The organism is Marinomonas sp. HM11-D (assembly GCF_057626615.1).
The window spans coordinates 1-57,671 of record NZ_JBMMKT010000015.1; the positions used below are offsets into that span (position 1 = coordinate 1).

A 57,671-nucleotide genomic window follows, 5' to 3' on the forward strand; every position below is an offset into this window, starting at 1 on the left:
TCCTTAACAGATGGCAGTGCTTGGAAGCGAATATACGTACTGGGATCTGCCCCCTGAGAATACAGGAGTTTGTCTCCTAGCAACCGTAGTCATGTCAGATAGCCCCGCTTAACTTTCAATCAATTATGAATCCTGCAATTCAGTAACAAAACAGTCATTTATCGTTTATAGCATGAGCCTTTTCAAATGGAGGTGGTTGTTATGAATGGTTCTGAGGTTTTACAGGCCCCACGGGTCTCGAGCGGTAGTCGTTGGCCACAATGGTTAGCAGTGTTGGCGTTGGTATATGTGCTGATCAGTGCGGTCAGCATGATTGGTTCTGGCTTTAAGGCGGCTACAGGAGGGCAAGCGCAGGATCTATTTGAGTTTGCGTCGAATCCTTATGTGGGGCTAGTGATAGGCATCGTGGCCACGGCACTGATCCAATCTTCCTCTACTGTGACTTCGTTAATCGTGGGCATGGTGGCCGGTGGTTTACCGGTCACGATTGCTATCCCAATGATTATGGGGTCAAACGTGGGGACTACGGTAACAAACACTTTAGTTAGCTTGGGGCATGTGCGTGATAAAGCCGAATTCCGCCGTGCTTTCTCTGCGGCTACGGTGCATGACTTTTTTAACCTGATTGCTGTGGCCATCTTCTTGCCACTAGAAATCATGTTTGGCTTCTTAGAGCACGTAGCCCTTTGGTTATCCACTTTCTTGATTGGTTCAGATAGTTACTCAATGTCTGATATCAATGTGATTAAGATGCTGACGAAACCATTTGTTGGTGCAGTAGACAGCATTACTGGCATGCTTCCAGGAGTATTTGGCAGCGTGGCATTGATCATTGTTGGGTTGGTGCTGATTTTTGCTGCGATCACTTACATAGGTAAGCTACTAAAAGTACTGATGGTTGGTAAAGCCAAAGAAGTACTGCATTCTGCCATTGGTCGTGGCCCTGTGACGGGTATTGCTTCAGGCGCCTTGGTGACGACCTTTGTTCAATCTTCTTCTACGACGACCAGTCTAATGGTGCCGCTAGCAGGCTCAGGAACCTTTAGCTTGAAGCAGATTTATCCTTTTATGCTGGGGGCGAATATTGGTACGACGGTTACTGCTTTGCTAGCCGCTACCGCTATCTCTGGCGCGCTAGCCGTGTCGGCGTTGGAAATAGCCTTGGTGCACTTCTTGTTTAACGTGTTCGCCGTATTGGTGATCTTTGGTATCCCGTTACTCCGCAACTTGCCAATCATGGGTGCTGAATGGCTAGCGGGCCTCGCCTCTGAACGAAAAGTCTTTGCTGCCGCTTGGGTGCTAGGCGTGTTTATCATTGTGCCATTACTCATGATTGCTGCCAGCATGATCTTTTAGCAGCCCATAACAGAAGGAATCTGCATTATGTCTGATTTAGAACGTATGTCGAAAGAAGAACTGAAGAAGATCCTGAATGAAACGGAGCAGCATATCCACGATATACGTGCCGAGCTGGATAAGCGTGATTCAGATGTTCAGCACGAAGAAGTGGACGACATTGCATTGAGTCCAGAATGGACGCCAGTGCAATGGGGGAAAGTTCGCTCATTCTTTGAAATGGTCTTGGAAGAGCTACGTAAGTAAGACAGATTACTTAAGTATCAAACGAAAGCCGACTGAGCAATCAGTCGGCTTTTTTATCTTCTACTACTTCCTTTGGCACAATCCCTAATTTCTCTTTCACCCCCTCAATAAATTTAGGGGTAAGACGTACATAGGCGGTGACTAGACTAATGTCATCGGGATCCCGTTTGATGGTAAAGCCGATACGGCGGCAGAAGTCGATCATGCGTTTGTTCTCCGCCAGTACCGTACCTTTCATTTCTTTAATGCCTTTAAAGTTTGCCACCAAGATCAGTCGTCGCATCAATAATGCGGCTAGGCCGTGACCTTGGTAATCATCGCCAATCACCACAGCAAACTCACAGCTTTGATCATCAAAGTTATCGCTAAAGCGTGCCGCTCCCATCATCACTTGTTGGTCGTCTTTTTCACCTACGGCAATCAGTGCCATTTCACGGTCATAATCGATATGCGATAAACTGGCCACCATACGTGGCGTCAGCTCGGATATATTGGCAATAAAGCGGAAGTAGCGACTTTCATGGGAGAGGTTCTTCACAAAGTTAGCCATCATATCGGCATCCCTTGGCAAAATCGGGCGTAAGGTAATCTCTTGTCCATCACGAAGCGTTACTTGCTTCACCCATTGTCTTGGGTAAGGCTGAATGGATAAATGCTCATAGCGTCTGAGCTTGCCGCTGCTTTTCAGCTTGGCTGTGACATCGGCAAAAATACTACCACTTTCATGAATTCGCACATCGGCCAATTCTAAGTACTCAAATTCTGGTAGTTCACACACCAGCGTTGAGAAGCTACGCAGCAAGTCTTCTAGCTCAAAGGATTCCACATTTGGAAAGGCTCGATGGATTAAGTCCTTAGAAAGGATGGTATTGAGGGGCGGTAGCGCGACGGCTTCGGTTTGGTGGTGCCATTGGTTAGCGCCTTCAAGAGATAAGCCTATCGCAGGGCCAAACACCGGATCGCGGAAGGCGCGCAGGTGAATCGGTGCTTGCAGCAAATAATTGGTTTGTCGGCGTGTGATTAAGCGGAAGTTAAACAGATCAAAGACTTCTTTAAGATCTTCTGCGGTAGGCGTTTTATTGCCTGCTTTAATCATCTCTTTTAACTTCGCGCGCGCAGCGGCCACATCGATATTGAAGCGGAACGCATGGCTATCTGGCATTTGTTTCGCCAACAATTGGTTACGGTGGAATTGCACTAAGAACTGGAAGCCCTCAATGGCGGCTTCGGGAGTTCTAAAGGTCGGAATGCCCGCTTCGTTAATCCGCGTACGTAACGCCACCATATGACCACCGCCGAGCATACATACCATCACCAGTTTCTTTTGCTTCTTATGCAGCTGTAACACTTGATCGTACAGAGACACCATATTGATCAAGGCGGTGGGACTGAGCATCAATAGCACCGCGCCGCACTCTTTGTCAGCCAGAGCGGTTTCAGCAAGGTCAACAAACAGGTTGGCATCACAGCTGGCCCATGCGGTGGTGACACTGCCAACGCTGCCGCGGCCCGCCATAATGCCTTCCAGCTTGGTTTTTAAGACATCGTTTGGTGTTAGTAAGTTAATGTTTACTTCGGCGGCACGCTGTGCCGCGAGTTCACCTGGACCTGCACCATTACCAATAATCATCAAAGAGCCATCTTTGACTCGACGGGCATTGGTCATCACTGAGGCGGCGGCAACCAAGTCATTTAAGCGATGGCCTCGTACCGCACCGGTGCGGCTTAGCGCAGCATCCAGCACCCGTGGATCTGCACCGACATTATGCTCGGTCACTACAGCAACCGGTTTTGAGCGGCTGGCGGCACGTAGACTACTGAGGAATCGCGTGGTGGAGCCAATCTTTTGTAAGTACATCAAGATCGACTGACTCTCAAAATCATTGGATAAATAATCGAGTACTTGCGACGGCATCACATCAATCGGGCTACCCATACTGACTACTTGGGAGAAACCAATACCTTGCCAAGTGGCCCAGTCCACCAAAGCGCTGGCCACGGTGCCGGATTGTGATAAAAGCGCTAAGCGGCCAGGAATTGGTTGTGTTAAACCGAGCCAGGCGGAGAAACCTTGTTTCGGGCGGCACATGCCAAAACTGTTTGGACCGATTAGGCGCACATTGTGCTGTCGTGCGGCCTTTAAAATGTCCTCAGCACTTTCCTCTGAGCCCATAAACACCAACAGTGCTGGGATTGATAATTGACCACATTGTTCAATGATTTGAGTAAGAGGACGAGGATCTTCCCCTGCCAGAATGGCAAGATCAGGGGTTTTAGTCAGTGTCTCTAGAGAAGCGATTTGTTCAAATGGCAACACGCCAACACTTTCATCTGGTTCCACACCATACAAAGAAATTTTGCCGCGGCGGCCACCATAGGAGAGCGCTCTGAGCACCGCATGCAAGATCGGATTGAAGCGATCTTGTCCTGTGAAAACCAATACGGAGCTTGGGGCTAATAATGGTTGAAGTGCGTGCATGCAGAAATCTCCCTGAGTGGCCTGTAGCGAACGTCCTGGCAAAAGCCCTCGCTCAACAACAGAGAATGCATTGATGTCATAGCAGTCTAGACCAATGTCGGATAGGCTGCCTAGTGCCAACTATGGCTTGATATAAGGCAGTTCAAGTATGATTGCCTTATAGTAGCCTTAGATGGTCACGTGATGAATAACAATAATAGCGGCCCTTGATGTGGGTGCAGATTTTTACGGATACCGATATGAGCACAGCTTACCTGACACACCCTTTGTGTGAAGAGCATAAGCTTGGGGAAGATCACCCTGAGTCGCCACAACGGCTAGAAGCCATTCAAAACCGCCTGATTGCGGGACAATTGATGGACTATATGCGTTGGCGAGAAGCGAACGAAGTCACCGTAGAACAGCTTAACGCCACTCACGATCCCAGCTATGTGGCCTCTATTTTTGCTAAGGCGCCAGAGCAAGGTCATGTGGAGCTGGATCAAGAAACGCTGATGATGCCAGGTACCCTAGATGCCGCTCTACGTGCTTCGGGCGCGGTAGTGCAAGCGGTCGATATGATTATGAGCGGTGAAGTGCAAAATGCTTTTTGTGCAGTACGCCCGCCCGGTCATCATGCGGAATACGACAAAGCCATGGGCTTTTGCTTATTCAATAATGTTGCCGTCGGTGCCCGCCATGCGTTGAATCAATACGGTATTGAGCGTATCGCCATCGTCGATTTTGATGTGCACCATGGCAATGGCACGGAAGACATTTTTAAAAATGATCCGAAAGTGCTGTACGCCTCTAGTTATCAACATCCGCTATTTCCTTACCCCGATCCAGGGGCGTCCCACGATAATATTATTCATATGCCATTGGAGAAGGGCTCAAAAGGCGAAGACTTTCGCGCGGCCTATGAAGCAGAGTTATTTCCTGCTTTAGAAGCATTCAAACCGCAGTTACTGATGATCTCAGCAGGCTTTGATGCGTTAGCAGAAGACCCAATGGGTCAATTGCGTTTACGTGAAGAGGACATTGTCTGGGTCACGGAGAAATTAATGGACGTGGCAGAGCGTCATTGCGAAGGACGTGTGATTTCAGTGTTAGAAGGCGGCTATAACACCGACGCGTTAGGGCGTGCGGTATTTAGTCACTTAAAGGCCATTATGAAGATCTAGCGTTTTATATTGATCGATTACAAAGAAAGAAGCCTAGCATCATTGATGCTAGGCTTCTTGCGTTTTAGGCCGCTTGTAATGACGCTTGGCGGGTTTTACGAGAGTAAATAAACAGCACGATAAAGAGTGCCAAGCCTGCGCTATCCAGCAAAATGCTATGGTGTGGCCAAAGCATCAATAGCGCGGCGACACCAGAAAGAATACGCAGCGCAATGTTCAATGGCCCTTCAAGATAGCCTTCCATAAAGCCAACAAAGGCATACAAACCAAATAGGGCGAAGACAAAGATGCGCAACACGTCTGGTGTCTCCCCGCCGATAAAGTTGGTGTAAGCCAATAGTAGCGGCACGATATACAAGCCCTTCGCCAGTTTCCACGCCATAAAGCCAGTCGACATCGGCGGCGTCTTAGCAATCGCTGCGGCCGCAAAGGCGGTCAGACACACCGGTGGCGTGACGTTAGAGTCCTGTGACAGCCAGAAAATGATCATATGCGCAGAGAGCAGCGCGGCACTCAACACTGTCGGATTCAACGCTTGTTCCAGTAGCTGCCCTTTGAAATCACTCGGCACTTGGGCTATCAAGGCGGTGGCATCCGCTTGGCTCATTGGCGCTGATAACAAAGCGTACTTCTCTGGGTCAATCAGCATAAAGATGACTTTGGCTTGTTCTGGCAAGTTGCCTGCCATGACTAAGTCAATCAAATGTGATTCCGCTATTAGGTTGTACAACGCGGGTGCAGACAGTGTTGCCAAGACAATGTACGCCGCCGTGACTGGCAGTCCCATTCCTAAGATCAAGGAGGCTAGGGCGACCAAGGTCAACATGATAAACAAGTTGCCGTTAGACCATTCTGAAACCATCAAAGAAAAGGTATTACCGATGCCAGTCATGGCGACCACGTTTACCACCAAGCCTACGGCCACCAACAAAATAGCCGTAGTGGCCATATTACGTGAACCCTGCGCTAAGGCATCAAGGATGTCTTTGAACTTCATTGGGTTTTTAGACAGCCAAGACGACACAATCACCGCTAGTATGGAAATGCCGGCCGCATAGGTGGGAGTAAAACCATAGATCAGCAAGGCCACCAATACGGCAAGTGGCAATAGGAAATGCCAGCCTTCTTTAAATACTTCGCCGAAACTACGGGTGTCTAACTCAATCGCATGGGCGTGAGAGCGCATCGCTTCGACACGTACATAGAAGCCAACTGACATAAAGTACAGCAGTGCAGGTAAGGTTGAGACGGCGATGATTTCCACATAAGGAATTTGCGTATAAGACGCCATGATAAAGGCTCCTGCGCCCATCACAGGTGGCATCAGCTGCCCGCCAGTGGACGCGGCCGCTTCTACCCCTGCGGCAAACCGTGCAGGGAAACCGGCTTTACGCATCATCGGAATGGTGATCACGCCCGTCGATACGGTGTTGGCCACAGAGGAGCCAGACACCGAGCCCATCAAGCCAGAACCTAATACGGCAACAAAACCTGGGCCACCCACAAAACGCCCAGCGGCGCAGCGTGATAATTCAATAATGAAATCCCCTGCGCCAGATTTTACTAGGAAGGCTCCAAACAGGATAAACATGAACACGTAGGTCCAAGAAATGCGGGCAATGGAGCCAAACATACCTTCAGAAGAGAAGTACGAGCGGAACATCACTGTTTCAAGGCTCAAGCCAGCAAAGCCAAAGATACCGTCGATATAGGGCCCCCACCAGAACACATAGGTGAGTGCGACAACAATTAACGACGGAATAAACCAGCCTGTGGTGCGTCGAGTCAGTTCCAGAGCAATGGCGATGGCGACAAAAGAGACGACCCAATCGCTGGTAATAAAGTTGACGCCACGATCATAGAGGGCATCTTCAAACAGAATCAGATAGACAGTCGTGGCAATGGCCACAAGGCCAATGGCAATATCCAGCGTTAATGCTAAACGGCGACCGCCTGCGCTAGAGGCTTTAAAGGCTGGCACCATCAAAGCACAAATCAGAGCAAAGCCGCTGAAGTGAATGGCGGAAACCCAAAGTTCAGATAGGGTTCCTAACGTATTGAAATAGATATGGGCGAGGGCAAACAACACGCCCACCCAGTAAATCAAGCGTCCGGTAGGCGAGGCTTCATCCCGTTGCTCAAGCTCTAGACTTTTCAGCTTATCCTGCATTTCTTGGTCTTGGCTAACCTGAGTCTCAGACATATTGTATGGCCTTAACGTCTTACGACACGCTGACGGCGTATCAATTGGTTGGAAAAAACGAGACACAATAGGGCCGCTAGATGACCCTATTGTGGGAACACATGATGCGAGTGTTATTCAGCAATCAAGTGCGCAGGAATGGTCAGACCTGCTTCCTTGTAGTAACGCGCTGCACCTGGGTGAAGCGGCACTGGCAAGCCATCAATCGCTTTTTCAAGGGACATGTCTTTAGTGGCTTTGTGAATACCATTTAGGAAGGGTAGGTTTTCGTAAATGGTCTTAGTCAGCTGGTACACGTCTTCTTCGGACAAGTCAGCGTTCACCGCTAAGAAGTTAGGCTGCGCCATGGTGTGAATCGCTTTGGCTTGGCCTGGGTAAGTATTCGCAGGGATTTCAAAGCGCGTCCAAAGTTGGAAATTACCGTTGGCTTGTTTGATTTGCTCATCGGTAAAGTCCAGCACGGTAATGTCATCACCTAGGGCGGCGTAAGCACGAGTAATGGCGCTGGTCGGTACGCCAGAGGGAATGTTCATGCCATCAATGGTGCCGTTTTGCATGGCATCGGCAGACGCGGCATAGCCCATATAAGCCATGTCGAGCTTATCCACTGGCACCTGCATGTTATTTAGAATGGTCAAACCAGAACCCTCGGTGCCGGAGTTCTTAGTACCGATAGAAAACTTCTCGCCCGCTAGATTATTCATATCCGAAATGGTGCCGGATTTAGCGTACTCAGCACGGACTACGAATTGCTCAACGTTTTGCCACAGCATAGAGATAGAGCGTAGGTTCTTTTGCGGGCCCTCTTTTTCCATACGGCCGGTGCCGTCCCACGCCCAAGCGCCGTACAAACCTTGCAGGATAGAAAGCTGAGCTTCGTTTTCACGCATCAATTTGATGTTTTCACCAGAACCTGCCGAGTTGATTGCCGAGATCGACATGCCCGTCGTTGGCTCAAGCTTCACTTTGGTAAGCGTCGCTAGGGCAACGCCGACAGGGTAAAACGTACCACCAGTGGATGCAGTCGCGAGCACGTAAGAGCGGTCATCAGCGGCTTGCGCCAGACTCACAGAACCTACGGCTGTACCCATCACCAGTGCGGCACCCATTGCTTTTACTAATGTACGTTTGGTCATCATCATTATGTGTTTCCTATCAGTATTGTTGTTATGTAATAAGAGGACTTTGACAGAGCATCCCCGCTCTCAGTTAACAGAGTATAGGCAAATAAAGTGCAAGTACATTAGCGAATGGTCGTGGGGATGGCCGAATGGCCGAGCGCTGGGAGAAGTGGCGCGCCTTGCCGAGGAGGTGTTGGCAAGGCGCGTAGGGTAGGGGTTACTTCAATAGGGCAGTGTTCTGGGCATTCTCCCAAGAGACCTGTTCGGGCACCTGCTGACTGTCTTCACGGAAGAAGTAAGCATTCTTAGGTTCAGCAAACACGATTTCACCGCGTTTAACCGGATTGCGATCGTATTCCGCATGGCTTAAGTCTGCTTCCCAAATTTGTTCGGCTTGCCATTGGTAGGGCTCAAGCTCCACACGCACTTCGGGACCGATTGGGTTCACGGCAATGACTTTTAATGGCAAATTTGCCACAGCCGTTGCTTCGCTATGCAGCGCCAATTCATGGGAGCGAATGTACAGCTGGCCATTGTTCAGTGGCACATCACTGCTTGGCGCGCTGATCCAAGCTTGGTCGTTGGTTAAACGAGACTGCTCTAGTTTGCCGTCAAACACGTTCACATTGCCCAAGAAATCAAACACAAAGCGGCTGTTGGGCTGAGCGTACAGTTGTGCAGGTTCGTCCACTTGCTCAATGTGCCCGTTGCTCATCACCACAACGCGATCCGACAGCTCTAACGCTTCCTCTTGGTCGTGGGTTACAAACACACTGGTAAAGCCGATTTCATCGTGCAGGCTGCGCAACCAGCGGCGTAGTTCTTTACGCACCTTGGCATCCAGAGCGCCAAATGGCTCATCTAGCAATAAAACATCAGGTTTGGTCGCCAAGGCACGAGCGAGGGCGATACGCTGCTTTTGACCGCCCGATAGCTGTGATGGGTAACGGTTGGCAAGATGGCCTAGTTGCACCATTTCTAACAAATGTTTTACGCGACGTTGGATTTCGGCCTTGTTTGGGCGCTGCTTGGCATCCATGACCTCAAGGCCAAAGGCCACGTTGTCGGCCACTGACATATGGCGGAACAGGGCGTAGTTTTGGAACACAAAGCCCACATGGCGATCACGCACGTGAAGGTTGGTCACATCACGGTCGCCAAATTGAATGCGACCCGAGTCCGCCCCTTCAAGGCCTGCGATGATGCGCAGTAGGGTGGTTTTACCCGAGCCCGATGGGCCTAACAGACCAATCATTTCACCTTCGTCGATGTTCAATGACAACGGTGACAAAGCTTGGAATTGGCCGAATGTTTTGGAGATGTTTTCTAAGCGAATACTCATGTTGTCACCTATTAATGTGTCGATTCTGCTTTATGGGCGCGCTCTTGGCGCCACTCAATAAAGGCTTTGAAAATCAAAGTGATCAAGGCGATCACCGCCAGCAAAGACGCGCTCGCAAACGCCGCCGTGGCTTGGTAATCCTCGTATAGCAATTGAATATGCAGTGGCAGAGTATTGGTTTCGCCACGGATATTGCCGGATACTACCGATACGGCACCGAATTCTCCCACCGCACGTGCGTTGGTCAGAATGACACCGTACAAAAGCGCCCATTTAATATTCGGTAGCGTCACACGACGGAATAACTGCCAACCAGAAGCGCCCAAAATCACCGCCGCTTCTTCGTCTTCTCGGCCTTGTTGTTGCATCAAGGGAATCAACTCACGGGCCACAAACGGACAGGTGACAAACACAGTCACCATAACAATGCCAGGCCATGCGAACATCAGTTGCAGATCATGCTCAAACAGCCACGCGCCGATCCAACCGTTGTTGCCGTACAGCAATAGATACAAAAGGCCTGCTACCACAGGGGAGACCGCAAACGGGATGTCCATTAAGGTCATTAAAAGTTTACGACCTGGGAATTCAAAGCGTGTCACCGACCAAGCCAGCAGCACACCAAACACCAAGTTAATCGGCACTGTCAGTAGCGCGACGAACAGCGTTAAGCCAATGGCGTGCAGTGTGTCAGGATCGCCTAGGCTGTCCCAATAAACGGCCAAACCGTCGACAAAGGCTTGTTGAAAGATACTGATTAAAGGCACCACCAAAAGCACTGCAGTCAGTACCAAAGTTAAGCCAATTAGCGTGTACTTTACCGCGGGGCGATCGCCCACGCGTTGTTGATGACGTTGTCCAGATGCCATGTTATTTCCTCCGAATTAACGTCCGTGCAGGCGTTTCAGATAACGCCCTTGCCAAATATTGATGGCGAACAAAAGTACCAGCGAAGCGATCAATACCACTGAGGCAATGGCGCTTGCGGCAGGGAAGTCGAACTCTTGTAAACGCACAAAGATCATCAACGAAGTAATCTCACTGATGTAAGGCATATTGCCCGCGACAAAAATAACCGCGCCAAATTCACCTAAGCTTCGGGTAAACGACAGCGCCACACCTGTTACCAGTGCGGGCCATAGCGAAGGTAAAATAATGCGTTGAAACACCGACCAATCCGAAGCACCAAGGGTAATGCCTGCTTCTTCTTCCTCGGGTGCCAGTTCTTCCAGTACTGGCTGCACGGTACGTACTACAAAGGGAATACTGGTAAAGGACATCGCTACGACAATGCCTAGAGGCGTGTAAGCCACCTTGATGCCAAGCTCCGCCAGCAGCTGGCCATACCAACCGTTTTCGGCGTAAAGCGTTGCCAAGGTAATACCCGCGACCGCAGTCGGTAGGGCGAAGGGCAAATCTACCAAGGCATCTAAAATACGTTTGCCTGGAAATTCGTAACGCACCAACACCCAAGCCAGTAATAAGCCAAATAAGCCATTAAAAATCGAGGCAATCACCGCTGCCCAAATGGTGACCTTGTAACTGGCCACAACGCGTTCATCGGTAATCACAGACCAGTAATCGGCCCAGCTCATGCCAGCGGTTTGCATGATCAAACCGGTCATGGGTAATAGCAAAATTAAGCTGATAAAAAACAGCGAGCTGCCGAGGCTTAACCCAAAACCGGGTAACACTCGTTTATGGCGAGGCTTGGCGCTAGCAGCGCTTAAGGTGGTGGACATGGCAATCGCTCCTTGGCGAAATCAGTCGAGTCTTTCCAAGTCGTAGAAATGCAAACGCCGGACGTGGTGCGCCCGGCGAGAAAAAGCTAACAAAGTCAGTTGATTAGCGACGCTGAAGCTGGTCTAACTGCTTGCCGTTAGCAAAGATATCTTCCATCGCTTGTGGCCAGCCGCCCGCGATTTCCTCCACTGTTAGCAGTTTCACTTCAGGGAAACGGTCAGCCACTTCCGCTTTCACCACGTCGTTGTGGATACGGTAGTTAAAGCTTGCTAATAGACGCTGGGATTCTTCGCTGTATAGGTAGCTTAGGTACTCAGTCGATACATCAAAGGTACCGTTTTTCTTGGCGTTACGCTCAACTACCGCGACTGGGAACTCCGCTAGGATCGAGGTTTTAGGAACAACTACTTCGTAGTCATCAACGCCGTATTGCTGACGGATGTTATTGACTTCAGATTCGAAAGTAATCAATACGTCACCGATACTACGCTCAACGAATGTGGTGGTTGCGCCGCGACCGCCGGTATCAAAGACCGCAACGTTAGCCAGGAAGGTTTTCAAGAAAGCGTTTTGCGCATCCGTGTTGTCTTTACCGAACTGATCTTGAGCGTAGCCAAGTGCCGCTAGGTAAGTGTAACGACCGTTACCTGAGGTTTTCGGGTTCGGGAAGACCAAGCCCACGTCTTGTTTCGCTAGATCACCCCAGTCATGGATGTTCTTTGGGTTGCCTTTACGAACAAGGAACGCTGTTGTTGAGTAGTAAGGCGAGCTGTTGTTTGGCAGCTTTTGCTTCCAATCAGCAGGCACAAGGTTGCCTCGATCCGCCAAAATTTGCACGTCTGTGACTTGGTTAAAGGTTACCACATCAGCTGGTAGTCCTTGCAGGATTGAGCGTGCTTGCTTAGACGAGCCCGCGTGAGATTGCTTGATTTCAACCGTTTGACCGGTCTTTTCTTCCCAGTGCTTTTGGAACACAGGGTTGTAGCTTGCGAACAGCTCACGGGCGATGTCGTAAGACGTATTTAGGATGGTTTGGTCGGCAGCAGAGGCATTCACTGCAGAGCCAAGTAGTAGCGCGCCGGCTACTGATTTGATCAATTTTAGCTTCGATTTCATGGGGAATACCTGTTTGGTTAGCACCAGTGATTGATTATTGATCGATAGCTTAGTTAAAAGATTTTGTTATTACAAGAATGAAAAATGAAAGATTTTGGAATAAGCGGAATAATGCTGGGTTATGGCTTTAGTCGGCTGGTATGACAGAATTTCGCACGTCAATGTGCATGGATTAAGGATGTTTGGGGTGAGTTAAGGCTGCATTTTGCATTTTTTAGTTGATTACGTTAACTAACCCCCTTGCTCAAAAAAATCATCGAGCTGTGCAAACTATAAAAACTAAAACCACCTTTAACTAGTGGGCAATCCATATCAATGAGGCATCCATGAACACACTATTTCGACGCTCTATTTTAAGCATTGCGCTAACCGGTTTGAGTGCCACGGCAATCGCTGGCACAACCATCAGCGTGACTTCTCAATTACCAGAAACTCACCCAGTGAGCCAAAACTGGATCGACTTTGGTAAATTGATCGAAGAAAAATCGGATGGCGAGCTAAGCATTCAGCTTTTCCCATCGGCACAGCTTTTTAAAGACAAAGAAGTACCTGAAGCCGTGGGCTCAGGTGCGATCAGCGCGGGCACAACATTTATTGGTCGTTTCGCGGGTTCGGTACCTGCGGTAGACGTGATTGCTGTGCCATTTATGTTTAATAGTGAAGATCATATTCGTAAGGTGGTAGCGCCAGGTTCAGAGCTTCGTAAAACCATCGATAGTAAAATCCTAGCAGAAACCGGTGCTCGTGTACTGTGGTGGCAAGCTTTCGGCCGTAACGTATACCTAAGCAACGGTGAGCCAATCGTTGAGCCTGCGGACATCGAAGGTAAGAAAATCCGTACCTACGGTAAAATCCATGGTTGGACCGCAGAGGCTTTGAATGCAGCACCTGCTTTGTTATCTGCATCGGAACAATTTTTGGCGTATCAACAAGGTGTCGTGGATGTCGGCATGACCGCAGTATCGGCTGTTAAATCACGTAAGCTATACGAAGTTATGGATAACATGACGCTGACTTTCGATAGTGCGGTGGAATTCGTGGCAGTTATAAACAATGATTTATACGAAAGCTTGTCTTCGGAAGAACAGCAGATCATTGATGAGGCTGCGAAAACTGTTGAACAGCAGTTACGTGACAAAATTTATGCACAGGAAGCCGCCACTGTAGAAGAAATGAAGGGCTACATGAATGTTGTCGAGCTAACGGATGCCCAGCGTGCTGATTGGCAAAAAGCCACTCAATCGGTAGTGGATCGTTTTGTCCAAGAAACTGGCGCAACTGGTGCGGAAGCGGTCAAAGCGATTCGTTCAGTCCAGTAATCGAACACGCCTGTTATAGCGGCCAGCGAGAAGGGCTGGCCGCGTCGTTTATTATTTCCCTATCAGGAGAAACACATGTTTTTACGTGTGATTGATACGGTTTCCGAATGGACTGGGAAACTGTGTGCTTGGAGCTTTTTTGCGGTGGGTTGTTTTATTACCTATGAAGTAGTGATGCGCTATGTTTTTAATGCGCCGACGATTTGGGTGGATGAAATCAGTCGTGTGTTGATGGTGTGGTCGGTGTATCTCGCCGCAGCCTTCGCCCTTAAGCACAAAGAAATGGTGGTCATTGATCTGGCCTTTCGTACCCCAGGAACACTGGGACGTAAACTGTGTGACAGCTTTGCGATTCTGTTTATGTTTGTCTTCGCCACGTTGGCTTGCTATTTCGGCTTCCAACTGTGGCTGAAATCAGCGCTTGCTGGACACACTACCGATAGTTATTTAGCGCTACCGAAATGGTTTACCCATGCGCCAGTTTGGTTAGGTACGGGCTTATTGACTCTGCAAGGTCTGGCTGAATTGGTGCGTATTTGGACGCAAACACCTGAAGAGCAAACGACACAACAGGGAGCGGCGCATTAATGGAAGCTTTATTTATTCTAGTGGCGCTGTTGGCCCTATTAGTTCTACGCACGCCAGTGGCGTTTGCGCTTGGTGGTTTGGGGATTATTCTATTGGCGCTGAAGGGCTTGCCAATGGTTGGTGTGCCACAGCGTCTATATGGTGCCATGGACAGTTTTGAGCTACTAGCCGTCCCCATGTTCCTATTAATGTCGAATGTGCTATTACGCGGTGGTGTTGGCAAAGATCTGTATTCTGGGGTACAAGCGTGGGTAGGGCATTTACCGGGTGGCCTAGGTGTCGCGACTATTATGTCTTGTACCTTGTTTTCTGCGATTTCCGGCTCTTCGGTGGCGACCGCCGCGACGATCGGTACCATTGCCATTCCAGAAATGATCAAACGTGGCTACGACCGTAAGTTTGTGTTTGGCATGTTAGCCGCTGGCGGTACCTTAGGCATTCTGATCCCGCCATCGATTCCATTGATCATCTATGGCATTGTGTCAGAGTCGTCGATCAAAACATTGTTCCTAGCAGGTGTTGGCCCTGGCTTGTTCTTGGCATTGGCGTTTATTGTCTATGGCGTGTTGTTCTCGCGCTTCTCCAGCCAATATCAAGCCATGCCGAAAGTGGACTGGCCTGAGCGAATTCGAGCGTCTTTAAAAGCATTGCCAACGGTATTGCTGGCAGTGTGTATTATCGGATCGATTTACGCTGGTATTGCCACGCCATCTGAAAGTGCGGGCTTAGGTTTTGTGATTGCCTTAATCATTACCTTTGCCATGGGGCGTATGAACTGGCAACTGCTGAAAGAGAGCGTGGAAAACACTCTAAAAACCACAGTGTTGGTGATGCTGATTGTGGCAGGGGCGAAAGTATTCTCTTATGCCATTACCTTGTACATGTTGCCACAAACCATCAGCATGATTTTAACGCAGAACATTTCCACGCCGGGCTTGTTTATTCTGGCCGTGGGCTTGGTGTTGTTCTTGATTGGCTTCTTCCTTGAAAGTCTATCGATGCTGCTGATCATGGTGCCTGTGTTGTTACCGGCAGTATTAAATATGCACATCGACCCGATCTGGTTCGGCATCTTCTTTGTGGTGTTGATTGAAACCGCTTTGATTACGCCACCGGTGGGTATGAACTTGTTTATCATCCAAGGTGTGGCGAAAGCGTCTCTGGAAGAGGTCTCTAAAGGTGCCTTGCCATTTGCGATCATTATGATCCTAACGGCAGTGTTGCTTTGGTTCTGGCCTGATCTGGCCTTGTACATTCCTTATCAGTTAGCGCGTTAAACCTGCGCTTTGCTGCTGACGTCGATACTGAGACTTACTCAGTATCGACGTCATTTCTTCTAGTTCTTATTCTCATTCACCAAAACGACCGATCTTTACACTTCCTTAAGGAAGCCTGATATGCATCAAGCTATTATCGAGGCTTATAGCGATAATGCTTATCAGATTCACTTGTAAGGTTAGTTCGTTGTCATGGTGTTAGCAGCTCTTCCCAAAGGCCAATTGGCCCACGTCCACAAGGTGGAACATCCACAGTTTGAAATGAAACAGCAGCTGGAAGCGCTTGGCTTTGATGCCGGAGAGTCGGTGTTGTTGGTCAATGTGGCGCCATTTGGTGATCCGCTACAGGTCAAAATCGGCCAAACCTTGGTGTCGATCCACCGTCGTGACGCCGAACATATCCATCTTTGTTCACCTAACTGTCAGGATAATCACTAGATGTCTCTCCATATTACGCTGGTGGGGAATCCCAATACGGGGAAAACCACGCTGTTTAATAAACTGGCAGGGACACGCCAAAAAGTCGGTAACTGGTCCGGTGTGACGGTTGAGTGTAAAACCGGTCATTTCCAAGCCACAGATAAGGTGGCGATGACGGATTTGCCGGGTATTTACAGCTTTGCTAAAGAAACCGGTGGCGCCGATGAATGGGTAGCACGTCGCTTTCTAAAAGGCGAACAATACGATGTCATCATCAATGTGGTGGATGCCACCAACCTGAAACGCAATCTGAAATTAAGCGCCGAATTAGCACAGCTTAATCGCCCTATGATTGTGGTGCTGACCATGACCGATATTGCCGCCAATATGGGGCAGAAGCTCGATTTGGCGCGTTTGGCCTTTAACCTAGGTGTGCCCGTGATTGACGGCCAAGCGTTATCAGTGAAAGCACTGCAGTTGGCCATTGAAGAACAAGCGCAAAACTTACTGGCCGAGCCTTTCTATCAAGCTCCGCGACCGGCGCGGCAGTGGTTAGAAGGCGTGATTGAAAGTCAGCCACCACGTCGCTCCATGACCGATAAAATCGATAGCGTAGTGCTCAACCCTTGGCTTGGCATTCCGCTGTTCTTGTTTGCTATGTACGCTATGTTTGCCATCGCGATTGGTGTTGGCTCCTTGTTTATCGATCCGATCGATACGCTAGCAGGTTATTGGTTTGTCACCTTGCCTAGCCATTGGCTCAGTGTTTGGCAGGCGCCGGATTGGCTGATTACCGTATTAGCCGATGGCATCGGTGGCGGGATTCAGCTGGTGGCGGGCTTTATTCCCGTGATTGGTTTCTTGTACTTGTGCTTAAGTGTGTTGGAAGACAGTGGTTATATGGCCCGTGCGGCCTTTATTGTCGACCGTTTAATGATGTCGATTGGTTTGCCGGGACAGGCGTTTATTCCACTTTTGCTGGGCTTTGGCTGTAATGTGCCATCGATTATGGCGACTCGTAGTTTGACCAATACTCGCCAGCGCATGCTAACCATGGCGATGGCGCCGTTTATGTCTTGTGGTGCCCGTCTAGCGGTATACGCCATGTTTGTGGCGGTGTTCTTTAAAGCCAATGCTGGGCTGATTGTGTTTGGTTTGTACTTGATGGGCATTGTCGTGGCGGTCGGCACGGCTTGGCTGTTTCGCAAGCAACTGTTCCACCATGTACAGGCCAGTGTGTTGATGGAAATGCCTCATTATCACCGTCCGCGTTTAAATAACGTCGGCCTATCGAGCTGGCATAAAATCAAAGGCTTTATTATGCGCGCTGGCAAGACCATTGTTTTGGTCTCGGCGGTGTTAACCGTACTGAACTCGGTGCCATCATGGCGCACGCTGGATGAAGGCGGCAAAGTGTCGGCGCTGGCGGAAGTGGGGCAAGTCATTACACCAGTATTTGAGCCGATTGGGATGGGCTCGGATAACTGGCCTGCTGCGGTGGGTATCTTTACTGGCGTGTTAGCCAAAGAAGCAGTCGTCGGCACCATGGATGCTTTGTATTCCTCGGCGGTGCCTGTTGTGACCGCTGACTATGTGTCGCCATTAGAAAACTTACAGACTGTGGCAAGCGTATTGTGGGCAAACCTTGCGGGCATTTGGGACACGGTTGCAGACCCGCTAGGCTTTGCCACGGTAGGTGATCCTGCGACTCAAGCCGAGAGTGTTACCCAGCAACAGATGATTGCGCTCTTTAGTGGCTGGCAAGGCGCCTTTGCCTACCTAGTGTTTGTACTCTTGTATACGCCTTGTGCCGCAACCATTGGGGCCTTGGTGAAAGAAGGCGGTGTGCTTTGGACCAGCGTGATTGTGGCGTGGAGTACCTCTATTGCTTATATTGCGGCACTGCTGACCTATCAGCTATTAACACTTTCGACGCACTGGCTGGTGTCACTGGAATTTATGCTGGCAGGGGTGTTGGTACTGGCGCTGTGGGTAATCGCGTTAAAACACTGGATTCGACCAAAGCTGGATAAATCCATCATCGCAGTTGGCTAACAAAGCTTGATGTACATCGCCTGTCTGACTGTTTGTCGCACCGCTCGCATAGGATTGCAGTATAGTGGTGCTTCAACAGGAGACCTTTATGAATTTATCCCCGCAGAAGCTGATCGTTTTAATCGCTGTGAAGGTGATTGTACTAACCCTGATTACTTTTGGTATTGTCCTCTGGGCGTAGCCGCTAGTTTAGTAACTGATTGGTTTCAATGATCTTTTTGAAGTAATTCATGAGCTGCTTGTAATTCTGCGTTTGGTGCTCAAAACATTCCTTGTGGCACAGCTCAATGGTACCGTCCACTTCTGTGCCAGTGGCATTTTCATGAAAATGCACGCACACTCTACGGCCATCGTGAAAGTTCAGCTCAATCAGACGCAGCAGTTTTAGGCGTCTAAACACCCCACTGAAATCCAATACTTCACTGCCATCCATACGTTCAATTCGATAGTGAAAGCGGCCACCTTCGTGCAGATCGACCTCTGCTTTGGGGCAAATCCAATCAAAGGCACCAGAGTTCCATTGTTGAATCACTGCGGGGGTTGTCCATGCTTCCCATACCGTTTCGAGCGGTGCTTTGATTTGTGCTGCGACAGTAATTTCCATGTCGTTATACTTCCTCTAAATCCATGAGAACTAAATTTATAGATGAGATAACGGTGTCTGTCGAGTGGCTTTACTCAAGATGTCTGCAACGAATGTGCGAGAATCGTGGAAGTGTATTATTAGAAAAAATTATGGCTCAATAAAGAGGCTGAGACCTTATTATTGAGCCATGCATTGCACATCAAAGGTGCGCTTTTTAGTTTTTAGGGAGTGCGTAAGGGCCTTCGAGTAAGCCCTTTTGTGGATTGTAAATCGCTTGATTAACCGCCATCCGTGAAACCTCCTCAGTTTGATCGGAAATCGAGTTAGCGATTTGAGTGGCGACGGCGGAAAGCAGATTGCCAATCAGATTATTGCTGCCGGAATCGGAGCTGCGTGCGGCACTGATACTTGCATCCCACAGTTGCACGCCAGTTCTCGCATCCACCAGGCGTATGCTGACATTGACCACGGTATTGGATGAGATGATGTTGTACTTCTGCCCCCAGTCGTTGATGGTGGTATAAAGCACGGCATCGGCACCAATGTTCTGATAGATCTTATCCAGTGGCACTAGGTTCATTTCTTCTGGTGTCGGCAGTCCGTTTTCCTTCATAAAGGCATCGATCACTGCCACCGGAAACACATAGTAGCCTTTGTTACCTAATGGCCGAGAAATGGTCGACAGATAAATATAAGGTGCGTTTACCTCAAGGGATTGGTTGGCTGGCGGAATCACCACGATCGAGCGAGGCTTAGCCGCGATCAGCGCATCATAATTGTAGGGCGGCGGCGTGGCACAGCCCGTTAAAACGAGGCTCAATAAGAGTGCCAGCAAGGTCCAAGGTTTAAACAACCATTTCATTATCGCTTGGCTCCTTCTAGACGCTGCAACATGCCATCAATCAAGACTGCGGACTCAGGGAACAAGGTCTTTTCAATGACAAACTCGGACTTGGCTTGGGCCATATTGCCCTCCATGGCATACATGTAACCCAAATGTGCGTGAATCCCTGGCGCGATACGAACGCCATTCGCCTCGGCTCGTTCAATATCTTCGGTTAACAGAGCGATTTGCGTGCCGCTGTCGGCACTGCCTGGCTCCATATACATGCCGTAGAGAAGGGGCTCGTAATGGCCCCAATAAAAGGTCGGTTTGCTGGTGCTACAGCCACTGACTAACAGCGTTAAGCCAAGTGCACCTAACACTTTTGGCAACATCGAAACACGAATCATAAAGTGTTATTCGCCTTATTGTTGAACTTGCCACACGCCACTTTCGAGGTCGCGTACCATATTGTTAACGGCTTCGGTGATGGCGTAGTTCAGGACTTTGCCGTTCAGGGTGGCATCGTAGCCAGCACTTGAACCAAAGCCGACCACTTCACGGTTGCTTAGCTCATATTCGCCCGCCGCTTGCGTCGAGTAGACGATTTCACCATTGATCACATCGACAATGTTCACACTGACCTTGGCGTAGGCGGTTTGGGTCTTGCCTGAGCCTAGGATGCCAAACAATTGCTTATCGCCCGTCACTTTACGACCAAACTCGGTGACATCGCCACTGATGGTATAACGCGCGCCGGTTAGCTTTTGCGTCACACCGTTAAGCTCAGCTTCGCGCTGCAGTGTGTCTAGGTTTTCACGGTCGACTACTTTGAAACGATTGGTTTGCTGCAAGTGGGTTTTCAGAATGGTTTTGGCTTGGTTTCCAAGCTTATCGGTATCGCTTGAGAACAGTCCCTGCATGTACGAAGAACGGTTCTGGAAGTTGCCCACCACTAAGGTTGTCTTGGCACCAGTATAATCGGTGCGGTAGGTAGTCACGGTTTCTGACTCAACCGCGCGATGGGTTTGCGTCGCAGAACAACCGGCAAGGGTAATGAGGGTCGCAGCCGCAACACTAACAAGCGCGATTTTAGAGGGTTTAAAGCGGTTTACTTTCATTGTGAACTCCATGTTTGCCCACTGGTCAGTTCGTTAACCAGGAACGATTAAGCGTAGGTGAAGTCTTTTTCCTTCAGGCGTCTTTGCACTAAAAGTAATCTAAAACGCAGCATTTTGACAGCTAGCCTTGAGGCTCTTTTGATGAATTAGAGAGGCTTATTTTTACTCTAAAGAATCTAGCTTAGCGGAAAATTAAGGTAAGAAGAGCATCTGGATTATTACCCTTTTGTATTGAGGCATTAATGCGCCGCTAGCTCGCTGTAGAAATTTGGGTTTTCTTGGATGGTGGCGAGGACTTTTGCAGCCAATCCAGTGGGATTACGACGTTTACTTTCCCAGCTTTTAATGGTGTCTAAGCTAGTCCCTAGAGCATTGGCAAATTCCTTCTGAGACACCTGTAACTGTTGGCGGATTGCTTTGACATCGGCAATTTCGTAGCGCGTAGCGCGGTAGTTGTCTGATTCTGATCTTTCTATTTCTAGTGCCTGTTCAAGGGATTCTTTTAGTTCATCGAACATTGTCATTTTGCTTAGCCTCGTGTTGTAGTTGCTCAGCGAGTTTCTTCAACATCAGTTTTTCTTGTTCGCTTAGGTTATCTTTCTGTTGTTTGATGTATGCGAGCAAGAAGTAGATTCTTTCTTTTGTGGCAATAAAGTAGATCACTCTAGCGCCGCCGCTTTTGCCTTGATGCCCAATGGCTAAGCGTATTTTCCTCAAGCCGCCAGTACCTTGGATGACATCGCCCCTAGTTGGTTGTGCGATGAGCTCGACCTGAAGTTTTCTAAGTTCTTCATCCGTTGCTATGGCCTTAATCTGCCGCGTGAAAATAGGCGTTTCGATAAATTCTATCGCGTGACTCATATAACAAATCCTTTTGTTTTGAGTTAGGTGTACATTGTACTCCTTAAGGAATAATAGTTTAGAAAAAAACGGGCATCAAGTATTGCGTCTTGCAACTCAAAAATATAGTGTACTAGTACATTGATACATCAAGGTACGCCTTTGTGCAGAATTTGATTCATTACTTTTTAGACACCCCTGATGCTGAGGCGATGGCGCAGAAGTTAAATGCTCTGTTAACGCCGAATGAGATCAGCGAAATGCAGCGCCGTTTACAGATTTTTGCGCTGCTAGAAGAAGGCGTGTCACAACGAGAAATTGCCAAACAGTTAGGTGTGGGGATTGCGACCGTAACCCGTGGTTCCCGCGCATTAAAGGAATTAAAAGATCATGAGTAACCTTCCGCCACGCATCGAGCTGCCACGTAAGCCTAAATACGTGACCATCAGCTCGAACTGTGACTTTTTCGGCATGTTTAAGAAAGTCGAAAAGCAATTTGCCAACTGCTTTATGTTGGAATCCCTGGGTGAAGAGAGTTACATCTCTCGTCATTCCATTATTGGTTTCGATCCAGAGAAATTGCTGTGGGCAGAAGGCAATACTTTGTTTATCCAAGAGCGTGACGGCGACACAGCGTCCTACGAGTCGGATAACCCATATTACTTGCTGCGCAGCATTGTGCCGCAGAACATTATCTCCCGTGGTTATGCGGGTGGTTTAACGGGTTACATCGGCTACGATGCTATGAACTACTTCGAGCCAACGCTTAATCTACAAACCAGTGATATGTTTGATGGCTTCCGTTTTGGCTTGTACAAAGACGGTCTGATCTTGGACAAAATGACGGGACAGGTGTTCTACTTCTACTACGACCAAGATCGCTCTGAGCTGGTGCAGTCATTGTTGGATGCTCCGGTGCCAGAAAATGGTCCATTGGTCGTAACGCCAGCGGGTGAATCTATGACCCGCGAAGAGCACGCGCAAGCGGTGGCGAAAGTGAAGCAGGACATCATTGACGGTAAGATCTTCCAAACTGAAGTCGGCTTTAAAAAGTGGTTCGACCTAGAAGGCGACACCATTGGTATTTACGAGCAGATGCGCATCGTTAACCCATCGCCACAGATGTACTACCTCAAGTTTGGTGAGCAAAAAGTCATTGGCGCGAGTCCTGAATTATTGTTCCGTCTTCGCCAAGGGGAAATGGAAACCTTCCCGCTAGCGGGCACAGCAAAACGTGGTGCGGATGAGAAAGAAGACGTAGCGTTGGCCCGTGCTCTGTTGAACGATCCTAAAGAAATCGCCGAGCACAATATGATCGTTGATCTTCACCGTAACGATATTGGTCGTGTGGCACGCTTTGGTACGGTCAAAGTACGCTCTTTGATGGACATTAAACGCTTCAGTCACGTACAGCATATTTCCAGTGAAATTGTTGGCATTATCGCCGACGATCAAGATATGTTCTCTGCATTAGCCAGTAACTTCCCAGCGGGTACCTTGACCGGTGCACCGAAAATCGAAGCCATGAAAATCATCGACGATATGGAAGGTGACGGTCGCGGTCCTTACGGTGGCGCGGTGGGCCAGTTCTCCTTTAACGGTGACTGTAACTTTGCCATTCCGATTCGTACCGTGTTCGCGAAAGGCAATAAAGCTTATGTACAAACCTGTGGCGGCAACGTATATGACTCCAATGCAGAAGGTGAGTACGAAGAGATTCAACGTAAATTTGCTGGCACCAAGCGCGTGCTAGATCAATTCGCACCAGCGCAGTAAGGGCTTAGCAGATGAAAGTGTTAATTATCGATAACTACGACTCGTTTACTTACAACCTGTACCAATACATCGGTGAAATTCTGATGGCGGCACAGAGCAAAGGTGAGCTAGAAAAGTTCGATGTGGTGGTGAAGCGTAACAACGAAGTAACGCTAGCGGATATCCAAACTATTCAGCCGGATCGCATTATTATCTCTCCAGGACCAGGTTCCCCAGACGATGAGGCCTACTTTGGTGTTTGTGCGGAAGTGATTCGTGAATTGGGCAAAACCATCCCATTAATGGGCGTTTGCTTGGGTATGCAGGGGATTTGCCATGTATTTGGCGGCAAGGTGGTCAAAGCGCATGTGCCGATGCACGGTAAAGTGAGCCCGATCAGCCATAACGCACAAGGTATCTTCCACGATATTCCTGACCAGTTAGAAATCATGCGCTACCACTCTTTGATGGCTGAGCCAGAAAGCCTACCTGAGTGCTTGGAAGTGAGTGCCGTAGTCGGTGATCTGAAAGTTGAAGACTTCGATAACCATGCCGTGATTCACCAAGGTGGTGATTACGAAATTATGGGCGTGCGTCATAAGGAATACCCGATCCAAGGTATTCAGTTCCACCCAGAATCCTTCGCCACCGAAGGTGGTCGCGATCTGATTAAGAACTTCCTTTTTCAGATGTAGAAAGTAAATGTAAAGAGCAGGCGTAACCTGTAAGAAAGTTTCTAAAGCCGAGTAGTGCACGCTGCTCGGCTTATTTATTCTGGAAACTTCTGCTTCATATGCAAGATACGCAGAATCTTGATATGGCTTTGATCAAGGTGGTATAGCACTAACAGCGACACATCGGGAATAATCAGCATCCTGCCTTTTTGATTTGGCTTCACCACGCCCATTTGGGGGTGCTCGATCAGAAGTTTGATCTTCTCAACCAGTAGATAGTCGGTTTTATCCGCGGCGATGGGGTTAAATTCGTATAAAAACTCATAGAGCCGTTTACGATCCTCGAGGGCGTCCTTTTCCCATAAAATTATACTCATCCCTTAGCCTTAAGGGCGGCTTTGAAAGCCTTCATCTCGGCCTCTGCTTGCTCAGCTTCCACAAATTCAGCTTGCTTTGATTCAAGCTTGTCAAAGGCCCGTTCAACTTGTTCCGCTAACCATTGATCGTGTGATAAACGCTTGCGTTGCTGCTCTGCCAGCTGCTCTGTGAGTGCGCGGCATGCACCGCTCAGTGTGGTGCCTTGGCTTTCCGCCATCATTTGGGCAAGTCGTTTGGTCTCTTCATCCACGCGAAATTGAATACGTGTTTCCATAACTTGGTCTCATCAGAAGTCTGTCTGACAAATGTTAGCACAGGATATCTGGTGAGGAGGTTTTTTCTCTCGTTAGCATGGTTTTTGCTTTAAAATACAAACTAACCAATTAGTTAAGTTTTCTAAAATGGCAAAGCCTTGCTAAGTTTTAGAGACTCATCAATAAAAAATATTCCAGTGAAAAAAACATTGAGAGAAGCCTTGAGTAAGGGGAGAGACATGACCAGCTCTGAAGCATTATTAGACTTGGCAATGAAAATGCCAAAGGCGGAGCTGCATTTGCATATCGAAGGCACGTTCGAGCCCGAGCAGATGTTCGCCATCGCCCAACGTAACCAAGTGGCGCTTAAATATAATTCAGTGGAAGAGTTAAAAGCCGCCTACCAATTTGAAAATCTACAGGACTTTTTGGACCTGTATTACCAAGGTATGTCAGTGTTACTCAAAGAGCAGGACTTCTATGACCTGACCATGGCCTACTTAAAGCGTGTGCACGAGGACAATGTGGTGCACGTGGAAATCTTCTTTGACCCACAAGGGCATCTAAGCCGCGGTGTCAGCTTTGAAACGCAAATCAAAGGCATTCATGGTGCCCTCAAGGACGCAGAGCGGGATTTAGGCATTACCTTTAAACTGATTATGTCATTCCTACGCCACTTAGATGAAGCCAGTGCGTTTGAGACATTAAATCTGGCGAAGCCATATCTAGAATGGATCGACGGCGTTGGCTTAGACAGTTCCGAAGTGGGCCATCCGCCAATCAAATTTGAAAATGTATTTCGCGAGTGTAAGGCACTAGGCTTGCCAGTCACTGCCCATGCGGGTGAAGAAGGACCGCCAGAATACGTGTGGCAAGCCTTGGACGTGATTGGCGTGGATCGTATTGATCATGGGAATCGTGCGCTTGAGGACACTGACCTCGTGGCCACCATTAAGCATAAAGGCCTGACTCTGACGGTGTGCCCACTGTCAAATTTGAAGTTATGTGTGGTCGATACCCTAGAAGATCATCCAATTCGCAGCATGTTGCGTTTAGGTTTAAATGCCACGGTAAACTCAGACGATCCAGCCTATTTCGGTGGCTATATGAATGATAACTTCCATGCATTAGTCACCCAAACACAGCTGACAAGAGAAGAACTGTTTGCTTTAGCGTGCAATGCGTTTGAAGGAAGTTGGTTGGATGCGGAAACAAAGCAGCAACATCTGCATACTATTAAACAGATGTTTGACCAAGTGCCTTAGGCACTTGGTTGTTCGTCTTGATGTTCTTGTAGAATTTGGTAGAAGTCGTCTTTGACTTGGTTAAAGTGCTCGACCAAATTGGGGTCAAATTGGCTGCCACTGAGTTCATTGATGTAGGCCTCAACCTGTTCTTTGCTCCAAGCATCCTTGTAAGGGCGAATGGAAGAGAGCGCATCATACACATCACATAGGGTTACAATACGGCCATAGAGAGGGATTTCTTCGCCTTTCAAACCATATGGGTAGCCGCTGCCATCCCATTTTTCATGGTGGCTTAGCGCAATCACACTAGCGGCTTTCAACAGCTCTGACTGGCTATCTGCTAGGATTTGCGCCCCTGCTTCAGCATGGCTTTTCATGATGGCGAATTCTTCTTCGGTCAAGCGTCCAGGCTTGAGGAGAATGGTATCCGAGATGGCAATTTTGCCCAGATCATGTAGCGGCGCGGTGAGGGCAATGAGTTCACATTCTCGTTCCGATAGCCCCATTTGGGTGGCGATACGGCGACAATATTCGCCCACGCGAATAACGTGGTTGCCGGTCTCGTTATCGCGAAATTCTGCAGCTAACGCTAAGCGTTCGATGATTTCTAGACGGCTAAGCGCCAATTCCTGGGTGCGTTCTTGAACTTGTTGCTCTAACTCTTTGGCGTAATTGGCCAGCTTCAGCTGAGACGCCACACGAGCTTTTAAAATAGCAGCACTAAACGGCTTAGAAATGAAATCAACCGCCCCTAGGTCAAAGCCCCGTTGCTCGTCTTCATGACTGTCCATCGCAGTTAAGAAGATGATTGGGATTTTGTTCAGTTTCGGGTTGTCTTTAATGCGTTGGCAAACTTCGTAACCGTCCATGTGGGGCATCATGATGTCGAGCAAGATCAGATCGACTTCAAAGCGTTCGAGAATCTTGAGCGCCAAAGGGCCTTGATTGGCAGCCTTAATGTCATATTGCTCATTAAGGATATTGCTGATGACATCTATGTTATCGGCAATATCATCGACTACGAGGATGGTCGCTTTGTTTTCTCGCGCACTCATGTGATGGAATCCATTAATTTACTTAAGATCTTGGCGGCATCTTCAAAGTTATAGTCGTTTAATTGTACTTCGATATGCGCTAAATCGTTATATATGTTGGTATCCCTTTGTTCAACTATTAACTGACGAATCTTTGCGTTGGCTTTGGTATCGAAAGCATCGATCAAGGTCATCAGTTCATCACAGTCTGAGCGTGAAAGGGTATGAGCTTTAGCAGACGTGATCGCGCTTGAATCTTTTGCTGCTGGCGAATCGACGATTAACGTTGAGATACGTTGGCAAATAAGGCGGATTTCATCAGCCATGCTCTGCAATGTTTGCGGATCCACAGTTTCTTGTTTGGCATCTAACTCAAGCTGAGAGGCTTGTTCAAACACGGTTTGTGCACCTAGGTTACCAGCAACCCCTTTGATAGTATGCATAATGCGCACAAGGGTATTAAAGTCTGATCGCTCCAAGCCCTCTTGTGCTTCTTTTAAGTGTTGTTCGGCACTGTCTTTAAAGGACTTCAGTAGTTGCAGATAGAAACTCGCTTCCACACCTAGGCGCTCTAACGCCTGCGCGACATTAATGTTTGGCAAGGTGTCGATCAGTGTTTGTTCCAAGCTATCGATCGGCTCAGGACTGGCTTCGACAACGGCAACTTGGTCCGATGCCTGGCCAATATTCAGCAGGCTCTGCATCACATCGATCAGCTGCTGGCGCTTGATCGGTTTAGACACATGATCATTCATGCCCGCTTGCAAGGCTTTTTGAATATCCTGATGTGCCGTATTGGCGGTCACTGCGATGATGGGGAGATCCTTATAGATGCCACCGAGGGCGCGAATACCACGACAGGCTTCATAGCCATCCATGATCGGCATTTGAATATCCAACAAGACTAAATCAAAGTCTTGTTGTTGGACGGCTTTAATGGCATCGCGACCGTTATCGACGATATGGAATGTCACGCCCCAGTGTTTGAAGATCTCGCTGATCACCAGTTGGTTAATTTCATTGTCTTCTGCAATTAGGATATTGAGCGCTGCCAATTTGCTCGGTAGTGCTTCCGATGTACTGCTCTGGGGCTGATGCTCATGAGTCTGGAACGGTAGCATGGTCTCTAATAGAGATGACTGGCTAATAGGCGGAGCCAGTAGCATGACAGAAGGGTGCCAAGCTTGCGTACTACTGAGGTCTTGGCCATGATCAATCACAATGACGTTCTTCAAATCTTGACTGCTATCAAACTGATTTAAGCGGCCCAGTAGCGCATCCAGATCTGGATTGATTTGGTAGCAATCGACGATTAAATAATCGAACGTATTGGTGCTTGAAAGCCAAGAAAAAGCCTCGTCACGAGTACTGGCTACATTAAGCTGCATATTGAAGGCGTTGGCGTAACGAATGTAGTTTTGACGACTGATACCCACATAGTCGATCAATAGAATACGGCGTTTGTTCAACGTTTCTCGCACATCTTTTGGTAGCAGATCCGCTTCGTCTCTATCCACTTTAAGAGAAAGGCTGAAGCGGAAAATGCTACCTTCACCGAGTTTACTTTCTACGCTAATTTGGCCGCCCATCAAGCCCACAAGGCTCTTACAAATAGACAGACCTAAGCCCGTACCACCGTATTTACGAGTGGTCGACACATCCGCTTGGGTAAACGGCGAGAACAGACGGCTAATCTGCTCCTCGGTCATTCCGGCACCAGTATCATGTACAGAGAACTCAAGCTCGGCAAATTCGAGTTTAGTGCGCAACAGTTTAACGTAAACAATCACTTCACCGGAGCTGGTGAATTTCAGTGCGTTGCTGACTAGGTTACTCAAAATCTGACCAATGCGCAGTGGGTCACCAATAAAGTGGTTTGGTACATTGCTTTCAATGCCGGTGAGCAAGTGAATACGTTTGGTCTTAGCAATGCTCTGATGAACGTAGGCGTACTCTTCAAGCACTCGCTCTAACGTGAAGGGGATTTCTTCTACATCAAGTTTTCCTGCTTCCATTTTCGAGAAGTCGAGAATGTCATTAATGATACGTAGTAGGTTGTTAGCAGAGCTGTTTACCTTGCGCATAAGGTCCTGCTGGTTCACCTTATCTGGCGATGCTAAGCAGGCATCGGTTAGACCAATGATGGCATTCATTGGTGTACGAATTTCGTGGCTAATATTAGCAATAAAGCGGTTTTTAGCTTCCGCTGCTTGATGGGCTTCTTTGAGGGCTTCTTCTAAAATGCTGGCAATGACACGTGTTTCGGTGATATCAGTACGAATAGCGATATAGCGCTCTACTTTTCCAGAAGTGCCCTTAATTGGCAGAATCGTTGCGTTTACCCAATAAATACTTCCATTTTTACGGAAGTTTTTGATTTCCCCTGACCATACCTTACCGTTGGCGATGGTGCGCCAAAGCTGTCGGAAGAAATCTTTTGAGTGCTCATCAGACTTTAACAGTCGATGGTTTTGGCCAATCAACTCTTCGCGGCTGTAGCCCGAAATCTCACAAAGCTTATCGTTTACATAGGTAATGTTACCGCGCTGATCGGTGATGCTTACGATCGCGTGTTCGTCTAGGGCTTGCTTTTGATAACCTACTTCATTAAGTAGTTCGGCGATATGGGTCTTATTGGTAATGTTGCTTAATACCGCTTTGCTGATCAGCTTAGCCAGTAGCAAACTCGCGACTAACAAGAAGCCAATAATACCGATTTCCCAACCACGGATGTAAATTGCTGGGTATTCTGTCTTCACCGCTAGACGCAAAGCCGGTACAAAGGATTCGCTAGAATTCGCAAAACTAGTCGGTAATTCAGCACTGTTCAGAATATGGGTTTGGCGCTCATCGAAATACACAGTATCCGGAGAAAAGTGCTCTTGGTTCAGGTCAATAAAGCGGAAGCGCGTTACTGACAGTAGGTGCTCCCATGAGTTAGGAGAACCTAAATCGATCAGCACTCGATTCGCTTCATTAAGCAGGAAGACTTGGCTGTTATTCGGGAAAAACTGCTTCAGCAAATCAATCAAATGATCAAAGCTATAGGTGAAGACCAGCAAACCTTTACGGTGTTTACTATCGTCGAAAATAGGCTCACCGAGCTTCAGTATCGGTTTAAGGGGGTATTCTGGCATGGAGTCTTTGCGCGCCAACCCCACTTGTGAAATAAAGAATTCATTTGGGTCTAGGGACTGGCCTAAACGATGCTCTAGCGTGTGGTTGATCTTGCCCAGCTGGCTTAGGTAATCGCCCGTGACAAAGATAGGCGTACTCAAACTATTGTCCATCCGCGCTATTTCTTGGCCGTCTTCATCCAACACTGAAATGTAGCGGTAGCGTTCTGAAGACAAGCTGTAGCCTTCAAAGAAGTATTGCAGACGTTTGCGGTAAGTGGGGTTTTCTAGAATGATATCGGGATCAATCCCCATGACCTGTTTGACGCTGTGTACATCATCGACCAGTTTTTCTAATTCATTATGAATGGCGTTGGTAGCGTTGCGGATACTGACAGCGGTAACGCTGTGGGTTTGGCGTAATGAGGAGGTCCATTGCAGCCAAAACATCATAGTCAACAGCAATAAAGCTAACGAAAATAAGGCGATAAACGCCTGCCAAAATGTATGTGAAGCGGCTCTTACATAGAGTAAATCTTGTACATATTTCAGTTCACTGCCCAGATAGCGTGTGTAAAAGTTTGAACCGAGTAGCACTGTACTAACAAAACAGCTTAACACTGCGATGGTCAACATGAATTGCTCACGAGAGACGGTGATCGCATCTAGGTCGAATTCACTATAATCATTTAAGTCAGGATAGAGATAGCTGCCTAGCAGTTGAATCATGCCCACACAAAAGGTCAGCATCAGCGGTCTGGTGAAGTAACGGTAATCGAGCATGGAGGGCTTGCGGAGCAATTTACTGACGATATTGCAGGCGTAAAAGGCAAAGGTAGTGATGGCATAAATGGCGGCGAAAAAAAGCCAAAAATTCGGAGCAGTAAATGCATCTAATAGGCTTTTGCCGTTGCCCGCTAAAATAGCGCAGGTCAGCAGTGCTATTAGGGTGGCAACAACGCTACTGTTCAAGTTGAGTAAGGATGCTGTTTCTTTGCAATCAAATCGGGAGCGAAGAAATAGCCAATACAGGCTGAGTAGGGCAACCGCTAACCAAATGAACACCGGAATGGGTTGAAAGGTATGAGACTGATGGCTGAACAGGGTGTTGTGGCTAATTAAAGTGGTGCTGCCAAGACCAATGGCCATGGCTAGCGAGCTACGTAAAGCACGTCGCACATTGGATTGTGCTGATTCACTAGTTAGTTCACGAAATGCGGCATAGATTGAAATATAACCAATGGTCAGCGCGCCCAGTATCCAAAGCATTTACACCCAGTCCTTTATTGATCATCAGAAGAGCAAAATCTGAGCTCCAAATGTAGCGTATTCGCTGCGGAATTAATGTTACAGATGTGTAAGTTTAGATGATGTTTAAGTGTATGAGATGTTTAATTAGTAACTACTTGAGGGAACACAAGGTTTTATCAAAGGATAAAAAAGCCCAGCATATGCTGGGCTTTTAAACGAGTTATTGAGCGCGTTATTCTCAATCTTGCAGAGATTACGCGTTGTACTCGAATGGACGGTCGCCGTTCTCGTCTTTGATGCGAGTTGGTAGGCCCATCTCGTTCAATAGACCTAGGAATGGACGAGGATCTAGTTGTTCAACGTTACGCATTTCTGCGCAGTCCCAAGTGCCATTGGCAACAAGGATCGCCGCGGCAACCGGTGGTACGCCCGCTGTGTAAGAGATACCTTGGCTGCCCACTTCGTTGTAAGCATCTTTGTGATCCGCAACGTTGTAGATGAAGACTTCTTTCTCTTCGCCGTCTTTCATACCTTTTACTACGTCACCGATACAGGTTTTACCAGTGTAGTTAGGCGCTAGAGAAGATGGATCAGGTAACACGGCTTTCACAACTTTAAGAGGTACCACTTCTAGACCTTCAGCCGTCTTAACTGGCTGCTCAGACAATAGACCTAGGTTTTGTAGTACTGTGAAGACGTTGATGTAATGCTCACCAAAGCCCATCCAGAAACGTACGTTTGGCACGTCTAGGTTTTGTGAAATCGAGTGCACTTCGTCGTGACCACTCATGTAAGACGTTTGCTTACCTACTACTGGTAGGTCGTCGGTACGGCTTACTTCAAACATTTTGTTGACGTTCCACTCGCGATTCTGCCAAGAGTACACAACACCGGTAAATTCGCGGAAGTTGATCTCTGGGTCGAAGTTAGTCGCGAAGTACTTGCCATGGCTACCAGCGTTGATATCGATGATGTCGATGTCACTGACGCTGTCAAAGTAATGGTTGTACGCAAGTGCTGCGTAAGCGTTTACCACACCTGGATCGAAACCTACGCCAAGAATAGCGGTCACGCCTTTTTCTTTACATGCTTCGCGGCGTTTCCATTCGTAGTTTGCGTACCATGGTGGCGTTTCACAGATTTTCGCTGGATCTTCGTGGATCGCTGTATCTAGGTAAGCGACACCGGCTTCCATACAGGCTTCAAGAACAGACATGTTAATGAAGGCAGAACCCACGTTGATAACGATCTCAGAATGGGTTTCTTTGATCAGTTGAACCGTAGCGGCAACATCAAGAGCGTCAAGAGCATATGCCTGAATGCGGCCCTCAACTTTCATAGCGCCTTTGTCGATGACACTGGCAACGATATCTTCGCATTTCGCAACGCTGCGTGAGGCAATGGCGATATCGCCCAGTGTGTCGTTGTGTTGGGCGCATTTGTGAGCCACAACGCGTGCAACCCCTCCAGCACCAATAATCAGTACATTCTTTTTCATGTTTTAACTATCTCCAGTTTAAGAAGCAATGCACAGCCTTAAGACAGGTTGTGCATAAAATCGTCGTAATCAAATTCGCGAACCAGTTCAATTGTGCCGTCCAATTGTTTCACTGCGATGGATGGCATCTTGACGCCGTTGAACCAGTTTTTCTTCACCATGGTGTAGCCCGCCGCGTCTTCGATAGAAATACGGTCGCCGACTTTCAGTTCATGGTTGAATTTAAATTCGCCAAAGATATCGCCCGCTAGACAAGATTTACCGCAGATCATGTATTCATGGTCGCCATCGCAGGGTGTCATGCGAGCGTTTTCGCGGTAGATCAAAAGATCCAACATATGGGCTTCGATAGAGCTGTCAACGATGGCTAGGTTTTTACCGTTGTACAGGGTGTCTAATACGGTGACTTCCAGCGTGGTGCTCTTGGTAATAGAAGCTTCACCTGGCTCAAGGTAAACCTGAACACCGTATTTGTCAGAGAAGGCTTTTAGACGCGCACAGAACTTGTCGATCGGGTAGCCTTCGCCGGTGAAGTGAATGCCGCCACCTAGGCTGATCCACTGCATTTTTTCAATCAGGTAGCCAAAGCGCTCTTCGATCAGCGTGAGCATTTCATCGAAACGATCAAAGTTGTTGTTCTCACAGTTGTTGTGGAACATAAAACCAGAGATGTCATCGATTACGCTTTCAATGCGTTTTGGGTCCCATTCGCCGAGACGGCTAAATGGACGCGCTGGATCGGCAATAATGAACTCAGAAGTACTCACCTGTGGGTTTACACGTAGGCCGCGCGTTTTGTCTTTGCTCGCTTCTTTGAAGCGTTCAAATTGACCAATGGTGTTGAAGATAATTTTGTCGCTGTGCGCCAGTACTTCTTCGATTTCATTGTCCGCGTAGGCCACGCTGTAAGCGTGAGTCTCGCCAGCAAATTTCTCTTTGCCAAGACGAACTTCGTACAAAGAAGAAGACGTGGTGCCGTCCATGTACTCTTGCATTAGGTCGAATACTGACCAGGTAGCAAAACATTTCAGTGCCAACAAAGATTTCGCGCCAGAATGCTCGCGAACGTAAGCAATCTTCTCCAAGTTTTTAAGAAGTTTTGCCTTATCAATGAGGTAGTAAGGTGTTTGTAACATGGCCGCCAGCCCCAAAATTATAAAAGGCGGTATTCTAGTAGAAAGGCCAACTCGTGACCAGCGCGAAAAGAGCGTTTTATGTGCATTTTAACGGCGCTTTTGCGACTTATACGCGCATTCTTTATCTATCTAGTCAAATGAATAAAGCCAAAGTCGGACGGCGAGATTGCTATATCGGGGGATTGTTCCAGCCCGTGAGATTTTGTGGCTTTTTGCAATGCGGCTTGTCAATTCTTGAAAGGATGTATTATGATGAAAATCTAATATTATAAGCTTATTCCATAAAGTTATTTAGACGTCATTTATTTATGGGAATAGCTATCAGAGACGAACATGCCGGAGTGAACATGAAGCAGATTAGCGATACTTTCTATGTGGCGGAGCAGCTGAGCTTGAGCCAAATTCCTGAGCTTGCCCAAGCAGGCGTGCAACATCTCATTTGCAACCGACCGGATCAGGAAGGGGAAGGGCAAACGGACAGTGCTTTGCTTAAAGCTGCGGCCGAGCAAGAAGGTATGACGTTTCATTTTTTACCGACGGCGCCAGGGCAATTTGATGCGAATTTAGTTGCCCAGTTTGGGGTGTTAGTCTCTGAACTGGAGGGCAAAACCTTAGCCTTTTGCCGCACTGGTACGCGCAGCTTATCGCTTTGGACCCTAGCGAACCCTGAGCATAAATCCCGTGAAGAGCTGCTAAGTCTTGCTGAACAGGCTGGTTACAACATGTCTGGCTTAATCGATCGCGTTGCGCAATAACTGGAGAACATCATGAATACGACCCATAACAATCATCATGAAGTGGTTATCGTTGGCGCGGGTGCGGGCGGTTTGGCGGTGGCGGCCAGCCTGTTAAAGCGACGCCCAGATCTCGACATCGCGGTAGTGGATCCGGCCACTGAGCACTCTTACCAACCGGGTTGGACATTGGTCGGTGGCGGTGTTTTTAAACGCGAGCAAACCCGCCGTCAGATGGCTTCTGTGATTCCGAAAAAAGTGAAGCATTATCAAAACGCCGTGGTGAGCTTTCAACCTGACGCGCAAAGCATTGAAATGTCTAATGGTGAGCGTCTGCATTACAGCGTTTTGGTGGTCTCGCCAGGCCTTAAATTGAATTGGGAGGCCATTCCTGGCTTAAAAGAAACCCTTGGCAAAAATGGTGTCACCTCGAACTATCAATGGGAAACGGCGCCTTACACGTGGCAAAACGTGCAACAGTTGAAAAAAGGTAAAGCGATCTTTACCCAGCCACCGATGCCGATTAAATGTGCTGGCGCACCACAAAAAGCCATGTACCTTGCGTGCAGCGAATGGTTGTCGAAAGGTGTCTTAAAAGACATTGATGTGGAGTTCTGTAATGCGGGCGGTGTGTTATTCGGTGTGGCCGACTACGTCCCTGCGTTGATGAGTTATATCGAAAAATACGACATCCATTTAAACCTTGGACAAACCCTAGTGGCCGTCGATGGTGAACGCCAAGTGGCCACCTTTGAAGTCACCAACGCCAGTGGTGAGAAAGAGCGTATTGAAAAAGACTTCGACATGCTGCATGTGTGTCCACCGCAGTGCCCGTTGGACTTTATTAAAGACAGCCCACTGGCGGATGGCGCGGGTTGGTTTGATGTGTACCAAGATACTTTACAGCACAAACAGTACGAGAACATTTTCGGCTTAGGGGATGGCACCAACACGCCGAATGCGAAAACCGCTGCCGCCGTCCGTGCGCAAGCGCCAGTCGTCGCCGAAAACGTGCTGTCAGTATTGGTAAAACAAGCGCCTCGTGCGGTGTACGACGGTTACGGTTCCTGCCCACTAACGGTAGAACGTGGCAAAATCGTACTCGCGGAGTTTGTCTATGGCGGTAAGGTGAAACCCTCTTTTCCAAAGTGGTTTATCGATGGTACCCAGCCGTCTTACTTGGCTTGGCTGTTAAAAGAGAAAAGTCTGCCTTGGGTGTATTGGGAAGGCATGTTGAAAGGCCACGAATGGTTAGTGAGCCCAGTTATCGCCTCAAAACCGCCGCGCCAGTGATCTTCTGTTCGCGCCTTATCCAGTCATAAGGCGCTCATCTCTAGTAAATCCTTGTCCAGGCGTTAAGTTTTTTGCCATCAAACGTCAATCTTCCATTGTTATCATGAGTTATTCATTGGCATTATAGCGGGAGGCATTAATTGCGAAATTAGGACATCGCAAATGATAGTATGGATGGCTAGGTGCTGTGATACGAGATCGCGCAGCAAATGGGGCTGCATGGTTCATCCTTACTCAGGGTCTGTTGAGTAACAATTCAATCATAGTGAACACATTTATTGTATGAGTGATTCTGTACCAAATAAATCAGGTAGGAGTTCCTATAGCTACAGTGCGTTGGCATTTGTCATTGTCTTCGTTATTGGCCTGTACGCGTCTTACACTTGGGAATCACAGCAACTAAAAGTAAAGCGCACCCAGGCGCTATCCCTCGCTCAGTCCTATTCATTTCAATTAAAAAGCATCCTTGATCACAACTTATCCGGTAATTACACCCTCGCCGCACTGGTACATGAGTTTGGCGGTTTTACCCGCTGGTTTCCACAGGTCGCAGAGTCGTTGCAGACCATCTACCCAGAGGTAAACAATTTCGGCTTATCGCCGAATGGTATCGTCAAGCAGGTCTATCCGCTGGAAGGCAATGAGCGAGTCATAGGCTTCAACCAGCTAATGGACATTGAGCAAGGTACTGATGCTTGGGATGCCCTAAAACAACAACGCATGATCTTGTCAGGTCCAGTTAACTTGGTGCAAGGCGGACAAGGTCTGATAGGGCGTTTACCGATTGCGTTGGAAAACCGTTATGGTGGCGCAGAACAGTTCTGGGGCTTCAGTAGCGTGGTGATTCGTTTAGATGATCTATTGGAAAATACCAACTTGGCTGGTTTAGTCGAGCAGGGCTATATCTATCAACTGCAACGTATCGACACCGAACAAGCGCAGTTGATTGCGGCAGAGCAGCCAGCGCAGCTGCAAGATCCTGTGCAAGTACAAATGAGTTTACCCGGGGTGACATGGCGCCTGCAAGTCGCGCCAGCCGAAGGCTGGTTGCCGCAGCAAACCATCGTTCTGTATATGTTTTTGTGCTTGCTAGTGGCTACGGTCGCCGCTCGATTGGTGTTTACGGGCGTAAAAATGAAGGCTCAGAAACAACAGTTGACCGAGCTGCTATCGCTGCAAACGGAGCATGCGGATCAAACCGATAAACGCCTACTCAGTACGCTACAGGCGATTCCTGATCCCCTATTAGAGCTGGATCAAGATGGAATTGTGCTGGATTTGCGTATGCCCAATGATGAATTGGAATTACAGCAATTTTTTATCTGCGGCGAGCATTACAGCAAAGCATTGCCGTATGCCGTGGTCCAGATTCTTGATCATGTCTTCCAAGAAACCTTGAATGCATCCAGTCAAAGTCATCGTGGCGCTTTATTTAGTCTAGCGTCCCGAACCAGTGCTGAAATCTTGTGGTTTGAGTTGTCGATTGTGTTCCGCCAAATCCAAGAAGACGGTCAGCCAAAAGGACGCTTTATTGTGTTGTTGCGTGATGTGTCGGCGCGCCAAGAAGCGGAACAGCAGCAGCGTATTGCGGCCACCGCTTTTGAGACCCAAGACGGCATACTGATCAGTGATCGGCACAACCGCATTATCCGTGTGAACAAGGCGTTTATGAAACTTTCTGGTTACAGCGAAGCGGAAGTGATTGGGCAAACACCGGCGATTCTGCAGTCAGGTAAGCACGATGCGGCTTTTTATCAGCTGATGTTTGATCAGCTGATGAGTAAGGGGACTTGGGAAGGGGAAGTCTGGAACCGTCGCAAGGATGGTGATGTGTACCCTGAGTGGTTGAGCATTTCGACGGTGCACGATCACCATGGTGAAATCAGCAACTATGTGGCGACCTTTAAGGATATTTCTGAGCGCAAGGCGTCGGAGCGTCAGATTCGTCAGCTGCATTACTACGATAGTTTGACACGCCTAGCCAATAGAACCCTGTTGCTCGAAGAGATGAGCTTTCTAATACAGGAAAAAGGGCTGCGTAATAAACAAAGTGCGGTGTTGTTTATCGACCTTGACCACTTTAAAGATGTCAACGACGTTTGGGGTCACAACATTGGTGACCAACTGCTGCAGCAGGTGGCGACGCGTCTGGTGGACAGTACCCGCTCAAAAGATGTGGTGGCTCGCTTCGGTGGCGATGAATTCTTAGTGCTCTTGGAGCCGACGGATACCTCGATCAACGCCGATCGTGCGATTTATCGCGCCAGTCATGTGGCGGACAAGTTGCTCAAAGTGCTAGCGCGTGCCTTTAGCTTAAATGGTGTGGATTACCAGTTGGCGGCCAGTGTCGGGATTGCTGTATTCGATGAACACTGTCTGGAACCCTTAGACATTATTAAGCAGGCAGAGCTGGCCATGTATGAAGCAAAAGCGGCCGGTCGCTCACGTCATTGCTTCTACGAAACCGGTATGCAAGAGCGCGTGTTAGAGCGTGTACAGCTGGAAACCGATTTACGTCATGCGATTGATAATGAGGAACTGCAACTGCATTTCCAACCCCAGTGGGACGCTGAGCGTCGTATGGTCGGTGCTGAGGCATTATTGCGCTGGCAACATCCTGAGCGCGGTATGGTCTCCCCTGCGACCTTTATTCCATTGGCAGAAGAGACCCGTTTGATTCTGCCGATTGGCGAGTGGGTGCTGCGCAGTGCCTGTCAGTGGTTGGCAAACTGGCGCCAGCAGAAGCAAATGCAGGGCTTTGTCATGTCCGTCAACGTCAGTGCGGTACAGTTCTCACAAGAAAACTTTGTTGAGCAAGTGCGGGCCATCTTGCAGCACTATAATGCGCCCGCCGAAGCATTACAGCTGGAGTTGACCGAGAGCATGTTGGCCCACGATCAACAAGATATCATTAGCAAAATGAGTGCGTTAAAAGCCTTGGGCGTGCTCATTTCATTGGATGACTTTGGTACTGGTTACTCATCATTGAGCTATTTGCACCGCCTGCCCATCGATCAATTAAAAATCGATCAATCATTCGTTGCTAATATAGAGCGTGGCGAGAAGAACGCTTCCTTAGCAGAATCCATTATCAGCCTAGGTCATAACTTGGGGATGGAAGTCATCGCAGAAGGCGTGGAGACGATGTCCCAGTTTGACTGGTTGGCCGCGCAGGGTTGTGATTTGTTCCAAGGCTTTGGTCTGGCGAGACCCATGACCATGGACGCTCTGTTAAAACAGTATCAAGACATTCAAGCATCATAAGATAGAGGGATAGGCAATTGGCTCGTTGGGGATTAAGGTGGAAATCGCTGTTGGTGTTGGTGTTGGCGGGATTGATTGCCAGCATCATTGCTTTGACGCTGGGTTGGTATGTGGTGGCAGAAGGCCGTCAATATTCGGCCAAAGCCTATTCGGAAAGCTATACCGAGCTGAACTATCAGAAGATCCTCACGCCGATGGCGCGCGAGTTGGCGTTAGCACGCCGTTTTGCTGAGTTAAGCTCACTACAGAATTGGTTTAAAAATCCTAGAGATGAGCAACTGAAAGCCCTAGCGATCCACGATGCTCAAGGCTTTAAATCCAGTTTTGAAAACGGTGCTATCTTCTTTGTTTCGGACAAAAGCCTCGCTTATTACTACTACGACGAGCAGATGCCGATTGATGGCGAGCCACGCTACTACATTGATGAAACCCAAGAAGAAAACAAATGGTATGTGCTGACCCGTCAGCAAACCGAGCCGTATCACATCAACGTGGATCTAAACGAGTATCTGCATAAAGCCAAAATTTGGATCAACGTGTTGGTGCGAGATGGCGATGAATTTTTGGGTATCGCCGGTACTGGTTTTGAGTTAGGACGCTTTATTGAAGCCTTTGCCTCGTCGCCTCAGCCAGGAGTTCAGCCATTTGTGGTGAATGCGGAAAACCTCAATATCGAGGCCCATTCTAATACCGATTTGGTAGCGATTGATGGCATTGCAGGTAATGGCAATGATCAGACCTTATATGACTTAATGGATGATCCGGCTTCGTTGGCTGCCCTAAAAGACACCATTCAAAAGGCAAAACAAACCGATCAGGTGGAAACCGTTAATGTGCGCATTGCTAAACAAGCTTACATCCTGTCGTTCCGCTATATGCCTGAGTTGAATTGGTTGGTCGCCACCAGTGTTAATTTGGACGAAGTACGCCTGCTGAATACGGACCTGATCATGGGCGTTGGCGTGGTCTTTGCGCTCTTGCTAGCGATTGTCTTGGTGCTGTTTGGCTTTGCCGTGGATCGTTTGGTGCTGCAGCCTCTGCGTCAATTGCAATTGTCTGCCAAGGCCATCTCGCAAGGTTCTTACGAAGTGCGCTTACCGGTTAAGTATGACGATGAAATCGGTGACCTAAGTCGCACCTTTAATATCATGGCGCAGCAGGTTGAGACTCATACGGCTGAGCTGGAGTCGCGCGTGAAAGAGCGTACTCAAGAACTAGAGCAGAGTAATGCCCAGATTCAAGCCGCTAACCGTAAGATTGGTGATTCGATCGATTACGCCAGCTTGATTCAGCGAGCCATCCTGCCAGATCGCCAATTGCAACAATTCCTTGGCGAGCATCATAGTGTGGTGTGGCGCCCACGTGATATCGTCGGCGGCGACTTCTATGTGTTCCATAACAATGACGAAGGTTGTTTGTTGGGGATTGTCGATTGTGCTGGCCATGGTGTGCCAGGGGCGCTAATGACCATGTTGATGCGTGCGGCAATTGATAAAGCAATCAATGAATTAGGAATCGCTGATCCCGCCAAACTGCTATATGCTATTGATCAAACCGTTCGTTCAATGCTGCACGAAGACAACACCGTGAACCAGGTGGCCACCAATGCTGACGTGGGGCTAGTGTACATTCGTCATGCCGGTGATCAGTTGCGCTTTAGTGGCGCCAAGATTGCTTTGTATGCCAGTGATGGTGAAACGGTAGAAAAATACGCGGCCAGTCGCCGCGCATTAGGCGATCGCAAGCAGGGCGATTATGAGAATATTGATCTGCCATTATCAGGAAGAACTTACTACATGACCACAGATGGTTATCTCGACCAAGCGGGGGGCGAGAAAATGTTTGGCTTTGGTAATAAACGTTTCGAGAGCTTATTGGTTGAGAATGCGCAACGACCACTACAACAACAAACGGCGCGCTTCGCCGAAGCGTTAGATGAGTACATGGGGGACTTGCCACAACGTGATGATATTACGTTGTTGTCATTCCGCTTTGAGCCGTTAACCAGTGAAGAGGGTAAATAAATGTTGGTGCCAGATTTATACGAGCTACGCGAACGTTTCGATAACGAGAAAATTCTACTGTGCTTTAATGGCCCCATCTCTCGTAGTTTGATTGAAGAAATTGGTAATGCGTTGCGTAACTACATGAAGACGGAACAAGCGTCGCCAGCGGCGGCACTGGATGTGTTTGCGGTCTATATCGAGCTGACGCAAAACATTCGCCACTATGCCCAAGCCTCAGGCTTGGCTGGCGCGGACACAGCCACCGTTGTGGTCAGTTATAACGATGGCCATTACAACGTTTCAGCCGGCAACCTAGTGCGCATTGAAGACGGCGAAGCGGTGCTACAACAAGTGACGGCCTTGGCTCAGTTAGATAAAACGGAGCTCAAGAAAGCCTATAAAGAACAATTGCGAAAACCTAGAGATGAGCACGCCACCTCAGGGGCGGGACTTGGCCTAATCGACATTGCTCGCAAAGCCAGTGCGCCAGTGATGCCATCTCTTAAAACTTTGGAAAATGGCACCGGCTATTTTAGTTTGAGTGTACAAATTTGAGTAAGCTAGTATGAATGATCTAAAAATCGTATCCACCCAGTCAACACCTCTGATCGAAACCGACAGCAACCGCGGTGTGATCTATATGGAAGGGGATTCCTACCCAGAGAACTCATTTGAATTCTACTCTGAGTTGGTCGCTTGGGTGAGCCATTACCTAGGCTCAAATAACCGTCCCTTGGTGATGGAGCTAGCCTTGCTTTACCTGAATACCAGTAGTATCAAGGTAATGATGGATATTTTTGATGAGCTAGAAGACGCCCACCAAAAAGGCCGCGAAATTACCGTGAACTGGCGTTACGACGTGGACAATGAACGTGTTGCCGAGCTAGCAGAAGAGTTCAAAGAAGACTGCAGCTTTGCCTTCAATATTATAGGCCAATAATGAAACCTGATATCAAAGCGCTTGAGAAAAAGGTCGAGGAAGCACTGGCGAATACCGAGCATCAGGACCACCCATTGTATGAAGTGTTAAACGACCTTTGGCAGTATAACCAAGGGCAATGGGCGCGCATGGAGCATATGATTCGCTTGTCTGATTCCTACCAAGACATGATTATTCAGCGTGAAAAAACGCTGGGTGAGCGCTTTGACAAGCATCTGCGTCAGTTGGAAAAGATTACGCGTATTTCGGATCGTTACCAAACCGCATTGCGTGAGGCCAACTTGGAGCTGGAGCAAGCATCTTATGCTGACGCTCTGACCGGTTTGCCGAACCGCCGCAAAATGCTGCGCCGCTTAAAAACTGAATTTGAGGTGAGTCCAGAAACGATTAACATCGCCATGATCGATATTGACCATTTCAAAAACATCAATGATGAATACGGTCACTTGATTGGTGATGATGTGCTGGTTTCCGTCGGTAACCTGATTGAGCACACGGTAGGGGACTTGGGGCATATTTCCCGTTGGGGCGGTGAAGAATTCCTAGTGATTTTCTCGCAAGCTGAGCAAGCCGAGGTGGAGCAATGCTTACAGAAACTGGTTAAGGTGATTCGTGAAGAGCGCTTTAACAACGGCGATGCTTACACCATTCGCACCACCATCAGTATAGGTGTGTCCCGCTATCAGCCAGAAGACAGCATTGATAGTCTGATTACACGGGCCGATACGGCCCTGTATAAAGCGAAACATGCAGGTCGTGATCAAGTCGTCATCGGTTAAGTCATACGGTGACGGCTCACCCCGTCAGTTCTTGTCCTAGATGCCTATACCTTAGTATTAGTTACATAACCACACTGGTAAGCAGTCCATTCCCAACGTATCTTTAAAGCCATAAAAATAACACTAGGTAAGTATTTTATGGCTGCCATTGATATCCCAGAAGTCCTAAAATTTATTGATAACACCCCACCGTTTTCGGGGTTAACTCATACGCAACAAAAGCAACTCCTTACTGGGGTCGAGCTGACCTATGCCCGCCAAGGTGAAAAAATGAACCTAGAGGGGAGTCAGGCGACGCTGCATTTGATTCGCCGTGGTGCCTGTGAAATCCGCTCTGCCAAAGGTGGTTTAGTGGATAAGCTAGCGGATGGTGATTGCTTTGGTATTTCTACCGTTTTAGAGCAAAACCCTGATGGTCTTCAGGTCATGGTGCTAGAAGACAGCTTGATTTACCGCTTTCAAAAGACCGGCTTTCAGCAATTACTGCAAGAGAGCGAAGACTTTGCCCTGTTCTTCGCTCATACCCGCAGTAGCCGTATCCGTAAGTTGTCCCGTGCCCACGCCACCGATTTAGCCACCCCTGCGTTGCAGCTGTCGACACCGATCAGCCAAATCATGTCGCGCAATTTGATTACCGCAGCGGTGCATGACACGGTGCAGCAAGCGGCCGCGGCCATGACCGAAGCTCGTGTGAGCTCGATTCTGGTATTAGAGCAACAGCGTTTGGTGGGCATTGTCACGGACCGTGACTTGCGTTCCCGAGTACTAGCGGTCGGCGCGTCTGCTGATTTGCCTCTGTCTGAGATTATGACTCGTGAACCGGCGTCGATTGACTCGAGAAATCTGGTGATGCACGCCCAGACGCTGATGAGTGAAAAAAACATCCACCACCTGCCCGTAACCGACGGCGAGAATGTACCGGTAGGCATGATCACCGCCGCGGACTTATTGCGCCATCAAGAATTGAGTCCTCTACTGCTGATCAATCAGATCAACCGTCAAACGGACATCACCAGTCTGAGAGAAGTCTGTCAGCAACTGAATACCTTGATTGTGAACCTGATCCTGACGGACATGAAAACCACCGACATCGGCAATGTGATTGCGGCCATCAGCGACAGCTTAACGCGCCGCATTATCGAGTTGGGCATCGAGCGCTATGGCACGCCACCGTTACCGTTCCAGTTCTTAGTCTTTGGCTCCCAAGCACGCAAAGATCAATCGCTAGGCAGCGACCAAGATAACGGTATGATGTTTGCCCGTAAGCCGGTTGCAGAAGAAGCTCAGTACTTTGCCAAGCTGGCGCAATTTATCTGCGATGGTCTGGCCCAATGCGGTATCCGTTCTTGCCCTGGGGATATTATGGCCTCGAATCCACAATGGCGTATGACTCAAGAAGGCTGGCAACAGGCGTTCGCCAATTGGATTGAAGCCAGTTCGCCGTCTTCGTTGCTTAATGCCAGCATCTTCTTTGATATTCGCTGTGTTTATGGCGACGACGCTGGTGTACAGCAGTTACTGCAAAACATGCAGGCGCGGGTGGCAAAATCCTCCTTGTTCCTAGCGACACTGACCCGTGCGGCGACCGTGTCCAAACCGCCGATCGGTTTCTTCCGTAGCTTCCTGCTGGAATCTTCTGGTGAGCACAAAAACCAATTAGATTTGAAACATCAGGGGCTCGCCTTGATCAACGATCTGGCGCGTATCTATGGTCTTGGCTGTAAGCGTTATCATGTGGGCACCAAAGAGCGTCTTGAGCAAGCGGCCCGAGAGAAATTAATGGGCCTCGATATCGCACGCAATTTGATGGATGCCTGGGATGAGCTGAATGAGCTGCGTCTGCAGGCCCAGCGTCAGCATTGGCAAAACACCGGTGAGCCCAGCGCCTATCTCGATCCGAGTGAATTGAGTTCACTTGAGCGTAAGCATTTGAAGTCGACCTTTGCCATCATCGCTGATGGTCAAGCGGCGGCGCTACAACGCTATGCACGAGGGTACGCATAAATGCCTAAACGGATATTCCAAGCGTTGGATCGCTGGCGTGAACATCGTGAAGTCAAAACCAAGCCTTGGCAGGAGCATTCCTACTTTGTCTTAGATATGGAAACCACCGGCTTAGATCCGAAGCAGAATCATGTTATCAGCTTGGGTTGGGTGCTAGTGGAAAACGGCGCGATCCAGCTCGATACTGCCCAGCATTTGCTGTTGGACTCAGCGCAGATTGACGACGTCAGTGTCGGCATTCATATGATCACCGACTCGGATGTATTAGAGCAAGGTCGACGCCATGCCAGTGTATTGCGCTATTTACGCCAGATTATGAAAGACAAGGTGCTGGTGGTGCATTATTCGCCGTTGGAACTTGGCTTTCTAAAGTCTTTGTGGCAGACCCAGCCAATGCCAGCGTTGGCATTTGACTGGATTGATACCATGCAGTTGGAAATGCAGCGTCGTAACCGTTCTCAAGAAGTGATCGGTGAAGGTGGCTATCGCCTGCCCGCCTGTCGTGAGCGTTATGGTTTACCGGATTATCCAGGGCACGATGCGCTGACCGATGCCATGGCCACCGCTGAACTGCTGTTGGCGCAAATTGCCCACTTCAATGGTCATGAGCCCAGTCTGCAGGAGTTGGTGCGCATGGGCGGAGGGCGCATGCGCTTATCATCCAACAATAAAACTCAATAACCTTCGCCTAGCTCAATCAGAGCCTGATCAAGAAAGTATTAAGCCAAGGAAGGCGATGACTCGAGTGTTTCGTGACTCGGTTCACTGGCCAAAAAGCATGGCTGTTCCGACCAGTGCAACAGTTGTAACTCTCCGCTCTCATGCTCCACCAACGCGGTACAATGCTCCACCCAATCCCCATCATTGCAATACAAGACATCCTCTTGACGTTGAAAGCGCGCGAAGTGAATGTGGCCACCAATATAGCCATCGAGTTTTTTATTACGGGCGGTCTTGATCGCAGCACTCTCAAAACGTGTGATAAATTCCTGAGCTTTACTGACATGCTGCTTCAAATAACCAGCAAACGACCAGTAGGGACGACCGAAGGCACGGCGCACTCGGTTAATGTAGCGGTTCAATGCCAGCATCATACCGTGGGCCTTATCGCCGATGGCCAGCATAATTGGGCTGACCTTGACCATCTGATCGAATTCATCCCCATGGCTCACTAGAAAGCGACGGCCATCCGCCGTGGTATGAATCGCCTGTTGCTGCAACGCAATGCCTGACAGGGTCTGACCGCAGAATTGACGGAAGAAGGCGTCGTGGTTGCCAGGGATGTAAACCACCTTGGTGCCTTGCTTGGCTAAGCTCAAAATGCGGCGTACGACCTGCTGCTGCACATCATTGAAATAGGCGCGCTTGCGCATTTCGATCAGATCGATAATGTCACCGACCAAGTATAGGGTTTCGGTCTCGATATGATTTAGGAAGTCGAGTAGGTGCTCAGCTTGGCAGGACTTTGTGCCAAGGTGTACATCGGAAATAAATACCGCGCGGAATTGAGTGTTCATATTTTGGCCTCTCTAGCGAATAGTTTTAGGCTAGAGGGCTAAGATGACGCTTTCGTGAAGCCTTAATGTCGAATTGATGAGATTAGCTGCAACAGCGGTTACGTTTATCTTCAGCGATCTCGTGTTCTTCGTAATGGTACTGATAGGGCTGTTGGTAGATTTGGTTGCCACCACGTTGTTTCGCGGACTTCTTCGCTTGTGCCGCTAACTCAGCCACGAAGTGGTGGCTGTCACAGACTTTCGGGTTCGGGTTCACCACACCAATGGCCAAACTCAAAATATCAAAGAATCGATACTCGCCATCGCGTCCCTTGGTCCAGATGCCTCCGGCTTCTAGTTCTGCTGGCGCATAATACTGGATCACTTCATGGGCAAAGCGATCGAGAATAGCCTGACATTGCTGACACCAGTTGTCATCGTTAAAAATGACCACGAAATCATCGCCGCCAACGTGACCGATAAAGTTAAAGTCAGGGCTGACCACGCTACGCAGAATGCTGCCCAGCAGTTGAATGATGGCATCACCCTTGGCGTAACCATAATAGTCGTTAAACGGCTTAAAGTTATTCAGGTCAAAGTAGGCCACATAGAAATCGTGTTCCGCCAATAGGCGACGATTGATTTCATGGTTAATGGGCACATTACCGGGTAATAACGTCAATGGATTTGAATAGGTGGCATTTTGAATCTTCAGCTCGGTGATGCGCTTCAACAGATCTTTTAAATGGCCAATGCCCAAATACATGCCATCGCGCACGATCAAAATTTCATTATTGAGCAAATCGGTTTCTTGATCGGTAAACATGGTCGACACGCTGGCGAGCGAGATGGTGCTTTCTACGATTAACACGTCGGACGAGATGACCGCCAAGGCGGGCTTATTCTCATATAAAGCACGGCCGTAGGGCGTAGAAAACAGCTCATGCAAGGCATGGCGACGAATGATGCCAATCGGTTTGCCATCTTTCAGCACCGGTAGCGCGAAGATCTCTTTGTTTTGTTTAAATAGTTGTGCCACGTCACTTAGTGGGCGTGTGCTTTCTATATAAATAGATTCTTGGCAAAGGGTTTGTACGGTTTCCCCATGCTGGGCATGAAAACGGCGGCGTTGTTGAGCTTGATTAATTAAATAGTCATTCGGCTCGGTAGTCGGTAGAGGGCTGGGTCTATGTAAATAGAAGCCCTGACCGTAGCGCACGCCGAGTTCTAATAGCTGATCTAACTCTTGTTGGCGTTCAATGCCCTCCGCCACTAATGCGCAGCGTAAGCGTTGCGCAATATTAATGATGGAGCGCACAAATTCACGCTTCACTTCATCGCGATCAATGCCTTCAATAAAGTGTTTATCCAGCTTCACAATATTAGGACGCACCTCTGACCAAAGACGTAGGCCCGAATAGCCCGCCCCTAAGTCGTCAATCGCCACTTGGAAGCCCATTTCGCGGTAGTGCTCGACGCTTTGGTGAGTTAAGCCATCACGATCATAAGGGTGCTGCTCGGACAGCTCAATGACGATATTGCTTTGGCTGATACCCAGTTCGTTGAGTATCGAAAGGGTCATGCCCTTTTGATGATCTGGTGAGCCTAATAAAGAAGCACTGACGTTAAGGAACAGTTGCCCTGGCAGCTGCAGTTCCACAAAACGGGAAATGGCACGTTCTCGGCATAAGAGCTCTAGATCGTGCAGACGGCCGTGGGCTTGAGCAAAAGGGAATAAGATATCTGGAGCAAACAGATCGGTATTCTGCGGGCCGCGTGACAGTGCTTCATAGCCGTAAATGTTGCCAGAAGTTAAATCGTAAATCGGCTGAAATAGGGGAGTGATTAAGCCTTCCTCTAAAATCTGATTTAGTAGTGCAGCATTGTCGAGTTGCATGTCCGTATTGCTACCATTTGCCTAGGAATATGAGCGGTATGGTATGAACAAATGATGACAGTTATGTGACACTTAGGCTAAGTGCGATTATCACCACAAGAATTGTGTTGGATTAAAGATGGCTAAATTAGAAGGTGTCAAACAAGAGAGGAGGAGCTTTCGTTATGCTGATCGTTTGTTGTTTTTACTCTGTGATCAGTAACGAAGACTGGCAACGAGTTGCCAAGCAAGGGGAACCAGAATTAGTGCGCTGGGTTGCCTTGTAGCGGAGCAGAAGTTGTACGGTTACCAGAAGTTAGCGCAGCTTTAACGCGAGCAACTAGAGATTTAACCGCTGCAGCGATGTAGTTGCGACGTAGTTCGTAAGCGCGTTCAACGTAAAATTCAGTGTCTAGGTTGTCGATGTTGTTCATAGTATTCTCCAAAAAATTGATTGTGTTTCTATGGTTTGAATAGTACGTATCGCCCATAAAATAGACAAACGATCAAATTTCAGTAGATACTTGAGGAAAACTAAACGATTAAAATAAAGTTAATATGAATCAATGAATTAGGTTTTTCTATTTTTGCTTATCTAGGGCTTGTCGATACTGTCCTGGGGTGATTTTTTCACATCGTTTAAAAAATCTTGAGAAATAGCCTGGATCTTTGAAGCCTAGATCGTAGGCAATCTCCTCGACTGACTTCTGTGTGTAGATCAAATTACGCTTTGCTTCCAACAATAAATGCTCATGCACCAACTGAATCACCGTCTTGCCATAGGCCTGTTGCGTGAGGCGATTGAGCTTTTTCTCCGACACATTCAAAGCGCTAGCGTAGGCGTCCAGCTTCCAATGTTCACGTAAATGGCTATTCACCAAGCCCTTAAGTCGTTGCAAAGTTAGATCATCATGACTTTGTTGCTGCGCATTCAATGACGAGTGATGGCGCTCTATATAAACCAAGATGGCCTTGAGTAGGTGTTCGATCAGTACATTCTTATGGGATTTGACTCGATGGAACTCGTATTCCATTAGGTTGAGTAACTGCCACAGGTGTTGGAAGTCTTCTTGTTCGCCATTCAAATCAATACAGCTGGCAGCACTGACAAAGGCGGCGCCAGCGTAATCGTTGCCCAGTAAGGTATCCGAGATTGACAGGACACGACCATCGGTTTGTGGTGCGAAGCGAAAACCATGCACGGTGCCGGGTGGGATAATGATGCCCCAGCGCCCTTCAAGAAAACGCTTCTCAGTGTCCATCTGCAACTGAACCGAGCCACTTTTCAGTAGCAATACTTGTAATAACTGGGTGTGTTGATGGGCCTTGATATGCCAGCCAAGGTCACTACTGCGGGCTTCAATGTCTTCGATATGCACGAAATCTGGGTTATCGATCCAACGCCCTTCACCGTACAAAGCAAACTGAGGAATGGTCTGTTTCATCTTATTTTTTTAGTTTTTCAAAAAATTAATATCATTCTAAAAAACAAATAATGCTGATAAAAGTTCATTATAAATGAAAAATAAGGACTATTTGTTTATAAAATGCGCTAATGCTTGAAGTTTTATTAAAGCTTAGACTGTCCGAAAAGTACAATTTTATGTCCCAAAAGTTCCTGCTCTTTTGTTGCTTCATTGGCCACTATTAGATCATCAAAACGTGATATCGAACAAAAATAAGACAGGTACAGAACAATGAAAACACAAGTAGCGATTATCGGCGCAGGTCCTTCAGGCTTATTACTTGGTCAACTGCTTGCCAAGCAGGGCATTGATAACGTGATCGTAGAGCGCGTGTCAGGTGACTATGTACTAGGCCGTATTCGTGCCGGCGTACTAGAGCAAGGCATGGTGGACCTACTGCGTGAAGCGGGCGTGTCTGAGCGTATGGACCGTGAAGGTGAAGTTCACACAGGTGTGGAGCTGGCTTTCAATGACAAACGTGTACGCATTGCGCTAGACGAGCTAACGGGTGGCGATACGGTAATGGTATACGGCCAAACCGAAGTGACTCGCGACTTGATGGATGCACGTAAAGCGGCCGGTTTGACGACGGTTTACGAAGCATCAAATGTACAACTGCACGATGTGAAAACCGATGCACCGTACGTAACATTCGAAAAAGACGGCGAACAAGTACGTCTAGAATGTGACTACATTGCGGGCTGTGACGGTTTCCACGGCGTATCACGTAAAACCATTCCAGATGAAATTAAAACCGAACACGAACGCGTTTACCCATTTGGTTGGTTGGGCCTACTGTCTGACACCAAACCATGCCATGAGGAATTGATTTACTGTAAAACCGATCGTGGTTTTGCCTTGGCAAGTATGCGTTCACCAACTCGTTCACGTTACTACATCCAAGTTCCGCTAACGGACAAAGTGGAAGAGTGGAGCGATGAGGCGTTCTGGACCGAACTAAAACGCCGTTTACCAGCGGATGTGGCGGCGACCATGGAAACTGGCCCAAGCATTGAGAAAAGTATCGCGCCACTACGCTCTTTCGTATGTGAACCCATGCAGTACGGCAACATGTTCCTAGTCGGTGATGCAGCGCACATCGTACCGCCAACCGGTGCCAAAGGTTTGAACCTAGCAGCCTCTGATGTGGCGACTTTGTACAAGATCATGACCCGCGTATACAAAGAAGGCGACAAAGACTGCGTCACTCAGTACTCAGAGATCTGTCTACGTCGTGTATGGCACGGTGAGCGTTTCTCTTGGTGGATGACCAACATGATGCACGATTTCGGTGATGTTGAGGTAAATGGCACGGATTCACAAACCTTCTCACGTTTCATGGAATCTGAGTTGAACTTCTACACAGACAACGAGCAAGGTCGTCGCGTGATCGCTATGCAATACGTTGGCTTACCTTACGAAGATGTCAAATAAGTCGTTTATTTAATTCGATTTTGCTATAGGGCCGCTTACTATAAGCGGCCTTTTTTATTTCTGTAATATTCTAGAATCCTGAGTTCTGCCAGTTATGCATTATTTGTTTTAAATATAACTGTTTAGTTACCCTACTATCCAATTTTTAAATACTTAACTCTAATAACTAATTTTCAATGCTCGCCCTGGGTTGTTAGTTTTAGATGGTTAATGATGGATTGTTTAGAACAGTAATAAAAAATAGATATGGGGCGTCATTATGAAAACAATAATAAAACAAACTGCTGTGATGGCAGTTGCGACTACTGCGTTAATGCAAGCAAACGTGCAGGCGGCGGATTACACGCTGCGTTTCGCACACTTCTTTCCTGCGGTAGCAGGTCAGCAAAAAGACATTTTCGACAAATGGGCGGAAGCGATTGAAACCCAATCGAACGGCCGTATTGAAGTGGAAATGTACCCTTCATCCACGTTGGCGAAACCACCGGCACTGTACGACGCAGCAAAAAACCAAATTGCTGACGTTGTGGTAACCGTTCAAGGTTACACGGCGAACCGTTTCCCACTGACGCAAATCGTTGAGCTACCAGGGGTAGTGCAAAGCGCTGCGCAGGGTTCCTGTGTGTTGCAAAGCATCTACGATGAAGGTTTCCTAGACAAAGAATACCGTGATACCAAACCGCTGTTCCTATTCACACACGGACCAGGTGGTATCCACACGGTAGGTAAAGAAATCAACACACCTGAAGACCTAGAAGGTCTGCGTATTCGTCGTCCAACGGCGGTGGTGGCGAAGATTCTAGAAGGTCTAGGCGCGCAGCCAGTGGGCATGCCAGCACCCGATTCTTACCAATCGGCACAGCGTGGCGTGATCGACGGTGTGTCATTGCCATGGGAAGGTCAGTACACCTTCCGTCTAAACGAATTGACGCCGCACCACACTGAAGTGGGTGGTCTGTACACGCTTTCGTTTGTGGCGACCATGAACAAATCTTTCTACAACAAGCTACCAGCGGATCTGAAGAAAGTGATCGACGACAACTCTGGTATGGATTGGGCGAAGATCGCAGCCGCGTCGTTTGACCGTCTAGATGAAGAAGGTCGTAAGCAAGCCTTGGAAATGGGTCACAAGATCAATGTGATCGAAGGCGGCGCGGAAAACCCACGCTGGAAACCTGTGTTGTACCAAGCGACAGAAGATTACCTAAACGAGCTTGAGAAGAAACGTTTGCCTGCGCACAAGGTGTATGCCCGTGCCATGGAACTTAGCCAAACGACTTGTCAATAATCTTACCTGCTTGTCCCGACAGTGCCTGTCCTAGGCACTGTCTCTTTCAATAGTCAGCCTAATTTGAGTAAGCATTAGCCTGGCCATTGTTTTTCTTCGGAGTTAGTTATGAATTCACTTTCTCGTGTATTTGGCAAGCTGACGCTACTGATGCACTGGATTGGTGGCGTTTTCTTGCTGGGGATGATGTTCTCAACCTTAGCAGACGTTATCACAAGGGGCTTGTTCTCCCTTACGGATGGAGCCGTCGACTGGACCTTTATCGGTGGTGTAGAGCTGGTTAAATACTTCCTACTGTTTACCGTACTGTTTATTTTGCCTCACTCAGTGAGCCGTTCTCAGGTGATCGTGGATCTGTTCACCGATAACTTTAGCGAGCGTAAAAAGCAGTTTTTTGAAGGCTTCTACCTACTGTGTTTCGCATTTCTTGGCGGTGCCATGAGCTTTAGCTTTTTCCATCTGATCGATGAAGCAGCGATGAGCTATGAAACCACCCAAGATCTACTAATTCCTATGACGTATTTCTACACCGTAGCGACCTTTGCCACAGCCATGCTGTGCTTATCGGCCACGCTGAATGCGTTTTCATTGGTACTAACGAAAAACAAGAGTGACGACGCATGAGTACGACAGCTATCGGTTTAACATGTATTGCAGTCATGCTGTTTATGATTGCCTTGCGTGCCCCAATCGCCCTAAGTATGGCGGTGATGGGCTTTATTGGCTTTGGTGCAATCGTAGCGTTTGATCCTGCGATTTCGATCTTGGCCACAGGGCCGTTTGAAACCCTTTCAAACTACAGCTTTAGCCCGATTCCAATGTTTATCCTGATGGGGGTGTTTGCCTCCAAAGCGGGCATGTCTCAAGAACTATTCACTGGCGCGCGCACCTTATTTGGTAGCTGGCGCGGTGGTATGGGTCTAGCGGCCGTGACCTCGTGCGGTATTTTCTCAGCGATTTCGGGTTCTTCCATGGCGACTGCAGCGAGTATGTCCCGCGTGGCGCTGCCCGAAATGGAGAAGAACGGTTACGCGCCAACCTTGGCAACAGGCACCTTGGCGGCAGGTGGTACCTTGGGGATCATGATTCCGCCATCGATCGCCTTACTACTTTATGCACTGATCACAGAGCAATCGGTCGGTGATATGTTTATTGCGGGCGTTATCCCAGGCATTCTTGGGTTGGTACTCTACGGGGTAACGGTCGCAGTTTTAGTTACCTTGTATCCCAATATGGCACAGCCAGGTGAAGCGACAACCCTTAAGCAAAAGATAGTCGGTCTAAAAGGCTTGCTACCTTTTACGGGGGTGTTCCTATTCATCATTGGCGGCATCTACTCGGGTTGGTTTACGCCAACGGAAGCGGCAGCGGTGGGTGCCGCAGCGACTTGGATCATTGCCCAAGTGCGCGGTATGCGCTTTGAGCAATTCCTAGAAGCGATCCAAGAAACCCTAGTGATGTCGGCGATGATCTTCTTTATGATCATTGGTGCGGAGATCTTTGGTTACTTCCTATCGGTATCGCGTATTTCCTTCACCCTAGTGGAATGGGTTGATGCGCTGCAGTTATCACCTTACATGGTGTTGTTCTGCATCCTGATCCTGTTTGTACTACTAGGCTGTGTTATGGACAGTATCGCCATGCTGTTGCTAACCGTACCTGTGGTCTACCCATTGGTAGGGGCGGCCGGCTTCGATCCAATTTGGTTCGGCATCATCGCCGTGATCACAGTAGAGCTTGGTTTGATCACCCCGCCGGTAGGGATGAACGTGTTCGTGATTAAATCGGTCGCACCGCATATTTCCATCGGTGCTATGTACAAGGGCGTTTTACCATTCGTAATTTCGGATGTGGTACGTCTAGGACTGATTATTCTGTTCCCAGCGTTGGCGGTCGGCTTGCTATAAACTGAGCCGAACATGCTTAAAGCGTCATGGTGCGAACCATGGCGCTTTTTTTGTGTTTTGAAGTAAGCAAAAGATTGCGCGAAAAGTTTTCAACAGCACGATAAAATTCGATAATTTGCCACGAACTGTGTATAACTAGGCGGCTTTTCAACAAGTTTATAAGATTACTTATGGAGGAATTCTTGCAGCAAAAGTAGGCCGATCATACCCATGCAAACAAGGTACAAAATCATCCAACGTACTTTCATGCAGTAGGGACAAGGTTTACGTTTCTTCTTAGCCATAAGCGTTCCTGCTGAGGCCAACCAAACGCCTCGAAATTAACTTTTCCACGATCTTAACAACTTGCACGACCCGATTCCATCTTGTACGACTCAGCTCCGCCTAGGGTAGCGATCCTGCGCATCTCTCATGTACACCCCGACTCCGTTCGGGGACGCGATACCGCATCCTCAGCAGCATCTCCATGTACGACCCGATTCCAATCGGGGACGCGATCTCACATCCTCAGCAACAGTTAGTATTAACCCCAGCTTTTTCAGGCTAGGGAGCTTCCATGCAATTCAATTCGCTTGCGCATTGTCTTCGTGCCTCGACGCGTCAGCGCGAATCAAACGCATGGAAGCTTTATCAAGTCAGAAGTCATTGGAAACATTATGGGGTTAGCTTAGTCTTTAGCTACTGTTTTCATGAATCATTGAAATGCTGAGGGGATTAACAATTCTTTGCATGTGGGATTTTACTGAATACGGACATGAATTTAGGAGCACAGCTATTATGGATGAAAAAGTGAAGGGATCATGGGAGAGATTTTTAAATCCTGCTTCTCTCAAAATAATATTATTACGGCATCAGTCCATTCGATGGCGTTTGAAATGTTGAAAAGTGCAATCGAAGACAAGATTAAGGAGTTTTTTACCAATGGGTTTGATGAGCATGGACCTATTGTTAGTGAAGACTATAGAGAAAAAGTCCTCAAGCTTAATCGCAGTAGAACATATGCTTCTCTTAGCTGGTTAAAACATATGGAAGCTATTGATGATAATGACCTTGAGACGTTCGAGCGTATAAAACGTCATCGTAACGAACTTACACACGAACTTTTTAAGTTTGTATCTCAAGGTTGCTCTTTCGATGTCAGTGAAAGTTTTAGTGACATGGTTGCATTGCTAAGAAAAGTAGAAATGTGGTGGTTTGTAAACCTTGAAATGGCAATCGCCCCTGAATCCTACTCTCCAGATTTAAACTTGGACCAAGTTTCACCTGGGCGTGTTTGGATGCTAGAGGTGCTTATAAATACTGCATTAGGCTCGGAAGAGGAGGCTATTAAGTTTTATAACGAGTTCGTCAAGCAGGCGGAAGCGCAATAACTTATCCAGATTGACACTAACGCATTTAAAACTAAGCTACCATGACCCCAACCCTTAAAGCCAAAATCCTCGAAGTCTGTGACAAAAAGATCGCCACCAAAGGCGAGGGCGTTGGCATTTCGTTCTACGCGTTTTTCAAAAACAAAAACGACGATCCTGAGCTTCTTATGGAAGCAGCGGAATGGTGGATTAGAACCCATCAATTAGACCACTTTGAAAAGGCGGTAAAGATCAAAGCTCTAGTTCAAGCTGGCAGATAAGCTGTTCCCGCGCACAGCGCGGTCCTACAAGAGGGGGTGTTAAATTGATTGCTTCCAAGCCTGATAGACCGATTCCCCGAGCGGAGTCGGCTCGTACAAGAGACAAAACAATCTCAGAATAGGTCGCTGTGTGATCCAACTCGAGCCAGCTGCATTTGATTGTCGAAAATTCTGTAGATCAAGACAAGGTCCGGTTTAATATGACAATCTCTGAATCCCGCCCAATTCCCAGTCAATGCATGATCAACATTGTGAGTAGGGAGCGCTTCTCCTCTCTGCAGTTGAGCAATGACATTACCTACTTCAATAATGTCTGGGATCGACATTTTAGTGATTTTCTTGAAGTCTTTCTTAAATTGGGATGAGTACGTTAGGTCATACACCGGATACTTTACCCTCTGTTAACTCATCGAGTAGATCATTAACAGACTCTGCTTTATGACCTTTGCCTTCCACTAGTTCTTGCATAGCGGCTGCGGTTGTCTCATTTGGTTTAGCAACACGCAGCTCAAATGGAATGCCGCCGTGGTTGATGACGGCTTTGGCAAACAGTTTGAGAGCTTGCGATGTGCTTAGGCCCATTTCCTCACAAATACTGGTAAACGCTACCTTGGTATCGTGATCAATGCGCGTACTTAACATTTCAGATCTCATAATGTCACCTTTGTGTTCATATGTATGACAATGTATTACGTATAGTATATGAATAGATGCCAAATGCTTCAATAAAATAGAGAAAAGAAACGGATACTGCTTATTTCGGGAGATGCGCAGGTTGTAGTTCCCGCGCGCAGCGCGGTCCTACAAGAGGCGGCGTTAATACTGATTGCCTCCAAGTACGATAGATCGCTTCCCCGAGCGGAGTCGGGTCGTACAGGAGGCAAAAACAAAGCCCACAAAAAAATCCGATTGAGTTTCCCCAATCGGATTTTTTATTAAAACCTTAAACAGTCGCGATTACTGAGCTGTTTCAGTTGCTTTTTGTTGCTGCTGTAGGTTTTCTAGGTATAGCGCATCGAAGTTGATCGGAGCCAGCATCACTGGGTTGAAGCTGCCTTTGATGATCACAGAGTCGATGGTTTCACGTGCGTATGGGAACAATGTGCCTGGGCAGAATGCACCTAGTGCGTGGTGTAGTTGACGCTCTTCGAAGCCAGCGATGGTGAATAGGCCACCTTGCTGAACTTGTACTAGGTAAGCTGGCTCACCGTTGTTTTTCACGTTCACTGTGATGTCTAGTACCACTTCGTATAGGTTTTCACCTACTTGACGGCTTTTAGTGTTTAGCTCAAGGCCTACTTCTGGCTTCCACTCTTCTTGGAATACAAGCGGAGAACGTGGTGATTCAAATGATACGTCTTTTAGGAAGATACGTTGAATTTGTAGTTGTGGTTGAGCTTGGTTTTCTTCAGC

53 protein-coding genes (1 of these 53 running past the window's edge) are annotated in these 57,671 nt (G+C 48.1%); 27 read left to right on the forward strand and 26 right to left on the reverse strand.

What is annotated here, in order from left to right:
- Positions 1–201 precede the first annotated feature (201 nt).
- Entirely contained in the window at positions 202–1,356 is a 1,155-nt protein-coding gene (locus tag ACOSVP_RS16080; protein ID WP_487348492.1) for a Na/Pi symporter, read from the forward strand.
- Positions 1,357–1,383: 27 nt separating this feature from the next.
- Positions 1,384–1,602 (forward strand): hypothetical protein, encoded by a 219-nt coding sequence (locus ACOSVP_RS16085; RefSeq protein WP_487348493.1) that lies wholly within the window; start codon positions 1,384–1,386, stop codon positions 1,600–1,602.
- Between the two features lie 40 nt (positions 1,603–1,642).
- On the opposite strand, the gene ACOSVP_RS16090 is transcribed toward ACOSVP_RS16085, so the two are convergent.
- Positions 1,643–4,081, reverse strand: a complete 2,439-nt coding sequence (locus tag ACOSVP_RS16090) for a bifunctional acetate--CoA ligase family protein/GNAT family N-acetyltransferase (protein WP_487348494.1) — start codon at positions 4,079–4,081, stop codon at positions 1,643–1,645.
- Positions 4,082–4,320: 239 nt separating this feature from the next.
- Between ACOSVP_RS16090 and ACOSVP_RS16095 the strand changes: the two genes are divergently transcribed.
- Entirely contained in the window at positions 4,321–5,244 is a 924-nt protein-coding gene (locus ACOSVP_RS16095) for a histone deacetylase family protein (RefSeq protein ID WP_487348495.1), read from the forward strand.
- A 64-nt stretch (positions 5,245–5,308) separates the two neighbouring features.
- On the opposite strand, the gene ACOSVP_RS16100 is transcribed toward ACOSVP_RS16095, so the two are convergent.
- The 6 genes from ACOSVP_RS16100 to cysP form a co-directional block, all read right to left on the reverse strand.
- On the reverse strand, positions 5,309–7,447 hold the full coding sequence (locus ACOSVP_RS16100; RefSeq protein WP_487348496.1) for a TRAP transporter permease: 2,139 nt from the start codon (positions 7,445–7,447) through the stop codon (positions 5,309–5,311).
- Positions 7,448–7,560: 113 nt separating this feature from the next.
- On the reverse strand, positions 7,561–8,589 hold the full coding sequence (locus ACOSVP_RS16105) for a TAXI family TRAP transporter solute-binding subunit (RefSeq protein WP_487348497.1): 1,029 nt from the start codon (positions 8,587–8,589) through the stop codon (positions 7,561–7,563).
- Positions 8,590–8,785: 196 nt separating this feature from the next.
- Positions 8,786–9,910: a sulfate/molybdate ABC transporter ATP-binding protein gene (locus ACOSVP_RS16110; protein ID WP_487348498.1), complete on the reverse strand. Its 1,125-nt coding sequence runs from the start codon at positions 9,908–9,910 to the stop codon at positions 8,786–8,788.
- Positions 9,911–9,921: 11 nt separating this feature from the next.
- Entirely contained in the window at positions 9,922–10,779 is an 858-nt protein-coding gene (gene cysW / locus ACOSVP_RS16115) for a sulfate ABC transporter permease subunit CysW (protein ID WP_487348499.1), read from the reverse strand.
- A gap of 15 nt (positions 10,780–10,794) precedes the next feature.
- On the reverse strand, positions 10,795–11,652 hold the full coding sequence (gene cysT, locus ACOSVP_RS16120) for a sulfate/thiosulfate ABC transporter permease CysT (protein WP_487348500.1): 858 nt from the start codon (positions 11,650–11,652) through the stop codon (positions 10,795–10,797).
- Positions 11,653–11,755: 103 nt separating this feature from the next.
- Complete coding sequence (gene cysP, locus ACOSVP_RS16125) at positions 11,756–12,769, reverse strand: thiosulfate ABC transporter substrate-binding protein CysP (protein WP_487348501.1); 1,014 nt, start codon at positions 12,767–12,769, stop codon at positions 11,756–11,758.
- Between the two features lie 326 nt (positions 12,770–13,095).
- Here cysP and dctP point away from each other — a divergent pair, with 326 nt between their 5' ends.
- The 5 genes from dctP (at position 13,096) to feoB (ending at position 18,428) form a co-directional block, all read left to right on the forward strand.
- The gene (gene dctP / locus ACOSVP_RS16130) at positions 13,096–14,088 is read left to right on the forward strand and encodes a TRAP transporter substrate-binding protein DctP (RefSeq protein ID WP_487348502.1); all 993 of its coding nucleotides are present in this window, start codon (positions 13,096–13,098) and stop codon (positions 14,086–14,088) included.
- Between the two features lie 75 nt (positions 14,089–14,163).
- Positions 14,164–14,676: a TRAP transporter small permease gene (locus tag ACOSVP_RS16135; RefSeq protein WP_487348503.1), complete on the forward strand. Its 513-nt coding sequence runs from the start codon at positions 14,164–14,166 to the stop codon at positions 14,674–14,676.
- The gene (locus ACOSVP_RS16140) at positions 14,676–15,953 is read left to right on the forward strand and encodes a TRAP transporter large permease (protein WP_487348504.1); all 1,278 of its coding nucleotides are present in this window, start codon (positions 14,676–14,678) and stop codon (positions 15,951–15,953) included. Before ACOSVP_RS16135 ends, ACOSVP_RS16140 begins: the two co-directional genes overlap by 1 nt.
- Before the next feature lie 192 nt (positions 15,954–16,145).
- Complete coding sequence (locus ACOSVP_RS16145) at positions 16,146–16,391, forward strand: FeoA family protein (protein WP_487348505.1); 246 nt, start codon at positions 16,146–16,148, stop codon at positions 16,389–16,391.
- Entirely contained in the window at positions 16,392–18,428 is a 2,037-nt protein-coding gene (feoB, locus tag ACOSVP_RS16150; RefSeq protein ID WP_487348506.1) for a ferrous iron transport protein B, read from the forward strand. It abuts the gene before it with no gap.
- Positions 18,429–18,612: 184 nt separating this feature from the next.
- Here feoB and ACOSVP_RS16155 read toward each other — a convergent pair whose 3' ends face one another.
- The 6 genes from ACOSVP_RS16155 to ACOSVP_RS16180 all read right to left on the reverse strand — a co-directional run bounded on the left by ACOSVP_RS16155 (position 18,613) and on the right by ACOSVP_RS16180 (position 21,819).
- Positions 18,613–19,032: an SRPBCC domain-containing protein gene (locus ACOSVP_RS16155; protein ID WP_487348507.1), complete on the reverse strand. Its 420-nt coding sequence runs from the start codon at positions 19,030–19,032 to the stop codon at positions 18,613–18,615.
- Positions 19,033–19,228: 196 nt separating this feature from the next.
- Positions 19,229–19,876 (reverse strand): DUF799 domain-containing protein, encoded by a 648-nt coding sequence (locus ACOSVP_RS16160; RefSeq protein WP_487348508.1) that lies wholly within the window; start codon positions 19,874–19,876, stop codon positions 19,229–19,231.
- The gene (locus ACOSVP_RS16165; RefSeq protein ID WP_487348509.1) at positions 19,876–20,247 is read right to left on the reverse strand and encodes a DUF4810 domain-containing protein; all 372 of its coding nucleotides are present in this window, start codon (positions 20,245–20,247) and stop codon (positions 19,876–19,878) included. The genes ACOSVP_RS16160 and ACOSVP_RS16165 overlap by 1 nt, the downstream gene beginning before the upstream one ends.
- Before the next feature lie 15 nt (positions 20,248–20,262).
- Complete coding sequence (locus tag ACOSVP_RS16170) at positions 20,263–20,958, reverse strand: CsgG/HfaB family protein (protein WP_487348510.1); 696 nt, start codon at positions 20,956–20,958, stop codon at positions 20,263–20,265.
- Between the two features lie 239 nt (positions 20,959–21,197).
- Positions 21,198–21,476 carry a NadS family protein gene (nadS, locus tag ACOSVP_RS16175; protein ID WP_487348511.1) on the reverse strand — a complete coding sequence of 93 codons (279 nt, stop codon included), beginning with the start codon at positions 21,474–21,476 and terminating at the stop codon, positions 21,198–21,200.
- Positions 21,466–21,819, reverse strand: a complete 354-nt coding sequence (locus tag ACOSVP_RS16180; protein ID WP_487348512.1) for a type II toxin-antitoxin system RelE/ParE family toxin — start codon at positions 21,817–21,819, stop codon at positions 21,466–21,468. The genes nadS and ACOSVP_RS16180 overlap by 11 nt, the downstream gene beginning before the upstream one ends.
- 191 nt (positions 21,820–22,010) lie before the next feature.
- Here ACOSVP_RS16180 and ACOSVP_RS16185 point away from each other — a divergent pair, with 191 nt between their 5' ends.
- The 3 genes from ACOSVP_RS16185 to ACOSVP_RS16195 are packed head-to-tail and all read left to right on the forward strand — an operon-like array spanning position 22,011 to position 24,248.
- On the forward strand, positions 22,011–22,196 hold the full coding sequence (locus ACOSVP_RS16185; protein WP_233402319.1) for a Trp family transcriptional regulator: 186 nt from the start codon (positions 22,011–22,013) through the stop codon (positions 22,194–22,196).
- Positions 22,189–23,574 carry an anthranilate synthase component I family protein gene (locus ACOSVP_RS16190; RefSeq protein ID WP_487348513.1) on the forward strand — a complete coding sequence of 462 codons (1,386 nt, stop codon included), beginning with the start codon at positions 22,189–22,191 and terminating at the stop codon, positions 23,572–23,574. The genes ACOSVP_RS16185 and ACOSVP_RS16190 overlap by 8 nt, the downstream gene beginning before the upstream one ends.
- 11 nt (positions 23,575–23,585) lie before the next feature.
- Positions 23,586–24,248, forward strand: coding sequence for an anthranilate synthase component II (locus tag ACOSVP_RS16195; RefSeq protein ID WP_487348514.1), 663 nt, complete (start codon positions 23,586–23,588; stop codon positions 24,246–24,248).
- Positions 24,249–24,322: 74 nt separating this feature from the next.
- Here the strand turns inward: ACOSVP_RS16195 and ACOSVP_RS16200 are convergent, their stop codons facing one another.
- Together ACOSVP_RS16200 and ACOSVP_RS16205 are read right to left on the reverse strand one after the other, a co-directional pair.
- Positions 24,323–24,604 carry a type II toxin-antitoxin system RelE/ParE family toxin gene (locus tag ACOSVP_RS16200; protein WP_487348515.1) on the reverse strand — a complete coding sequence of 94 codons (282 nt, stop codon included), beginning with the start codon at positions 24,602–24,604 and terminating at the stop codon, positions 24,323–24,325.
- On the reverse strand, positions 24,601–24,879 hold the full coding sequence (locus ACOSVP_RS16205) for a damage-inducible protein J (RefSeq protein ID WP_487348516.1): 279 nt from the start codon (positions 24,877–24,879) through the stop codon (positions 24,601–24,603). The genes ACOSVP_RS16200 and ACOSVP_RS16205 overlap by 4 nt, the downstream gene beginning before the upstream one ends.
- Positions 24,880–25,098: 219 nt before the next feature.
- Between ACOSVP_RS16205 and ACOSVP_RS16210 the strand changes: the two genes are divergently transcribed.
- Positions 25,099–26,124 (forward strand): adenosine deaminase, encoded by a 1,026-nt coding sequence (locus tag ACOSVP_RS16210; protein WP_487348517.1) that lies wholly within the window; start codon positions 25,099–25,101, stop codon positions 26,122–26,124.
- Here the strand turns inward: ACOSVP_RS16210 and ACOSVP_RS16215 are convergent.
- The 4 genes from ACOSVP_RS16215 to nspC form a co-directional block, all read right to left on the reverse strand.
- On the reverse strand, positions 26,121–27,161 hold the full coding sequence (locus ACOSVP_RS16215; protein ID WP_487348518.1) for an HD-GYP domain-containing protein: 1,041 nt from the start codon (positions 27,159–27,161) through the stop codon (positions 26,121–26,123). The two genes, ACOSVP_RS16210 and ACOSVP_RS16215, sit on opposite strands and share 4 nt — an antisense overlap.
- Positions 27,158–31,525, reverse strand: coding sequence for an ATP-binding protein (locus ACOSVP_RS16220; RefSeq protein WP_487348519.1), 4,368 nt, complete (start codon positions 31,523–31,525; stop codon positions 27,158–27,160). Before ACOSVP_RS16220 ends, ACOSVP_RS16215 begins: the two co-directional genes overlap by 4 nt.
- 235 nt (positions 31,526–31,760) lie before the next feature.
- Positions 31,761–33,005, reverse strand: coding sequence for a saccharopine dehydrogenase family protein (locus ACOSVP_RS16225; protein WP_487348520.1), 1,245 nt, complete (start codon positions 33,003–33,005; stop codon positions 31,761–31,763).
- Positions 33,006–33,043: 38 nt separating this feature from the next.
- Entirely contained in the window at positions 33,044–34,141 is a 1,098-nt protein-coding gene (nspC, locus tag ACOSVP_RS16230; RefSeq protein ID WP_487348521.1) for a carboxynorspermidine decarboxylase, read from the reverse strand.
- 347 nt (positions 34,142–34,488) lie between these two features.
- On the opposite strand from nspC, the gene ACOSVP_RS16235 reads away from it, so the two are divergent.
- From ACOSVP_RS16235 to ACOSVP_RS16275, 9 genes are all read left to right on the forward strand, one after another.
- Positions 34,489–34,896: a protein tyrosine phosphatase family protein gene (locus ACOSVP_RS16235; RefSeq protein ID WP_487348522.1), complete on the forward strand. Its 408-nt coding sequence runs from the start codon at positions 34,489–34,491 to the stop codon at positions 34,894–34,896.
- Between the two features lie 12 nt (positions 34,897–34,908).
- The gene (locus tag ACOSVP_RS16240) at positions 34,909–36,168 is read left to right on the forward strand and encodes an NAD(P)/FAD-dependent oxidoreductase (RefSeq protein ID WP_487348523.1); all 1,260 of its coding nucleotides are present in this window, start codon (positions 34,909–34,911) and stop codon (positions 36,166–36,168) included.
- Positions 36,169–36,450: 282 nt separating this feature from the next.
- Positions 36,451–39,432 (forward strand): bifunctional diguanylate cyclase/phosphodiesterase, encoded by a 2,982-nt coding sequence (locus ACOSVP_RS16245; RefSeq protein ID WP_487348524.1) that lies wholly within the window; start codon positions 36,451–36,453, stop codon positions 39,430–39,432.
- A gap of 17 nt (positions 39,433–39,449) precedes the next feature.
- Complete coding sequence (gene siaA, locus ACOSVP_RS16250) at positions 39,450–41,456, forward strand: biofilm regulation protein phosphatase SiaA (RefSeq protein ID WP_487348525.1); 2,007 nt, start codon at positions 39,450–39,452, stop codon at positions 41,454–41,456.
- Positions 41,457–41,993: a biofilm regulation protein kinase SiaB gene (gene siaB / locus ACOSVP_RS16255; RefSeq protein WP_487348526.1), complete on the forward strand. Its 537-nt coding sequence runs from the start codon at positions 41,457–41,459 to the stop codon at positions 41,991–41,993.
- Between the two features lie 10 nt (positions 41,994–42,003).
- Complete coding sequence (gene siaC / locus ACOSVP_RS16260; protein ID WP_487348527.1) at positions 42,004–42,378, forward strand: biofilm regulation phosphoprotein SiaC; 375 nt, start codon at positions 42,004–42,006, stop codon at positions 42,376–42,378.
- A complete protein-coding gene (locus ACOSVP_RS16265) occupies positions 42,378–43,157 on the forward strand; it encodes a diguanylate cyclase (RefSeq protein WP_487348528.1) in 780 nt (259 codons plus the stop codon). Before siaC ends, ACOSVP_RS16265 begins: the two co-directional genes overlap by 1 nt.
- A gap of 138 nt (positions 43,158–43,295) precedes the next feature.
- Positions 43,296–45,161 (forward strand): DUF294 nucleotidyltransferase-like domain-containing protein, encoded by a 1,866-nt coding sequence (locus ACOSVP_RS16270; protein ID WP_487348529.1) that lies wholly within the window; start codon positions 43,296–43,298, stop codon positions 45,159–45,161.
- The gene (locus tag ACOSVP_RS16275; protein ID WP_487348530.1) at positions 45,162–45,842 is read left to right on the forward strand and encodes a 3'-5' exonuclease; all 681 of its coding nucleotides are present in this window, start codon (positions 45,162–45,164) and stop codon (positions 45,840–45,842) included.
- Positions 45,843–45,880: 38 nt separating this feature from the next.
- Here the strand turns inward: ACOSVP_RS16275 and ACOSVP_RS16280 are convergent, their stop codons facing one another.
- The 4 genes from ACOSVP_RS16280 to ACOSVP_RS16295 all read right to left on the reverse strand — a co-directional run bounded on the left by ACOSVP_RS16280 (position 45,881) and on the right by ACOSVP_RS16295 (position 49,978).
- Complete coding sequence (locus ACOSVP_RS16280) at positions 45,881–46,678, reverse strand: UDP-2,3-diacylglucosamine diphosphatase (protein WP_487348531.1); 798 nt, start codon at positions 46,676–46,678, stop codon at positions 45,881–45,883.
- Between the two features lie 82 nt (positions 46,679–46,760).
- Positions 46,761–48,554 carry a bifunctional diguanylate cyclase/phosphodiesterase gene (locus ACOSVP_RS16285; protein WP_487348532.1) on the reverse strand — a complete coding sequence of 598 codons (1,794 nt, stop codon included), beginning with the start codon at positions 48,552–48,554 and terminating at the stop codon, positions 46,761–46,763.
- Between the two features lie 242 nt (positions 48,555–48,796).
- Positions 48,797–48,967 carry an RSP_7527 family protein gene (locus ACOSVP_RS16290; RefSeq protein WP_487348533.1) on the reverse strand — a complete coding sequence of 57 codons (171 nt, stop codon included), beginning with the start codon at positions 48,965–48,967 and terminating at the stop codon, positions 48,797–48,799.
- A 147-nt stretch (positions 48,968–49,114) separates the two neighbouring features.
- Positions 49,115–49,978, reverse strand: a complete 864-nt coding sequence (locus ACOSVP_RS16295) for a helix-turn-helix domain-containing protein (protein WP_487348534.1) — start codon at positions 49,976–49,978, stop codon at positions 49,115–49,117.
- A gap of 252 nt (positions 49,979–50,230) precedes the next feature.
- Here ACOSVP_RS16295 and pobA point away from each other — a divergent pair, with 252 nt between their 5' ends.
- The 6 genes from pobA (at position 50,231) to ACOSVP_RS16325 (ending at position 56,258) form a co-directional block, all read left to right on the forward strand.
- Complete coding sequence (gene pobA, locus ACOSVP_RS16300) at positions 50,231–51,433, forward strand: 4-hydroxybenzoate 3-monooxygenase (protein ID WP_487348535.1); 1,203 nt, start codon at positions 50,231–50,233, stop codon at positions 51,431–51,433.
- Between the two features lie 259 nt (positions 51,434–51,692).
- Positions 51,693–52,721 (forward strand): TRAP transporter substrate-binding protein, encoded by a 1,029-nt coding sequence (locus tag ACOSVP_RS16305; RefSeq protein WP_487348536.1) that lies wholly within the window; start codon positions 51,693–51,695, stop codon positions 52,719–52,721.
- Between the two features lie 108 nt (positions 52,722–52,829).
- Positions 52,830–53,345: a TRAP transporter small permease gene (locus ACOSVP_RS16310; RefSeq protein WP_487348537.1), complete on the forward strand. Its 516-nt coding sequence runs from the start codon at positions 52,830–52,832 to the stop codon at positions 53,343–53,345.
- Entirely contained in the window at positions 53,342–54,628 is a 1,287-nt protein-coding gene (locus ACOSVP_RS16315; RefSeq protein ID WP_487348538.1) for a TRAP transporter large permease, read from the forward strand. The genes ACOSVP_RS16310 and ACOSVP_RS16315 overlap by 4 nt, the downstream gene beginning before the upstream one ends.
- Positions 54,629–55,428: 800 nt before the next feature.
- Positions 55,429–55,998, forward strand: coding sequence for a hypothetical protein (locus ACOSVP_RS16320; protein ID WP_487348539.1), 570 nt, complete (start codon positions 55,429–55,431; stop codon positions 55,996–55,998).
- Between the two features lie 41 nt (positions 55,999–56,039).
- Entirely contained in the window at positions 56,040–56,258 is a 219-nt protein-coding gene (locus ACOSVP_RS16325; protein WP_487348540.1) for a DUF6500 family protein, read from the forward strand.
- A 113-nt stretch (positions 56,259–56,371) separates the two neighbouring features.
- On the opposite strand, the gene ACOSVP_RS16330 is transcribed toward ACOSVP_RS16325, so the two are convergent.
- The 3 genes from ACOSVP_RS16330 to secB all read right to left on the reverse strand — a co-directional run.
- Positions 56,372–56,641 carry a type II toxin-antitoxin system YafQ family toxin gene (locus ACOSVP_RS16330; RefSeq protein WP_487348541.1) on the reverse strand — a complete coding sequence of 90 codons (270 nt, stop codon included), beginning with the start codon at positions 56,639–56,641 and terminating at the stop codon, positions 56,372–56,374.
- Complete coding sequence (locus ACOSVP_RS16335; RefSeq protein ID WP_487348542.1) at positions 56,634–56,912, reverse strand: type II toxin-antitoxin system RelB/DinJ family antitoxin; 279 nt, start codon at positions 56,910–56,912, stop codon at positions 56,634–56,636. The genes ACOSVP_RS16330 and ACOSVP_RS16335 overlap by 8 nt, the downstream gene beginning before the upstream one ends.
- A gap of 303 nt (positions 56,913–57,215) precedes the next feature.
- Positions 57,216–57,671, reverse strand: the 3' portion of a protein-coding gene (secB, locus tag ACOSVP_RS16340) for a protein-export chaperone SecB (RefSeq protein ID WP_487348543.1). 3 nt of this gene lie beyond the right edge of the window; only the last 456 of its 459 coding nucleotides appear in the window; its start codon lies beyond the right edge, outside the window; it ends in the stop codon at positions 57,216–57,218.

Bases quoted from the DNA above. Each gene is read 5' to 3' on its own strand.
- ACOSVP_RS16080 (WP_487348492.1), top strand. From the start codon at position 202: ATGAATGGTTCTGAGGTTTTACAGGCCCCACGGGTCTCGAGCGGTAGT.
- ACOSVP_RS16085 (WP_487348493.1), top strand. From the start codon at position 1,384: ATGTCTGATTTAGAACGTATGTCGAAAGAAGAACTGAAGAAGATCCTG.
- ACOSVP_RS16090 (WP_487348494.1), bottom strand. From the start codon at position 4,081: ATGCACGCACTTCAACCATTATTAGCCCCAAGCTCCGTATTGGTTTTC.
- ACOSVP_RS16095 (WP_487348495.1), top strand. From the start codon at position 4,321: ATGAGCACAGCTTACCTGACACACCCTTTGTGTGAAGAGCATAAGCTT.
- ACOSVP_RS16100 (WP_487348496.1), bottom strand. From the start codon at position 7,447: ATGTCTGAGACTCAGGTTAGCCAAGACCAAGAAATGCAGGATAAGCTG.
- ACOSVP_RS16105 (WP_487348497.1), bottom strand. From the start codon at position 8,589: ATGATGATGACCAAACGTACATTAGTAAAAGCAATGGGTGCCGCACTG.
- ACOSVP_RS16110 (WP_487348498.1), bottom strand. From the start codon at position 9,910: ATGAGTATTCGCTTAGAAAACATCTCCAAAACATTCGGCCAATTCCAA.
- cysW (WP_487348499.1), bottom strand. From the start codon at position 10,779: ATGGCATCTGGACAACGTCATCAACAACGCGTGGGCGATCGCCCCGCG.
- cysT (WP_487348500.1), bottom strand. From the start codon at position 11,652: ATGTCCACCACCTTAAGCGCTGCTAGCGCCAAGCCTCGCCATAAACGA.
- cysP (WP_487348501.1), bottom strand. From the start codon at position 12,769: ATGAAATCGAAGCTAAAATTGATCAAATCAGTAGCCGGCGCGCTACTA.
- dctP (WP_487348502.1), top strand. From the start codon at position 13,096: ATGAACACACTATTTCGACGCTCTATTTTAAGCATTGCGCTAACCGGT.
- ACOSVP_RS16135 (WP_487348503.1), top strand. From the start codon at position 14,164: ATGTTTTTACGTGTGATTGATACGGTTTCCGAATGGACTGGGAAACTG.
- ACOSVP_RS16140 (WP_487348504.1), top strand. From the start codon at position 14,676: ATGGAAGCTTTATTTATTCTAGTGGCGCTGTTGGCCCTATTAGTTCTA.
- ACOSVP_RS16145 (WP_487348505.1), top strand. From the start codon at position 16,146: ATGGTGTTAGCAGCTCTTCCCAAAGGCCAATTGGCCCACGTCCACAAG.
- feoB (WP_487348506.1), top strand. From the start codon at position 16,392: ATGTCTCTCCATATTACGCTGGTGGGGAATCCCAATACGGGGAAAACC.
- ACOSVP_RS16155 (WP_487348507.1), bottom strand. From the start codon at position 19,032: ATGGAAATTACTGTCGCAGCACAAATCAAAGCACCGCTCGAAACGGTA.
- ACOSVP_RS16160 (WP_487348508.1), bottom strand. From the start codon at position 19,876: ATGAAATGGTTGTTTAAACCTTGGACCTTGCTGGCACTCTTATTGAGC.
- ACOSVP_RS16165 (WP_487348509.1), bottom strand. From the start codon at position 20,247: ATGATTCGTGTTTCGATGTTGCCAAAAGTGTTAGGTGCACTTGGCTTA.
- ACOSVP_RS16170 (WP_487348510.1), bottom strand. From the start codon at position 20,958: ATGAAAGTAAACCGCTTTAAACCCTCTAAAATCGCGCTTGTTAGTGTT.
- nadS (WP_487348511.1), bottom strand. From the start codon at position 21,476: ATGTTCGATGAACTAAAAGAATCCCTTGAACAGGCACTAGAAATAGAA.
- ACOSVP_RS16180 (WP_487348512.1), bottom strand. From the start codon at position 21,819: ATGAGTCACGCGATAGAATTTATCGAAACGCCTATTTTCACGCGGCAG.
- ACOSVP_RS16185 (WP_233402319.1), top strand. From the start codon at position 22,011: ATGGCGCAGAAGTTAAATGCTCTGTTAACGCCGAATGAGATCAGCGAA.
- ACOSVP_RS16190 (WP_487348513.1), top strand. From the start codon at position 22,189: ATGAGTAACCTTCCGCCACGCATCGAGCTGCCACGTAAGCCTAAATAC.
- ACOSVP_RS16195 (WP_487348514.1), top strand. From the start codon at position 23,586: ATGAAAGTGTTAATTATCGATAACTACGACTCGTTTACTTACAACCTG.
- ACOSVP_RS16200 (WP_487348515.1), bottom strand. From the start codon at position 24,604: ATGAGTATAATTTTATGGGAAAAGGACGCCCTCGAGGATCGTAAACGG.
- ACOSVP_RS16205 (WP_487348516.1), bottom strand. From the start codon at position 24,879: ATGGAAACACGTATTCAATTTCGCGTGGATGAAGAGACCAAACGACTT.
- ACOSVP_RS16210 (WP_487348517.1), top strand. From the start codon at position 25,099: ATGACCAGCTCTGAAGCATTATTAGACTTGGCAATGAAAATGCCAAAG.
- ACOSVP_RS16215 (WP_487348518.1), bottom strand. From the start codon at position 27,161: ATGAGTGCGCGAGAAAACAAAGCGACCATCCTCGTAGTCGATGATATT.
- ACOSVP_RS16220 (WP_487348519.1), bottom strand. From the start codon at position 31,525: ATGCTTTGGATACTGGGCGCGCTGACCATTGGTTATATTTCAATCTAT.
- ACOSVP_RS16225 (WP_487348520.1), bottom strand. From the start codon at position 33,005: ATGAAAAAGAATGTACTGATTATTGGTGCTGGAGGGGTTGCACGCGTT.
- nspC (WP_487348521.1), bottom strand. From the start codon at position 34,141: ATGTTACAAACACCTTACTACCTCATTGATAAGGCAAAACTTCTTAAA.
- ACOSVP_RS16235 (WP_487348522.1), top strand. From the start codon at position 34,489: ATGAAGCAGATTAGCGATACTTTCTATGTGGCGGAGCAGCTGAGCTTG.
- ACOSVP_RS16240 (WP_487348523.1), top strand. From the start codon at position 34,909: ATGAATACGACCCATAACAATCATCATGAAGTGGTTATCGTTGGCGCG.
- ACOSVP_RS16245 (WP_487348524.1), top strand. From the start codon at position 36,451: ATGAGTGATTCTGTACCAAATAAATCAGGTAGGAGTTCCTATAGCTAC.
- siaB (WP_487348526.1), top strand. From the start codon at position 41,457: ATGTTGGTGCCAGATTTATACGAGCTACGCGAACGTTTCGATAACGAG.
- siaC (WP_487348527.1), top strand. From the start codon at position 42,004: ATGAATGATCTAAAAATCGTATCCACCCAGTCAACACCTCTGATCGAA.
- ACOSVP_RS16265 (WP_487348528.1), top strand. From the start codon at position 42,378: ATGAAACCTGATATCAAAGCGCTTGAGAAAAAGGTCGAGGAAGCACTG.
- ACOSVP_RS16270 (WP_487348529.1), top strand. From the start codon at position 43,296: ATGGCTGCCATTGATATCCCAGAAGTCCTAAAATTTATTGATAACACC.
- ACOSVP_RS16275 (WP_487348530.1), top strand. From the start codon at position 45,162: ATGCCTAAACGGATATTCCAAGCGTTGGATCGCTGGCGTGAACATCGT.
- ACOSVP_RS16280 (WP_487348531.1), bottom strand. From the start codon at position 46,678: ATGAACACTCAATTCCGCGCGGTATTTATTTCCGATGTACACCTTGGC.
- ACOSVP_RS16285 (WP_487348532.1), bottom strand. From the start codon at position 48,554: ATGCAACTCGACAATGCTGCACTACTAAATCAGATTTTAGAGGAAGGC.
- ACOSVP_RS16290 (WP_487348533.1), bottom strand. From the start codon at position 48,967: ATGAACAACATCGACAACCTAGACACTGAATTTTACGTTGAACGCGCT.
- ACOSVP_RS16295 (WP_487348534.1), bottom strand. From the start codon at position 49,978: ATGAAACAGACCATTCCTCAGTTTGCTTTGTACGGTGAAGGGCGTTGG.
- pobA (WP_487348535.1), top strand. From the start codon at position 50,231: ATGAAAACACAAGTAGCGATTATCGGCGCAGGTCCTTCAGGCTTATTA.
- ACOSVP_RS16305 (WP_487348536.1), top strand. From the start codon at position 51,693: ATGAAAACAATAATAAAACAAACTGCTGTGATGGCAGTTGCGACTACT.
- ACOSVP_RS16310 (WP_487348537.1), top strand. From the start codon at position 52,830: ATGAATTCACTTTCTCGTGTATTTGGCAAGCTGACGCTACTGATGCAC.
- ACOSVP_RS16315 (WP_487348538.1), top strand. From the start codon at position 53,342: ATGAGTACGACAGCTATCGGTTTAACATGTATTGCAGTCATGCTGTTT.
- ACOSVP_RS16320 (WP_487348539.1), top strand. From the start codon at position 55,429: ATGGGAGAGATTTTTAAATCCTGCTTCTCTCAAAATAATATTATTACG.
- ACOSVP_RS16325 (WP_487348540.1), top strand. From the start codon at position 56,040: ATGACCCCAACCCTTAAAGCCAAAATCCTCGAAGTCTGTGACAAAAAG.
- ACOSVP_RS16335 (WP_487348542.1), bottom strand. From the start codon at position 56,912: ATGAGATCTGAAATGTTAAGTACGCGCATTGATCACGATACCAAGGTA.